The sequence below is a fragment of the Truepera radiovictrix DSM 17093 genome (genome assembly GCF_000092425.1).
GTDB classification, from domain to species: Bacteria; Deinococcota; Deinococci; order Deinococcales; family Trueperaceae; genus Truepera; species Truepera radiovictrix.
The window spans coordinates 317,476-374,421 of record NC_014221.1; the positions used below are offsets into that span (position 1 = coordinate 317,476).

General features: G+C 68.9%; 49 protein-coding genes, 1 pseudogene and 1 CRISPR repeat array (1 of these 51 only partly in view). Of the genes and pseudogenes, 23 read left to right on the forward strand and 27 right to left on the reverse strand.

Annotation, left to right across the window (positions count from 1 at the left end; all coding sequences use genetic code 11):
- On the forward strand, positions 1-369 hold the 3' end of the coding sequence (locus TRAD_RS01395) for an aminopeptidase (protein ID WP_013176792.1). It extends 861 nt beyond the left edge of the window; the window shows 369 of its 1,230 coding nt (coding positions 862-1,230); its start codon lies off the left edge, out of view; its stop codon occupies positions 367-369.
- Positions 370-500: 131 nt separating this feature from the next.
- Positions 501-2,297 carry a DNA helicase RecQ gene (gene recQ / locus TRAD_RS01400; protein ID WP_013176793.1) on the forward strand — a complete coding sequence of 599 codons (1,797 nt, stop codon included), beginning with the start codon at positions 501-503 and terminating at the stop codon, positions 2,295-2,297.
- Here recQ and metG read toward each other — a convergent pair.
- A complete protein-coding gene (gene metG / locus TRAD_RS01405) occupies positions 2,294-4,261 on the reverse strand; it encodes a methionine--tRNA ligase (protein ID WP_013176794.1) in 1,968 nt (655 codons plus the stop codon). The two genes, recQ and metG, sit on opposite strands and share 4 nt — an antisense overlap.
- A 300-nt stretch (positions 4,262-4,561) precedes the next feature.
- Between metG and TRAD_RS01410 the strand changes: the two genes are divergently transcribed.
- The 3 genes from TRAD_RS01410 (at position 4,562) to TRAD_RS01420 (ending at position 7,460) form a co-directional block, all read left to right on the forward strand.
- On the forward strand, positions 4,562-4,996 hold the full coding sequence (locus TRAD_RS01410) for a universal stress protein (protein ID WP_013176795.1): 435 nt from the start codon (positions 4,562-4,564) through the stop codon (positions 4,994-4,996).
- A 10-nt stretch (positions 4,997-5,006) separates the two neighbouring features.
- The gene (locus TRAD_RS01415) at positions 5,007-6,518 is read left to right on the forward strand and encodes an alanine/glycine:cation symporter family protein (RefSeq protein ID WP_041947087.1); all 1,512 of its coding nucleotides are present in this window, start codon (positions 5,007-5,009) and stop codon (positions 6,516-6,518) included.
- A gap of 99 nt (positions 6,519-6,617) precedes the next feature.
- A complete protein-coding gene (locus tag TRAD_RS01420) occupies positions 6,618-7,460 on the forward strand; it encodes a superoxide dismutase (protein ID WP_013176797.1) in 843 nt (280 codons plus the stop codon).
- A gap of 6 nt (positions 7,461-7,466) precedes the next feature.
- On the opposite strand, the gene TRAD_RS01425 is transcribed toward TRAD_RS01420, so the two are convergent.
- A complete protein-coding gene (locus TRAD_RS01425; RefSeq protein ID WP_013176798.1) occupies positions 7,467-7,871 on the reverse strand; it encodes a DUF4260 domain-containing protein in 405 nt (134 codons plus the stop codon).
- 94 nt (positions 7,872-7,965) lie between these two features.
- Between TRAD_RS01425 and TRAD_RS01430 the strand changes: the two genes are divergently transcribed.
- From TRAD_RS01430 to TRAD_RS01455, 5 genes are all read left to right on the forward strand, one after another.
- Entirely contained in the window at positions 7,966-8,508 is a 543-nt protein-coding gene (locus TRAD_RS01430) for a TetR/AcrR family transcriptional regulator (protein ID WP_013176799.1), read from the forward strand.
- An 83-nt stretch (positions 8,509-8,591) separates the two neighbouring features.
- A complete protein-coding gene (locus tag TRAD_RS01435; protein ID WP_013176800.1) occupies positions 8,592-8,999 on the forward strand; it encodes a BlaI/MecI/CopY family transcriptional regulator in 408 nt (135 codons plus the stop codon).
- A gap of 73 nt (positions 9,000-9,072) precedes the next feature.
- On the forward strand, positions 9,073-12,198 hold the full coding sequence (locus TRAD_RS14950; protein ID WP_148221156.1) for a M56 family metallopeptidase: 3,126 nt from the start codon (positions 9,073-9,075) through the stop codon (positions 12,196-12,198).
- Positions 12,199-13,241: 1,043 nt separating this feature from the next.
- Positions 13,242-14,312 (forward strand): spore photoproduct lyase family protein, encoded by a 1,071-nt coding sequence (locus TRAD_RS01450; RefSeq protein WP_041947414.1) that lies wholly within the window; start codon positions 13,242-13,244, stop codon positions 14,310-14,312.
- Positions 14,313-14,353: 41 nt separating this feature from the next.
- On the forward strand, positions 14,354-15,406 hold the full coding sequence (locus tag TRAD_RS01455; RefSeq protein ID WP_013176804.1) for a spore photoproduct lyase family protein: 1,053 nt from the start codon (positions 14,354-14,356) through the stop codon (positions 15,404-15,406).
- Positions 15,407-15,410: 4 nt separating this feature from the next.
- Here the strand turns inward: TRAD_RS01455 and TRAD_RS14955 are convergent, their stop codons facing one another.
- Positions 15,411-16,550: a nucleoside hydrolase gene (locus tag TRAD_RS14955; protein WP_013176805.1), complete on the reverse strand. Its 1,140-nt coding sequence runs from the start codon at positions 16,548-16,550 to the stop codon at positions 15,411-15,413.
- Positions 16,551-17,155: 605 nt separating this feature from the next.
- On the opposite strand from TRAD_RS14955, the gene TRAD_RS01465 reads away from it, so the two are divergent.
- Positions 17,156-17,764 (forward strand): SCO family protein, encoded by a 609-nt coding sequence (locus tag TRAD_RS01465; protein ID WP_013176806.1) that lies wholly within the window; start codon positions 17,156-17,158, stop codon positions 17,762-17,764.
- Between the two features lie 252 nt (positions 17,765-18,016).
- Here the strand turns inward: TRAD_RS01465 and TRAD_RS01470 are convergent, their stop codons facing one another.
- Both TRAD_RS01470 and TRAD_RS01475 read right to left on the reverse strand, forming a co-directional pair.
- Complete coding sequence (locus tag TRAD_RS01470; RefSeq protein WP_013176807.1) at positions 18,017-18,952, reverse strand: TIGR01777 family oxidoreductase; 936 nt, start codon at positions 18,950-18,952, stop codon at positions 18,017-18,019.
- 62 nt (positions 18,953-19,014) lie between these two features.
- On the reverse strand, positions 19,015-19,272 hold the full coding sequence (locus TRAD_RS01475) for a hypothetical protein (RefSeq protein WP_013176808.1): 258 nt from the start codon (positions 19,270-19,272) through the stop codon (positions 19,015-19,017).
- Positions 19,273-19,345: 73 nt separating this feature from the next.
- Here TRAD_RS01475 and TRAD_RS01480 point away from each other — a divergent pair, with 73 nt between their 5' ends.
- The 3 genes from TRAD_RS01480 to TRAD_RS01490 all read left to right on the forward strand — a co-directional run bounded on the left by TRAD_RS01480 (position 19,346) and on the right by TRAD_RS01490 (position 21,230).
- Entirely contained in the window at positions 19,346-20,371 is a 1,026-nt protein-coding gene (locus TRAD_RS01480) for an aspartate-semialdehyde dehydrogenase (RefSeq protein WP_013176809.1), read from the forward strand.
- A 145-nt stretch (positions 20,372-20,516) separates the two neighbouring features.
- Positions 20,517-20,996 (forward strand): AbrB family transcriptional regulator, encoded by a 480-nt coding sequence (locus tag TRAD_RS01485; RefSeq protein WP_013176810.1) that lies wholly within the window; start codon positions 20,517-20,519, stop codon positions 20,994-20,996.
- Positions 20,997-21,029: 33 nt separating this feature from the next.
- Positions 21,030-21,230 (forward strand): PspC domain-containing protein, encoded by a 201-nt coding sequence (locus tag TRAD_RS01490; protein ID WP_013176811.1) that lies wholly within the window; start codon positions 21,030-21,032, stop codon positions 21,228-21,230.
- A 46-nt stretch (positions 21,231-21,276) separates the two neighbouring features.
- On the opposite strand, the gene TRAD_RS01495 is transcribed toward TRAD_RS01490, so the two are convergent.
- Entirely contained in the window at positions 21,277-22,332 is a 1,056-nt protein-coding gene (locus TRAD_RS01495) for an SDR family oxidoreductase (protein WP_221401629.1), read from the reverse strand.
- A 249-nt stretch (positions 22,333-22,581) separates the two neighbouring features.
- On the opposite strand from TRAD_RS01495, the gene surE reads away from it, so the two are divergent.
- Positions 22,582-23,322, forward strand: coding sequence for a 5'/3'-nucleotidase SurE (surE, locus tag TRAD_RS01500; RefSeq protein ID WP_013176813.1), 741 nt, complete (start codon positions 22,582-22,584; stop codon positions 23,320-23,322).
- 63 nt (positions 23,323-23,385) lie between these two features.
- Here the strand turns inward: surE and TRAD_RS01505 are convergent, their stop codons facing one another.
- The 6 genes from TRAD_RS01505 to TRAD_RS01530 all read right to left on the reverse strand — a co-directional run bounded on the left by TRAD_RS01505 (position 23,386) and on the right by TRAD_RS01530 (position 29,235).
- On the reverse strand, positions 23,386-24,141 hold the full coding sequence (locus TRAD_RS01505) for a Stf0 family sulfotransferase (protein ID WP_013176814.1): 756 nt from the start codon (positions 24,139-24,141) through the stop codon (positions 23,386-23,388).
- Positions 24,138-24,542, reverse strand: coding sequence for a DUF6508 domain-containing protein (locus tag TRAD_RS01510; RefSeq protein WP_013176815.1), 405 nt, complete (start codon positions 24,540-24,542; stop codon positions 24,138-24,140). The genes TRAD_RS01505 and TRAD_RS01510 overlap by 4 nt, the downstream gene beginning before the upstream one ends.
- The gene (locus TRAD_RS01515) at positions 24,539-25,333 is read right to left on the reverse strand and encodes a carbohydrate ABC transporter permease (RefSeq protein ID WP_373466576.1); all 795 of its coding nucleotides are present in this window, start codon (positions 25,331-25,333) and stop codon (positions 24,539-24,541) included. Before TRAD_RS01515 ends, TRAD_RS01510 begins: the two co-directional genes overlap by 4 nt.
- A gap of 68 nt (positions 25,334-25,401) precedes the next feature.
- Positions 25,402-26,520 carry a carbohydrate ABC transporter permease gene (locus TRAD_RS01520; protein WP_013176817.1) on the reverse strand — a complete coding sequence of 373 codons (1,119 nt, stop codon included), beginning with the start codon at positions 26,518-26,520 and terminating at the stop codon, positions 25,402-25,404.
- Between the two features lie 106 nt (positions 26,521-26,626).
- Complete coding sequence (locus TRAD_RS01525) at positions 26,627-27,862, reverse strand: ABC transporter substrate-binding protein (protein ID WP_013176818.1); 1,236 nt, start codon at positions 27,860-27,862, stop codon at positions 26,627-26,629.
- Between the two features lie 122 nt (positions 27,863-27,984).
- A complete protein-coding gene (locus TRAD_RS01530; RefSeq protein WP_049772905.1) occupies positions 27,985-29,235 on the reverse strand; it encodes a helix-turn-helix domain-containing protein in 1,251 nt (416 codons plus the stop codon).
- 338 nt (positions 29,236-29,573) lie between these two features.
- Positions 29,574-30,908: a CRISPR direct-repeat array (repeat unit 37 nt; unit sequence GTTGCAGCCGCCCTTCGGGGCGGCTGAGGATTGAAAC).
- A gap of 242 nt (positions 30,909-31,150) precedes the next feature.
- Between TRAD_RS01530 and recG the strand changes: the two genes are divergently transcribed.
- The 7 genes from recG (at position 31,151) to TRAD_RS01565 (ending at position 38,151) form a co-directional block, all read left to right on the forward strand.
- On the forward strand, positions 31,151-33,532 hold the full coding sequence (recG, locus tag TRAD_RS01535; RefSeq protein WP_041947088.1) for an ATP-dependent DNA helicase RecG: 2,382 nt from the start codon (positions 31,151-31,153) through the stop codon (positions 33,530-33,532).
- A 105-nt stretch (positions 33,533-33,637) separates the two neighbouring features.
- A complete protein-coding gene (locus TRAD_RS01540) occupies positions 33,638-34,102 on the forward strand; it encodes a hypothetical protein (RefSeq protein WP_013176821.1) in 465 nt (154 codons plus the stop codon).
- Between the two features lie 153 nt (positions 34,103-34,255).
- A complete protein-coding gene (gene serA / locus TRAD_RS01545) occupies positions 34,256-35,830 on the forward strand; it encodes a phosphoglycerate dehydrogenase (protein WP_013176822.1) in 1,575 nt (524 codons plus the stop codon).
- Positions 35,830-36,966, forward strand: a complete 1,137-nt coding sequence (locus tag TRAD_RS01550) for a pyridoxal-phosphate-dependent aminotransferase family protein (RefSeq protein ID WP_013176823.1) — start codon at positions 35,830-35,832, stop codon at positions 36,964-36,966. The genes serA and TRAD_RS01550 overlap by 1 nt, the downstream gene beginning before the upstream one ends.
- A 13-nt stretch (positions 36,967-36,979) precedes the next feature.
- A complete protein-coding gene (locus TRAD_RS01555; protein WP_041947089.1) occupies positions 36,980-37,399 on the forward strand; it encodes a HEPN domain-containing protein in 420 nt (139 codons plus the stop codon).
- A 25-nt stretch (positions 37,400-37,424) separates the two neighbouring features.
- Positions 37,425-37,685 carry a nucleotidyltransferase domain-containing protein gene (locus TRAD_RS01560; RefSeq protein ID WP_185095185.1) on the forward strand — a complete coding sequence of 87 codons (261 nt, stop codon included), beginning with the start codon at positions 37,425-37,427 and terminating at the stop codon, positions 37,683-37,685.
- A 16-nt stretch (positions 37,686-37,701) separates the two neighbouring features.
- On the forward strand, positions 37,702-38,151 hold the full coding sequence (locus TRAD_RS01565; RefSeq protein ID WP_013176826.1) for a DUF2721 domain-containing protein: 450 nt from the start codon (positions 37,702-37,704) through the stop codon (positions 38,149-38,151).
- On the opposite strand, the pseudogene TRAD_RS16575 reads toward TRAD_RS01565, so the two are convergent.
- Positions 38,148-39,452: pseudogene (locus TRAD_RS16575) on the reverse strand (cation:proton antiporter). The gene TRAD_RS01565 and the pseudogene TRAD_RS16575 overlap by 4 nt on opposite strands.
- Before the next feature lie 131 nt (positions 39,453-39,583).
- Here TRAD_RS16575 and TRAD_RS14960 point away from each other — a divergent pair.
- On the forward strand, positions 39,584-40,837 hold the full coding sequence (locus tag TRAD_RS14960; protein ID WP_013176827.1) for a glycosyltransferase family 4 protein: 1,254 nt from the start codon (positions 39,584-39,586) through the stop codon (positions 40,835-40,837).
- Here TRAD_RS14960 and TRAD_RS01580 read toward each other — a convergent pair.
- The 14 genes from TRAD_RS01580 to TRAD_RS01645 all read right to left on the reverse strand — a co-directional run bounded on the left by TRAD_RS01580 (position 40,834) and on the right by TRAD_RS01645 (position 56,770).
- Positions 40,834-41,604 (reverse strand): class I SAM-dependent methyltransferase, encoded by a 771-nt coding sequence (locus TRAD_RS01580; RefSeq protein ID WP_013176828.1) that lies wholly within the window; start codon positions 41,602-41,604, stop codon positions 40,834-40,836. The genes TRAD_RS14960 and TRAD_RS01580 overlap by 4 nt on opposite strands.
- A 5-nt stretch (positions 41,605-41,609) precedes the next feature.
- Entirely contained in the window at positions 41,610-43,250 is a 1,641-nt protein-coding gene (locus TRAD_RS01585; RefSeq protein ID WP_013176829.1) for an ABC transporter transmembrane domain-containing protein, read from the reverse strand.
- Positions 43,247-44,470: a glycosyltransferase family protein gene (locus TRAD_RS01590; RefSeq protein WP_013176830.1), complete on the reverse strand. Its 1,224-nt coding sequence runs from the start codon at positions 44,468-44,470 to the stop codon at positions 43,247-43,249. Before TRAD_RS01590 ends, TRAD_RS01585 begins: the two co-directional genes overlap by 4 nt.
- A 124-nt stretch (positions 44,471-44,594) precedes the next feature.
- The gene (gene lpxA, locus TRAD_RS01595; RefSeq protein ID WP_049772909.1) at positions 44,595-45,389 is read right to left on the reverse strand and encodes an acyl-ACP--UDP-N-acetylglucosamine O-acyltransferase; all 795 of its coding nucleotides are present in this window, start codon (positions 45,387-45,389) and stop codon (positions 44,595-44,597) included.
- Positions 45,390-45,407: 18 nt separating this feature from the next.
- Positions 45,408-45,866: a 3-hydroxyacyl-ACP dehydratase FabZ gene (fabZ, locus tag TRAD_RS01600; protein WP_013176832.1), complete on the reverse strand. Its 459-nt coding sequence runs from the start codon at positions 45,864-45,866 to the stop codon at positions 45,408-45,410.
- Positions 45,867-45,879: 13 nt separating this feature from the next.
- Entirely contained in the window at positions 45,880-46,866 is a 987-nt protein-coding gene (locus TRAD_RS01605; protein WP_013176833.1) for a Gfo/Idh/MocA family oxidoreductase, read from the reverse strand.
- 140 nt (positions 46,867-47,006) lie between these two features.
- A complete protein-coding gene (locus TRAD_RS01610; protein ID WP_013176834.1) occupies positions 47,007-47,789 on the reverse strand; it encodes a UDP-3-O-acyl-N-acetylglucosamine deacetylase in 783 nt (260 codons plus the stop codon).
- 77 nt (positions 47,790-47,866) lie between these two features.
- Entirely contained in the window at positions 47,867-50,731 is a 2,865-nt protein-coding gene (gene lpxD, locus TRAD_RS14965; protein ID WP_013176835.1) for a UDP-3-O-(3-hydroxymyristoyl)glucosamine N-acyltransferase, read from the reverse strand.
- Positions 50,732-50,735: 4 nt separating this feature from the next.
- Entirely contained in the window at positions 50,736-51,767 is a 1,032-nt protein-coding gene (gene mreB, locus TRAD_RS01620; protein WP_041947421.1) for a rod shape-determining protein, read from the reverse strand.
- A 131-nt stretch (positions 51,768-51,898) separates the two neighbouring features.
- Positions 51,899-52,486 (reverse strand): tRNA (adenosine(37)-N6)-threonylcarbamoyltransferase complex dimerization subunit type 1 TsaB, encoded by a 588-nt coding sequence (gene tsaB / locus TRAD_RS01625; RefSeq protein WP_013176837.1) that lies wholly within the window; start codon positions 52,484-52,486, stop codon positions 51,899-51,901.
- Between the two features lie 232 nt (positions 52,487-52,718).
- On the reverse strand, positions 52,719-52,955 hold the full coding sequence (locus TRAD_RS01630; RefSeq protein ID WP_013176838.1) for a hypothetical protein: 237 nt from the start codon (positions 52,953-52,955) through the stop codon (positions 52,719-52,721).
- Positions 52,956-53,035: 80 nt separating this feature from the next.
- On the reverse strand, positions 53,036-53,476 hold the full coding sequence (tsaE, locus tag TRAD_RS01635; protein ID WP_013176839.1) for a tRNA (adenosine(37)-N6)-threonylcarbamoyltransferase complex ATPase subunit type 1 TsaE: 441 nt from the start codon (positions 53,474-53,476) through the stop codon (positions 53,036-53,038).
- 64 nt (positions 53,477-53,540) lie between these two features.
- A complete protein-coding gene (locus tag TRAD_RS01640; RefSeq protein WP_013176840.1) occupies positions 53,541-55,493 on the reverse strand; it encodes a coiled-coil domain-containing protein in 1,953 nt (650 codons plus the stop codon).
- A 2-nt stretch (positions 55,494-55,495) separates the two neighbouring features.
- Entirely contained in the window at positions 55,496-56,770 is a 1,275-nt protein-coding gene (locus TRAD_RS01645) for a hypothetical protein (RefSeq protein WP_013176841.1), read from the reverse strand.
- Positions 56,771-56,946: the final 176 nt, after the last annotated feature.

Sequence of the window (56,946 nt, forward strand, 5' to 3'; positions counted from 1 at the left end):
GTCGTCTCCGCTAAAGCCGCGCGTGGCCAGGAGGCACTAGACCGCCTTCTAGACACCGACGAGGGCGCCAGGCGCTTGGGTGAAGTCGCGCTGGTGCCGCACAGCAGCCCCATCTCGCAGAGCGGCCTGCTCTTTTACAACACGCTCTTCGACGAAAACGCCGCCTCGCACCTCGCCTTGGGCCGCGCCTACCGCTTCTGCGTAGAAGGCGGTACGACCATGAGTGACGACGAGGCCCAGGGGGTCGGGCTCAACGACTCGTTGACGCACGTCGACTTCATGATCGGCTCTTCTGAGATGGACGTCGATGGGGTGCGCGAAGATGGCGCGGAGGAACCGGTGATGCGCGCTGGAGAGTGGGCGTTTTAGAACCCCTTCAGTGCGCCGACGCACCGCATGCTGCACGCAGTACGCGTGCCCGTTCTTGCTCACGGGTGTCCCGTCAGGTGAGGCCCAAGCCCGTGACGGTACGTCAAGTGGCGCTGTGAGACAATAGCGGGGTGCTAGAGCGCGCCCAACACGTCCTGCAGACCGTCTTCGGCTACCCCGCCTTTCGCGGTTTGCAGGCCCAGGTCATCGAGCGGGTCGCCCGCGGCGGCGACGCGCTGGTTCTCATGCCCACGGGCGGCGGCAAGTCGCTCTGCTACCAGATCCCCGCCCTCTTGCGCCCCGGCGTCGGGGTCGTCGTGTCGCCGCTCATCGCCCTCATGAAAGACCAGGTCGACGCGCTTTTGCAGCTCGGGGTGAGGGCGGCGTACCTCAACTCGAGCCTCTCTTCCCAAGAGGCTGCGGCGGTCGAGCGGGCGCTTTTGGCGGGTGAGCTCAAGCTCCTCTACGTCGCCCCCGAGCGCCTCCTCACGCCGCGCTTTCTGTCGCTTTTAGCGCGCGCGCAGCTGGCGCTCTTCGCGGTCGACGAAGCGCACTGCGTCTCGCAGTGGGGGCACGACTTCCGGCCCGAGTACCTCGGGCTCTCGGTGCTCGCCGAGCGCTTTCCGGGGGTGCCGCGCGTGGCGCTCACCGCGACCGCCGACGAGGCGACGCGCCGCGAGATGGTCGAGCGCCTCTCGCTGCAGCGGGCGCAGCCGTTCGTCTCCTCCTTCGACCGGCCCAACCTCCGCTACACGGTGGTACCCAAAGCGGGGGCGAAGGGGCAGTTTTTGAGCTTTTACCGCGCCCGTCATCAAGGGGGTGCGGGCATCGTCTACTGCTTGTCGCGCCGGAGCGTCGAGGAGACCGCCGCTTGGCTCGTCAAAGCGGGGGTAGAGGCCCTGCCCTACCACGCGGGGCTCAGCGCCGCGGTGCGCCAGGAGCACCAGGAGCGCTTTTTGCGCGAGGACGCTCTGGTGATGGTCGCGACCATCGCCTTCGGGATGGGGATCGACAAGCCCGACGTGCGCTTCGTCGCGCACCTCGAGCTGCCCAAGAGCCTCGAGGGGTACTACCAGGAGACGGGCCGCGCCGGCCGCGACGGCGACCCCGCCGACGCCTTTATGACCTACGGCCTAGAGGACGTGGTGACGCTCCGGCGCCTTTTGGCGCAGTCGAACGCGCCGGAGGCGGTCAAGCGGCTCGAGGCGCGCAAATTAGAAGCCCTGCTCGGCTACTGCGAGACGGCCCGCTGCCGCCGCCAGGTGCTCCTCGCCTACTTCGGCGAGACGCTCGCGGAGCCCTGCGGCAACTGCGACACCTGCCTCGCGCCGGTCGACACCTTCGACGGCACCGTGGCCGCGCAAAAGGCGCTCTCCACAGTTGTCCGCACCGGCCAGCGCTTCGGGGCGGGGCACGTCACCGACGTGCTCTTGGGCAAGTTGACGCCCCGCGTGCGCTCCCTGGGGCACCATGAGCTCAGCACCTTCGGCATCGGCGGCGAGCTCAGCGAGCGCGCCTGGCGGAGCGTGTTGCGGCAGCTCGTGGCGGCGGGCTACCTGGCGACCGACGCCGAAGGTTACGGCACCTTGAAGCTGACCCCGCGGAGCACCCCCCTGTTGAAGGGCCAGGAGACGCTGCGGCTGCGGCGTGACCCCACGGCGGCGAAAGCGAAGGCGGCGGTCAAGGGGGGGCAGGCGGCCCCCGCCGACCCCGCCCTCTTCGAGCGGTTGCGCGCCCTTCGCGCGCGGCTCGCGAGAGCGCAGGGGGTGCCGGCCTACATCGTCTTCGATGACAAGACGCTCCGCACGATGACGGAGCTGAGGCCCCGCACGCTCGCCGAGCTGCGCCGCGTGCCGGGGGTCGGCGAGGTGAAGCTGGCCCGCTACGGAGAGGCCTTTTTGGAGGTGCTGCGCGCACCCCCGTCCTAGCGCACCACGCTCCCGCTCGCGAGGTCGCGGTCCAAAACCGACACGCTGAGGTTCCCCTCGCTGTCTTCGGCGGCCAAGATCATCCCTTGGGACAGCACGCCGCGCAGCTTTACGGGTTTGAGGTTGGCGACCAACACGACCTTTTTGCCGACGAGCTCCGCGGGCGTGTACCACTCCCGGATGCCCGAGACGACGGTGCGCTCTTCGGGGCCGAGTTTAACGGTCAGCACGAGCAGTTTGTCGGCTTTGGGGTGCGCTTCGGCCTTGAGAATCTCGGCGACGCGCAGCTCGAGCTTGGCAAAGTCGTCTAGGGTCACTTCGGGAAGGTGTTCCAAGGCTGTCTCTTTCGGCTCTAGGCTGTCGTTTAAGGCGGCGAGGTCGACGCGCGGAAAGAGCGGCGCGCCCGGTGCGGTCGGCGTCCCCGCCGGCGTCAGGCCCCAGGTCGCAGCGTCTTGCAGGGTGTAGTCGCCTTTCAGGCCGAGCTGCTGTTGCAGCTCGGCCGCTTTCGTCGGGATGACGGGGGAGAGCAGGATGCTCGCGCAGCGCAGCGCTTCGACGCAGCCGTAGAGCACCGTGTCGAGGCGCCCTGCTGCCCCCTCTTTGGCGAGCACCCAGGGTTGGGTCTCGGCGATGTACTTGTTCGCTTTGCGCACCGCCTCCAACACGCTCTCGATGGCGCGGTCGAACTGCAGGGCGTCGAAAAGCTCCGTCATGCGCTCCGGCAGCCCCACGAACGCGTCCCTAAGTGCCTCGTCGATGGGCTCTAACGGCCCCGGCGCCGGCACCACGCCGCCGCGGTACTTGCCCAGCATCCCGAGCGTCCGGTTGAGGAGGTTGCCGAGGTCGTTGGCGAGGTCGGCGTTGATGCGCTCGGCCAAACCCACCTCGCTAAACGAGGCGTCTAACCCGAAGGTCATGTCACGCAGCAGGTAGTAGCGGAAGGCGTCGTTGCCGTACTTGTCCTTGAGGTCCAAGGGGCGCACCACGTTGCCCTTGGATTTGCTCATCTTGCCGCCGTCGACGAGCCAGTAGCCGTGGACGTTGAGGTGCCGGTACAGGGGTAACCCGGCGGACTTGAGCATGGTCGGCCAGAAGACGCCGTGGGGCTTCAAGATGTCCTTGGCGATAAAGTGCTCGACAAACGGCCAGTAGCGTTCGACGGCGTCGCGGCTTTTAAGCGCCGAGTAGTAGTTGATCAGCGCGTCAAACCACACGTAGGTCACGTGGTTCTCATCCCACGGCAACGGGATGCCCCAGGGCACGCGCGACCGCGGGCGGCTGATCGAGAGGTCGCCGATGGGCTCGCGCAGGATGCTCAAGACTTCGTTGCGGTAGCGTTCGGGGCGAATGAGCTCGGGGTTCTCCTCGAGGGTTTCGCGCAGCCACGGGCGGTAGCGCTCCATCCGGAAAAAGTAGTTCTCCTCGCTGCGGTACTCTAGCGGGATGTCGTGCTGCGGGCACTTGCCGCCCTCGAGCTCCTTGTCGGTGTAGTAGCGCTCGCAACCGACGCAGTAGAGCCCGCCGTACTCGCCGAAGATGATGTCGCCGGCCTCGTACACGCGCGTTAGCACCTCGTGGACGACCGCCTGGTGGCGCGCTTCGGTCGTGCGGATAAACTCGTCGTAGGCGATACCCAGAGAGTTCCAGGTGTCCTGGAACTTCTTCGCGACCCTGTCGGTGTACGCCTGCGGCGAGAGCCCCGCGGCGTCGGCGGCCTTCTGGATCTTTTCGCCGTGCTCGTCGGTGCCGGTCAAAAACAGGGTGTCGTCGCCTTTAAGGCGGTGAAAGCGCGTGACCACGTCGACCAGGGTGGTCGTGTAGGCGTGGCCGATGTGCGGTTCGGCGTTGACGTAGAAGATGGGGGTCGTGGCGTAGTAGACCCCTCGTGTCTGCGCCTCCGCCGTCCGCGCCCCTGCCCCTGTCGTCTGTGGTCGTTCGGTCGGTGCTGGCGTGTCCTTACCCATCCTTGATCTCCTCATAGGCCGTCGGGTCAAAAAGCCGCGTCAAAAACCGGGTCAAAAAAAAGAGGCGCTCTTACGCAAGCGCCTGGAAACGGATAGCGAGCGCTTAACCGAGGCCAGGTCGGCGTTGCAGCGGCATAGGGGTCACCGGACCCACCTCTCGTGCGGCTGCGACCATTCGGCGCGTCATGCGCTGAGTATAGCAGATGGCTCGCGGCGCGCCCTTCGCGGGATGTGCTACAGTCTCTCTCACCGCCGTTTCATGGTCAGGGTGGTAAGAAGCGCAACTTGGAAGAGGTGGCTATGGCGGAGCTTTTCATCGTGGGCGTCGACGGCAGCGACGGGGCGCGCCGCGCGGCGGCGTTTGCCGCCAAAAGGGCGCGCTGCGTAGGGGCCAAGGTGCTGCTTTTGGGCGTGATCGAGTGGTCGCGCTACGCCTTTTACACCCCCGAGGAGCTTGAAACCCGCGGGCGCGACAAGCAGCGGGCGACCGAGCGGGCGGAGCGCGAGGTGCTGCGCCCGCTCGCCGAGTCGTTGCAGGGAGAGGGGCTCGAGGTGAGCTGTCTGGTGCGCCACGGCCACGCCGCCGAGGTGATCCAAGCGCTCGCCGAGGAGCGCGGTGCGAGCGAGGTCTTCGTCGGCCGCGAGGGCCGCTCGCCCTTCGTGGGGGCGCTTTTCGGTAGCGTCACGCACCGCATCGTGAGCACCTCAAACGTGCCCGTGACGGTGGTGCCCTGATGCGGGCGCGCTGGCCCTAACGCTGGGGCTGACCGGCACGGGGGTCGCCCAGACGGCCGGGGGGATCGACGACGCCATCAACCGCGCCCTAACGCCCTTTGCGGACGCGGTCTCGAGCGTTATCTTCTTCTCGGTGCCCGTCGGCGAGGCGCAGCTCCCGCTTATCGTGGTGTGGTTGATCGTCGCGGCCCTCTTTTTCACCTTCTACTTCAACTTCATCAACTTCCGCGGTTTCCGCCACGGCTTCCGGCTGATCCGCGGCGACTACGACGACCCGGAGAGCGCGGGCGAGGTGACGCACTTTCAGGCGCTGGCGACCGCCCTGTCAGGAACCGTCGGTCTCGGCAACATCGCGGGCGTCGCGGTCGCGGTGTCGGTGGGTGGGCCCGGCGCGACCTTCTGGATGATCCTGGCGGGGCTTTTGGGGATGGCGTCGAAGTTCGTCGAGTGCACCTTGGGCGTCATGTACCGCACTGAGTACCCCGACGGGCGCGTCTCGGGCGGCCCCATGCACTACCTGCGTAAAGGGCTCGCCGAGCGCAACTTGGGTGGCCTCGGGCGGGCGCTCGCGGCGTTTTTCGCGGTGATGTGTATCGGCGGTTCGCTGGGTGGCGGCAACATGTTCCAGTCGAACCAAGCGTACCAGCAGGTGGTCAACGTCACGGGCGGCGACGCCTCGTTTTTCGCGGGGCGCGCCTGGGTGTTCGGGCTCTTGGCGGCGCTCGCGGTCGGCGCGGTGATCATCGGCGGCATCAAAAGCATCGCCCGCGTGACCGAAAAGATCGTCCCCTTCATGGCCGTGACGTACATCAGCGCCGCTTTGGTGATCCTGGTGGCCAACGCCGCGCAGATCCCGGCGGCGTTCGGCGCGATTATAGACGGCGCCTTTAGTCCCGAGGGGGTCACGGGCGGCTTTATCGGGGTCTTGATCCAGGGCTTTCAGCGCGCCGCTTTCTCCAACGAAGCGGGCATCGGTTCGGCGGCCATCGCGCACTCGGCGGTCAAGACCAAGCACCCGGTGACTGAAGGCATCGTGGCGCTCAACGAGCCCTTCGTCGACACCGTCGTGGTCTGCACCATGACGGCTTTGGTCATCGTCATCACCGGCACCTACACCCAGGCGGGGCTAAGCGGGGTAGAGCTGACCTCGGCGGCCTTTGCCCAGAACATCGCCTGGTTCCCCTACGTGCTGGCCCTGGCGGTCGTGCTCTTTGCGTTTTCCACCATGATCTCGTGGTCGTACTACGGCGTCAAAGCGGCGACCTATTTGTTCGGCGAGTCAGCCCTTACCGAGACGCTCTTTAAGGTCGTCTTTTGCACCTTTACCCTGATCGGCGCGGTGATGCAGCTCGACGCCGTGATCGCTTTTTCGGACTCGATGATCTTTGCGATGTCGCTCGCCAACGTCGTGGGGCTCTATATCCTCGCGCCCGAGGTCAAGCGGGCGCTCGGGGCCTATTGGCGCGACATCGAGAGCGGCGCGATCCGAAGCCGGCGCGAGCTCGCCCGGACGGGGGACTGACGGGCCGGGGTGTCTGTGGGGCAGCCGCTAGTGTCATGGGCGTAGGGGGGCTACAACGGGGTGGCGCCGGATAACGGTGCCCACTTAGGAGGGGGACGTATGGCAGACCACCAGAGCGACCTGCTGGCGCGCGCGCGTGTGGGGGGCGCACCTTCGCACCTCGCGCTGAGCCGCCGCCGCTTTCTGCAGTTTGGCGCCGGTGCGCTCGCGGCCCTCGGGTTGAGCGGCCTGCGCGTCGGCCGCGCGCAGACGCTGGCGCGGGCAGCTTCGGCGCCGGCGCGGCCGCTCCCCGCTTACGCCGAAGACCTCGGCCGCTATCCCTTCTCGCTCCCCGAGCTCGGCTACGCCTACGGCGCGCTCGAGCCCGTGATCGACGCCGAGACGATGACGCTGCACCACCAGGAGCACCACCAGAGCTACGTCGACGCGCTCAACGCGGCGCTTGCGGACTACCCCGAGCTGCAGGGCCGCACCTTGGGCGAGCTGCTCACCACCCTCCCCGAACTGCCCGAAGAGGTGCGGCAAGACGTGCAGAACCAGGGGGGCGGGCACCTCAACCACGCGCTGTGGTGGCGTTGGGTGGCGCCGGGGGGGAGCCGCGAACCCGTCGGGCGCTCGGCGGAGCGCATCGCCGAGACCTTTGGCGACTTGGAGGGCCTTAAAGAGCCCTTTAACGCCGCGGCCGACGCGCGCTTCGGCTCCGGTTGGGCGTGGCTCGTCGTGGACGAGAGCGGCCGGCTCTCGGTGCTCTCGACGCCGAACCAGGACCACCCCATCAGCCAGGGGCTGGTGCCGCTCCTGGGCCTCGACGTCTGGGAACACGCCTACTACCTCTCGTACCGCAACCGCCGCCCGGAGTACATCAACGCCTTCTGGGAGGTGGTCAACTGGGACGCCGTCGAGGAGCAGCACGGCGTCGCGGCAGCGCTCTTCGGGTTTTAGGGGGGCTCAGCGCCCGTCGCCGACCCTTCCTAGGTGCGTCTCCCCGAACGCCTCCGGGAACTTGAGGCCGTAGCCGAGGAGGCGGTCTAGCGCGATGTGCGCCGCCCAGATGAGGGCGACGTGGAGCGCTACGGGGGCGGAGAAAGCCACGCCGATGAGCGCGAGCGCTGCGGGAAGGGGGTAGGTGTGGAGCAGGTTGTAGCCCATCGCGCCGACCCTCGGTCCCGCGAGGTAGGCGAGGATGCCGAGGTCGGGGGCCAAAAAGAGAGCGGCGAACAGCCACCAGCCGCCGCCAAAGCGTGCGTAGAGAGCAAGCAACACGGCGAGTTCGGTGGCCGCTTCGGCGCGCAGCAAAAGGGGTGGCAGGAGTAGCTGCCGGGGCTTAGAGGCTTTCAGAGCTGTAGGGGTCACGCAACATCTCCTCGAGGTCTTTAAGGCGAACGTCGTTCACCTTCGCTATCCTTGCACCTTAGAGGTTACGCGTCAAGACGTACACTGTTCGGGTATGCCGTATCCGGCCAAGACGACTTCCGAAAGGGTCCTTGCCGCGGCCCTCGAGCTCCTCGAGCGCGGGGGTGAGGGCGCCCTCTCGATGCGCGCGTTAGCGGCGTCGCTCGGCCTCAGCGCCTCGAGCCTCTACCGCCACTTCCCTAACCGCGAGGCGCTCCTTAACGCGCTGGGGGACGAGAGCACCCGGCTGCTCCACGCCGCTCTGGCGCGGGCGAGCGCCGGGCGCGACCCGAGAGGGGCGCTCGTGGGGGTGGCGCACGGCTACCTCGAGTTCGCGCGCGCGCACCCCGCGCTCTACGACCTGGTGATGGCGCCGCGCGCGACCCCCGGACCGGGCAAGGACGTGTGGACGTTTCTGCTAGGGGTGCTGGGGGGGGTCACGGGACGCTCCGACGACACCGCCGCCGCAGTCGCGCTGTGGTCGTTTCTGCACGGCTTCGTGACGCTAGAGCGCGCCGGGCTGTTCGGCCCCAGCGGTCCGCAAGGGGGTCTGGAGCGGGGGTTGGCGGCGTTGCTGGCGGGGTTAGAACGCACCTGAACGCGTTCTTAAAGTACGACGGTTGTCGTTGACAATACGACGTTTTTCGTATAACATGGTGCTACCCCAAACGAGGAGGCGCCATGTCATCCCCCAGCACGCCACCCCGACCGACCGACGCGGAGTTAGCGATTCTACGGGTGCTCTGGCAGCGCGGCCCGAGCACCGTCCGCGAGGTTCACGACGCGCTCACCGGCACTGGCGACGGCAAAGCGGTGCGCTACACGACGACGCTCAAGCAGCTTCAGGTGATGACCGACAAGGGACTTGTGCGGCGCGACGAGCGCAGCCGCACGCACGTCTACGAGGCGGCCTCTAGCGAGGAAGAGACGCAAGGGGCGCTGCTCGAGCACCTCCTTAGGAGCGCCTTCGGCGGCTCCGCGCAGCAGCTCTTCCTGCGGGCTTTGTCGCGCAAGGTGGCGTCGGCGGAGGAGTTAGACGAGCTGCGCCGCCTGCTGGACGAACGGGGGAGGGGTGACGGTGAGCGCTAGAGCGCTGCTCGAGCACCCGCTCGCCGAGGCGGTCGGTTGGGCGCTGCTGCACTCGCTCTGGCAGGGAGCGCTCGTGGGCGCGCTCGTCGCGCTCGGGCTCTTCGCGCTGCGCCGCCCGCAGCACCGCTACGCCTTGGGCTGCGGCGCACTGCTTCTGATGGTGGTGCTACCCCTTCTGACGGGGGTGCTGCACTACCGCGACCTCACCGCGCCGCTCGCCGCATCCGGGGAGCTGGGGCCCTCCTCTTTCATCCCCAGCGGCGGCCTGGTCGGTGACGCTGCCCCCTCGGTAGCGCCCCCTGCAAGCTCTTCAAGCTCTTCGGCAATCCCCACGGGTACCCCCTCAGCCGCTTCGTCCTCAGTGGCACAGGTTTGGGGGCGAGTCTCCCACACGCTTACCAGCAGCGCTCCTTGGTTCACCGGCCTCTGGCTTGTCGGCGTCGCGCTTTCCTTGCTGCGGCTTCTTGGCAGCGCGCTCTACGCCGCCCGCTTTGGTGCGCGCCACCGGACCCCGGCCCCGGAAGCGTGGCAACAGACCTTTCGGACGTTGGCGGGGCGGCTCGGTCTGCGCCGCGTCCCGCGCCTCGTGCTTTCAAGCGACGTGGATACGCCCCTCGTGCTCGGCGTCCTGCGGCCCTTGGTGGTGCTGCCCGTGAGCGCCCTCACCGGCGTTCCGGCGGCGCAGCTCTCGGCCGTGCTGCTCCACGAACTCGCCCACATCCGGCGGTACGACCCGCTCGTCAACCTCTTGCAGTGCCTCCTTGAGACCCTGCTGTTCTATCACCCAGCCGTGTGGTGGATCTCGCGCGCCGTGCGCCGCGAGCGCGAGGCGTGCTGCGACGACCTCGCGGTGGCGGTCTGTGGGGACGCGCGGCTCTACGCGCGGGCCTTGGTGGGGCTCGAGGCGCTGCGCCAACGGGAGCCCGCGCTGGCGCTCGCCGCGACGGACAAACCGCTTTTGGAGCGGGTGAGGAGGTTACTCGGTATGGAATCCGACGTTCGTTCTGCACCTTCACTGCTGACGGTGCTGCTGGTTGTCACCTTGTCGTTAGGCGTGGGACTCTTCTTGACGCTGCAACCTGCGGTTGCACAAGAGGAGGCGCCTTCTACTTCTTTGCAAGTTGCTGAAGACGAAACGGTCGTGACGGGGCGCGTGCTCTGGCAAGGTGAGCCCGTCGCGGGGGTGCGCCTCGAGCTTCATAGCCGCCTCGAGCTGGACGACGACGGTGTCTGCTGCCGAGAGCCGCGCGTGTTGGCGAGCACGACCTCGGATGAAGATGGGACCTATACCTTTCGGGTAAGCGCGGCGCGTGCTTTCACCATCTGGGCGTATCCACCTACAAGCGACTATCTACCGGTGGGCTACGACCACGTATCTACCCCTGGTATTCCATTTCAAGCGAACGTTCAGCTCATGAAGGCCATTAAAGAACTAGAACCTGCTTTGACCTATGGGGTCAACCTCACGCCGACGCTAAGCTGGCAGCCTCTTCCAGAAGCTGCGCGGTACGGAGTAAGCATCACAAAGCTGAATGAAACCGATACAGTAATGGAAAATTATCAATATACGGCTGAGCCGCAGTTCACGGTAGAAACGCCGCTCGAGGAAAATGCCCTCTACTACTGGGTGGTGGAAGCGTACGATGAGACTGGCACGACGCTTGCTTATGGTGAATCGACCTTTTCTACTTCCTCAGCGCAGGCGCGCGTACCTGTAGAGCTGACGGATGTGGGTGTTCGTACCGTCCTGCCGGCTGGTTGGCAGTTGGTAGGGGCGGGCGCTTTCGAGCAGGTTACCGAAGGCGGCGAGCGGCGCAGGTTGACGTTCGAGAGGCTTCCCGGCGACGACCCCGAGGCGGTGCTAAGGGCTCGCAACGAGTCCTCGAGCGCCCCTACCGAGAGCGCCTATGGAGACCAAACGTGGCTGTGGCAAGCCGGAAGTGACCGCGACGGACGGCGCTTCGTTCAAGCGACGACCGTAGGCGGTAACGTTTATCTCATAACAGCAGAAGCAACAGACGAGTCTCCGGTAGAGCTTTACGCCTTTGTTCTGCCGCTCGTGCTGGAAAACTTCGAGGTTATAGGGGCTGATGAAGGGGACAATGGCGCGGGTGCAGCACCTCCTGGAACAAGCCAACACCTGCCGGCCCTTGCACTGCGGCGCAGCGACAATCGAGATGCTGAGGTCTTTACTCCAGCCCCTGAGACCGGAACCGTAGCGGGCACCGTGAGATGGCACCACACCCCGCTCGCCGGGGTGCGGGTCAGCTTGAGGACGCCTCGAGAGCGCCTCGAGGACGGAAGCTGCTGCGTAGGCGAGCAGGAGACGCTTCAGACCGTTAGCACGGACGAAAATGGTACGTACCGTTTTGAGGGGGTGACGCCGGGTGAGTACGAAGTGGAGGCGGAGGCGCCCTCGAGCCTCTACTGGGAGTTTATGAGCAGCAGTGTGAACGTGAGCGCCGCCTTCGAGGTGCGGGAAGACTTCCGCTTACAAAAAGTTATGGAGGTGGTCAGCCCTCATGGAGAGATGGGGGTGCCTCTCTCACCGACACTGCGTTGGAAGCCCTTCCCTGGTGCAGCGCGGTATCAGACGTATATCCATAGCGAGCGAACGGGTAATCAGGTAAGGAGCTTGCCGTCCGAAAGCACCGAGGTGACGCTGAACGCGCCGCTCGAGCCCAACGAACTCTATCAGTGGTCGGTCACTGCATATGCAGAGGACGGTACTGAAATCGCCTACTACTCCGCTGCACACTTCTCCACCGCGCCAGCCAAGGAGCAGGTCTCCGTCACCCTGCCCGACCTCGGCCTTCAGATGATGCTTTTCGAGGATTGGCAGCAAGTCACGTCCAACACGTTTGAGTGGGCACACGAGGGCGGCACGACCTACACCTTGGCGTTTCAGACGTTGCCTGGAGATGACGCCGAGGCGGCGCTGCTCGAGTTAGGCGCTACAGAGGAGCAGGTACACGCCTCTAGCTATGAGGGCAAGACGTGGTGGACGGGCGTGTTTAATGGCGTCGTTCGTCTCGCGACCGAACTGGAGGGGCAGGTTTACCTCATCGCGGCCGATAGCAGCCCGGACGGTACGGCTGAGTTCTCTTATGCTGCGGAGGTTGAAGCCCTCGGGTTCACGCTGCCTCTAGTGGCGCGGACGCTCGAGCGGGTTGGCGCGGTGGCTGAAGGTCGAGCGTAAAGGGCTACTGTTTCGTTCCCTATTACGTGTGCTCCCCTTTGCACCTGCGCGCACACTCCTGGTTGACGCGTGTTTCAGTAGCGTGTGCTGGCAACGCTCGTCAGAAACAGCACGAGCGCGAGAAAGGAGAAGAACGTAGCCACTCTAAGCCAAGGCTGCGGTATGTTGTGCTTGTTCCCGAAGCGAAAGCTACCCCAGGATAAGATTCCGGTGCCGACTGCCAAGCTGGTAAACGTCGCTGCAAGTATAAAGGCACCTTCGGTAGCTATGTACAGCGCCCCCACCAATGTTATGAGGGTATAGCCCCCCATGACGTACGGATAGATCTTCAGCAATTTCTTTTGCATCGGTCGAGCGCCTCCTCTGCCTCTGCTAGTCGCCTCTCGGCAGCAGCAAAGTCACTCTGCGCCGCGCCGAGCTCACGCTCTTCGCGTTATAGGGTGGCTTGCAACCCCCTCACGTCTTTCGACACCGTCAAAGCCTGCTGCAAGAATACAAACGACTTCACCCGACGTGACGGGGTTTTCAGGACGCCAGCAAGCCAACTTGCGGCCGTTCGCACGCGCTCGTCATCGCCCCTCACACGCCCAACGGCAAGCATAGGCCCCCTCGCGAAGCTTGCTGACTCGAGCTACTTAAGCTGCCGACACTATAGGGCGCGGACCGTTAAAAGCGCCATGAGAGAACCTTCATCTTCTTCATCATGCTCGCGTAGGAGCTGTTACGAAGCTTTGCATGCTCCGTGTGCCCGTCGAGGCTAAGCGGAGCGCAACCCCTACGAAGGGCTGCGGCAAAACGGTTGCACACCTCTCCCGAGAAGAAGCTGTCACAAAGGGGCATGGTCGGTGAGCTCGCCGACCACCGCTACCAAGCACCAGAAGCGGGCTTTCAGACGAGGAAAATGTGTCGTGAAGGGGCCTCGTGAGAGTGCTCGGGTGCTACCATGAAGCGTTTTGACAGGGCGTTTTGTCGCCCTCCGACCCCCATACAAGCCGTTTTTTCCGTGCGACGCAAAGGAGCCTCCGTTGCCGCTCGAGCTACCCATGGCCCGGCCTCACCCTGCCCCTGTCTCGCAACCCCGCCCCAAACCCCCGAGCCCCAAACTGTGGCGTCCCAAACGCGTGCTCTTTACGCCCGACGCTTTGGAGCAGCCCTTTGGTCAGCGGCTCTTGGAGCGGATGCAGTCCTTGGGCCTCGACATCACGCTGCTTAGGAGCAACCGCCTGACCGGCTTGCGCGGCAAAGACGCGCGTGAGACCTACCGGCTCGCTAAACAGACCCTGGCGGTCGTCAACGCGCCGCCCAGCTTGCTCGCGCTCCAGCCCATCCCGCCCTCAGCCGACCTGCAGTTTCACCTCGCCAAGGGCTGCCCCGCGCACTGCCAGTACTGCTACCTAGCGGGCTCGCTCGCTGGGCCGCCCGTGACGCGCGTCTACGCCAACCTGCCCGAGATCTTGGGCGCTTTGGCGCGCTATGAGCGGCCGGGGCACGTGACGACCTTCGAGGTGTCGTGTTACACCGACCCGCTGGCTCTAGAGCACCTGACGGGCAGCTTGTCCGAGTGCGTGCGCTACTTCGGCACCCGCGAGGGCGCGCGGTTGCGCTTTGTGAGCAAGTTTGACGCGGTAGCGCCGCTTCTGACGTTACCGCACGGCGGTCGGACGCAGGCGCGCGTGTCGGTGAACGCCGCGCCCATCAGCCTGCGGCTCGAGGGCGGCGTGGCGCCCGTCGCGGCGCGCCTCGGTGGGTTGCGGCAGCTCGCGGCGGCGGGCTACCCGGTAGGCGTGGTGGTGGCCCCCATCATGCCCGTGGAGGGCTGGCGCGAGCACTACGGCGCCCTCTTGGACGAGGTGGCGCGGGCGGTCGGCGACGTGCGCGAGCTGACCTTCGAGCTGATCACCCATCGCTTCACCCCCGGCTCCAAGGAGGTGCTCCTGGACTGGTACCCGAACACCGCTTTGGACATGGACGAACAGACGCGGGCGGTCAAACGCAACAAGTTCGGCGGGCTCAAGTACGTCTATGGCAAGGACACGATGAGCGAGCTGCGGGGTTTTTTCGAGACCGAGCTGGCGCGGCGCTTTCCGCAGGCGCGCGTGCTCTACTGGACGTGAGCGCTCCTCCAGCGAGTGCGCGCCCCGCACGGCAGCTCGAGATGCTGCGCGTGTCGCGCATCTTTTTAGAGCGCGAGGCGCTCGCCTACCCACGTGCTCACGATCACGACATCCTGGCGCGCTTCCCGGACGCCGAGCGCGTGGAGGTGGCGTCGCACTGGAACATCCCTGGCCTTCACGGCAACGAGGGTCTGGTCAGGGACTGGGTGCGCGTCAAGCGCACCGTGCTCGTGCTCGGCGTGCGCAAGACCTTCCCCGTGCGCCCGAACGGCCGCTCCGCCGACTTTATCGCGCCGGGGTTCGCGAGCGGCTGCGCGATGGCCTGCGCCTACTGCTACGTGCCGCGCCGCAAGGGGTTCGCCAACCCCATCTCGACCTTTGTGAACTTAGAGGCGATCCACCGCGCGGTAGGGCGTCACGCCGCCAAGCAGGGCCCCAAAAAGCCCGCGCAGACCGACCCCGCGGCGTGGGTCTACGACATCGGTGAGAACAGCGACGTCTCGGTCGACGCGCTCGTGTCGGACAACGTCCGCGACACGGTGGCCTTTTTTCGGACGCTGCCGGGGGCCAAGGCGTCGTTTGCCACCAAGTACGTCAACCGCGCGCTGCTCTCGTACGACCCGCAGGGGCGGACGCGCGTCCGCTTCTCGCTGATGCCGCAGCGCGTCGCCAAGACCGTCGACGTGCGCACCTCGCCGGTGGGGGAGCGCATCGGGGCGATCAACGACTTCGTGGCGGCGGGCTATGAAGTGCACCTCAACTTCAGCCCGGTCATCCTGTATGAGGGGTGGCGCCGCGACTACGCCGAGCTCTTCGAGCAGCTGGACGACGTGCTCTCAGACGAGGCGAAGGCGCAGCTTAAGGCCGAGGTCATCTTTTTAACCCACAACGCGCTCCTCCACGAGGTCAATCTGGGGTGGCACCCGAAGGCCGAAGCGCTCCTCTGGACGCCCGAGACGCAAGAGGCCAAGACCTCGCAGATGGGCGGTGAGAACGTCCGCTACCGCCACGGCTTTAAAGGCAAACAGGTCGCGGCGCTGCGCGACCTGCTCGCTCGAAAGATGCCCTACTGCGCGGTGCGGTACGCGTTTTAACAGCTTAAGGGCCGGGGTTGGCTGGCGGCTGGGTGAGAAGCGCCTCTAAAATCGCGCTCAGCTCGTCTTCGGGCATCACCCGGATGAGGCGGTGGTGACGGGGGTCGTCCTCGTCGATCCACTCGTTGAAACCGGTGGTGGTCAGGGTGAGCTGTTCGGTTTCGATCACGTCGAAGTACTGCCCTTCGGGGCCCCAGAGCCCGCGCACCGCGTAGAGCACCGAGCAGAGGTCCCAGGCGTTGCGGTTTCTCGAGGGCCCGTCAAAAAACTGCTCATACGCGAAGCGGACCGGGTTGGTCTCGGGGGTCGTGGCGGTCAGCGTCGCCCCGTTAAGCACCTCGTGGCAGGTGGGGCCGGTGTTAAAGTTGATCACCGTCGGCCAGTTTTCGATGACGTCGATGGCGTAGCGCGAGTCCATCTCGCGGCCCCCCGAGAGGTAGAGGTCGTTGTTGCTGCTCGGATAGTGGCCGCCCATCAGCGACAGCTCACGCACCTTCTGCTGGATGAGGGTGCGGCCGTCCAGGGGGCTATGTTCGTCCGGCCCGGAGTTGAGCAGGTCGGAGAGGTTTTGCAAAAAGCCCACCGAGACGATCGTCACGCTGTTGTCGGGCTGCGCGGCGAGCAGCTCGCGGTAGACCTCGGTCGCCGTGGGTACCGAGCCGTCCATGGGGGTGTTGTGGGGGAAACGAAGCGCCATGTCCTCGATAAAGCGCGGGTCGTGCTCGCGCCAGTAGGGGTAGGCTTCGGCGTAGTAGGGCCGGTCGGTGAGGCCGATGGGGATGTCCGGACGGCCGTAGTAGGTGTTGACCACGTCGATAGCGGGCGGGGCGAAGGGGTCGGCGACGTTGGAGACGACGCCCAAGATGGTGACCTCGTCCATATCAGCGAGCGCGTGCAACACGGCGAGCGCCCCGACATCGTCGACGTCGATACCGTAGTCGGTATCGTAAATCACGCGTACGCCCCCTGCGGGCGGTTCCTCCGGTTCGCCGGGTTCGTCGATGGGGTCCGGGGGGGTGGGGTCGCTCGGCTCCTCCACCGGTGGGGGGTCGGGTGTCAAGAGATCGTCGACCTCGCCGCACGCTGCGAGGAAAAAGAGCGGCAGGGTCAAGGCGAGCGCTTTGCGAAGGGGGGTGTGCTTCATCGTTACGCTTCCTCTACTGAGCTAGAGTCTGGGGTACACCTCCGCAGCGTAGCTCCCGAAACTGGGCCACATGCCGGAGGCAGAGACTGACGTGATTGTCAGTAAAGCATCCCCAAGCGGAAAGTCGCCGTCGCCCAAAAAACGTCTCGAGCCCGGGGCGCGCCTCTCGGACCGAGAGGCGGGGGCGAGGGGGTGTCGGCGCTGCGGTCGCGGTGAGGCGGCGTTCGGGTCGCCCTGCCCTTAAAGGTGGCTCAAGGAAGAGCTAAGCGCTCGCTTTCGGCTGCTAAGAGGGGCGGCGTCCCCCAAGCAGGGGTGGGACCACGAAAAACAGCCTCGAGCTCGTGCTCGAGGCTGCGGTACCCGCCCGGTACTGAGGGTAAGTGACCCCAAGGGGTCCCTCAGCTCGGGACTGTGGTCAGTTACCCTCGACGGGTACCTCCACTGGTCAGCTCATTTTGTAAAATTCGGACCACCTCCTTTCCGTGGTAAACGAATCGTACACCAAAACCGGCGGGCGCGTGTAAGGTTCGTTACGTTGCGCGGGCTAGCGCTTACGGGACGTTTGCCCTACGCGGCCCCCGGCGGGCGCTCCCTATACTAAAAGGGTGAAGCACCCCTCGCAAAAACGCTTTTGGTGGCTCGCCGCGCTGGGGGTCGTAGCGGCTTTGGTGGCGGCGTTTTCCTGGGGGCAGCTGCGCGCGGACGCGGCACCGACGCTCCACGGCACGGCGCTCGACAACCCGCCGCTGGTCGCACCTTTCGAGCTCACGAACGCGCGCGGCGAGCGCGTCACCTTAGAGGCGTGGCGCGGCGAGCTGCTGCTCGTCTTTTTCGGGTTTACGAGCTGCCCCGACGTGTGCCCGCTGACGCTCGGGCGCCTCGCCAAGATCTACGAGGACCTGGGCGAACCCGAGGACGTGCAGGTCGTGATGATCACCGTCGACCCCGAGCACGACACCCCCGAGGTGACGCAGCGCTACGCCGAGGCCTTTCACCCCGACTTCGTCGGTTTAAGCGGTTCGACCGCCGACATCGCGGAGGCGGCGAAGCGGTTTTACGTCGGTTACCGCGAGCTGGGCGAGCGCAGCTTTTTACACACCGATACCGTGGCGCTCCTCGACCGCGAGGGACGGCTCAGGCTCGTCTACGGTCAGGACAAGGTGGCGCGCATCGGCAGCGACCTTAAGACCATCCTGGCGCAGCGGCGTTGGTGAACACCGGGTCTGGGTTTTCGGCGCGCCCCCGACTCGGCTTCTGGGCCCCAGAGCGTTCTGCCTGACGCGCCCAGCGCACAGTATCTTTCACAGTATCTTTGGCGAGCGCTGGGCGCCGAGGGTGGTTGAGGTGCCCTCTAGAGCCGCTAGCGCCGTCGCCTGCGCGGACGGCCGCCTGCACGAGGTCTGTGGGCGTGCGGCCTTTTGTCTGTGGTCACGACGCCCAGTGCCACCCCAACTTGCGCTCGCAGCTTATCCCACAAGCTCGTCTAGTGCCCGCTCGAGGGTCGGGTAGCGGAACGCGAAGCCTTCCTCCAAGAGCCGCGCGGGGCGCACCTTGGCGCTCGCCAAGAGGAGCTCGTCGGCGAGCTTGCCGAGCGCTAGGCGTAAGAGCGGGGCGGGGGTCGGGAAGAGGGCGGGGCGCCTGAGGCGCGCCGCCGCCGCACGGCTCAGCTCGAGCTGCCGCACGCTCCCCGGCGCTGTGAGGTTGTAGGGGCCGTGGCCCCTCTCGAGCAGGAACAAGATGGCCTCGGCGAGGTCCTCCAGGTGGATCCAGGAGAGCCACTGCTGACCGCTCCCTAGAGGCCCTCCGAGCCCGAGCTTGATGGGCAGCAGGAGCTTACGCCACGCCGGCGCCTCGCGCGCAAAGACCACGCCGATGCGCCCGAGGACGAGGCGCGCCCCGGCCGCGTCTTCGGGCGCCGCCTCCCAACGCCGGCAGATCTCCGCCAGCACCCCCTCGCCGCTCGGCGCCTCTTCGCCCAGTTCGGCGTCGCCGCGGTCGCCGTAGTAGCCTGTGGCGGACGCCTGAAACCAGACCTGGGGCGGCGCGCTGCAGCGCCGCGCCGCCGCCAAGAGCGTCTGCGCGCTCTCGAGCCGGCTCGAAAGCACCCGCTGCTGGTGCTCGCGGCCCAGGCGCCCGTCGGCGATCGAGGCGCCCGCGAGGTTGATGATGGCGTAGGCGCCCTCGAGCGCCCCCCCCAGCGTCTCGAGCGCGCGCTCGTCGCCCTTGCGCGCCGCCGCGGGATCCCAGCCGACGGCTTGACCCGCGGGGAAGCGGTGCTTGGCGGGGTCGCGGGTGAGGAGCCGCAACGCGTAGCGCCCCGCTGCGGCGCGCACGAGCGCGCGCCCCACGAGGCCGGAGGCGCCGGAGATGACGAGGACGGGGGGGGAGTCGGGTGGGGTCATGCTTTAGGATAGCGTAGGGCGCGCAGGCCCTGCGCGCGGCCGAGGCGTGACTCGGCTACCGGCTAACGGTCGGCGTAGCGCCTGAACGCCTCCGGGATCGCCTCGCACGAGACCCAGAGGGTGCCCCCCTCGAGCCGCGCGCGGCCTTCGCGTTGCAACCCCTTCAAGGTCGCCTGCACCTTGCCCTGCACCTGGCGCAAAAACGCCCCCTCCCAGTCGGCTTCGCCGGGGCGGTGGTGGGCCAAAAACGCGCGGTGAAACGCGGGCAGCTCGTCTAGGGGGATGGCGGCCTCGAGGGCGTGCCAGTCGGTCCAGTCCACGCCCCATGCTACCCCCGCCAAAGGCGCGGGTGGTAGACTCCCTTCTGCGCAGCTGCGCACCCTAGGAGACCCTATGCGTGTTGCCATTGTCGGAGCTACCGGAGCGGTTGGTCAGGAGCTGCTAGCGCTCCTCGCGGAGCGTGACTTTCCCGTCACCGAGCTGACGCTCTACGCGTCATCGCGCTCGGCCGGGAAGACGCTGACGGTGGGCGACGAGACGTACACGCTACGGGCGCTCCCCGAGGACGGGAACCTGCGCGCCGACGTGGTGTTCTCCTCGGCGGGCGGGTCGGTCTCCAAAGCGCACGCGTGGCGGTGGGCCGAGCACGGCGCGCTCGTCATCGACAACACCAGCGCGTGGCGCATGGACCCGCGGGTGCCTCTGGTGGTCCCCGAAGTAAACGCCGAGGCGGCGCTCTCCCACCGCGGCGTCATCGCCAACCCCAACTGTTCGACCATCATCGCGCTCCTGGCGCTCGCCCCGCTGCACCGCGCGTTCGGGCTGACGCGCGCGACCGTTGCGACCTACCAAGCGGTCTCGGGGGCGGGGGCGGCCGGCATCGACGAGCTCAGGGCGCAGACCGAGGCCGTCTTGGCGGGGGAGGCGCCCACGCCGCAGAAGTTCGCGCACCCTATCGCCTTTAACCTCTTCAGCCACGACTCCGCGGTTGGTGAGGACGGCTACAACGTCGAGGAGCGCAAACTGCTGCTCGAGTCGCGCAAAATTTTGGACGCGCCCGAGCTGATGCTCAGCGCGACCTGCGTCCGCGTGCCCGTCTTCCGCGCGCACTCCGAGGCCATCCACGCCGAGTTTGCGCGCGCCGTGACCCTCGAGGGGGCCCTCGCGGTGCTGCGCGCCGCGCCGGGGGTGCGCGTGGTGGACGACCGCCCGAACAACCACTTCCCGATGCCCCTGGAGGCGTCGGGGCGCGACGAGGTCCTGGTAGGCCGCCTCCGCGAGGACGCGAGCCGACCGGGGGCTCTGGCGCTCTTCGTCTCCGGCGATCAGATCCGCAAGGGGGCGGCACTCAACGCCGTGCAGATCGCCGAACACCTCGCCCGGCAGGGGGCGCTGCGGGCGCGCGAGCTCTCGGCTTAGGCGTCACTGGAGAGCCTCGCGTGCTCCCGACTCGAGCTTCGAGTCGGGTGGTGTTGGCCGGCTGGGAACGACTCGCGTGGCGCCGGTAGCCCCGTGTTGGGCTTGGGTTATGGTCATCGAGGGTTGCGATGATAGGAGGTGAGCGATGAGCATGCTTTTAGCAGGTTTCGCGGGTGGGGCGTTGGCCCAGTGGTTGCGGCTTCCGGGTGGGGCGGCGATCGGCGCCATGCTCGCCACGGCGGCGGTGAGCGTCCTCTTGGGCGAGCGCGCGGCGGCGCTGCCACCCGGCCTGCCGTTTGTCGCCCTCGTGCTCGTCGGGGTCAGCGTCGGCAGCACGGTGCAGCGCGAGACGCTCGCCCATGCGGGGCACCTGCTCCTACCCGCCCTGCTCATCCTGCTCTCGTTCTCCGTCTTCGGCGTCGCGCTGGCGCTCCTCATGCAGCGCGTTTTCGGTTTCGACCTCACCACGGCGCTCTTCGCTACCGCTCCGGGCGGCATGTCCAACATGGCGATCCTGGCACAAGAGGCGGGGGGCAACGGGTTCGCCGTGGCGCTGATTCACATGGTCCGCGTGATGGGAATTTTTCTCCTGCTGCCGCTTTTGACCGTGCTCTTCGGCCGGTAGCGTTTTAAGCCTCTAAATCTGCTACAGTAGGCCATGAGCCAAGAAAAACGTCTGACGCGTTCGCAGCGCGACAAAAAGATCGGCGGGGTCTGCGCGGGGCTCGCCGAGTACCTAGGGATCGACGCCACCATCATCCGCCTCATCTTCGTGGTGCTCTTGTTCACGGGTGGGCCCGGGCTCATCCTCTACCTGGCGCTCTGGCTGATCCTGCCGCAGGGACCCAGCTACTCGTGAGCGTTCGGCTGAACGTCTGACGAAAGGGCGCGTTTTTCCGCGCCCTTTAGCGTGCGGGCGTCTGCGCTCTGGCTGCGTACCACGCCAGCGTCCGCCTAAGCCCCTCCTCGACGGACACGTCGGGTTCAAAGCCCAAAAGCCGTTGCGCTCTGCTGATGTCCGCCCTCGAGTGGGCGATGTCGCCCGGACGGGGCGGGTCGAAGCGCGGCTCGAGCCTCCGCAGGTCCTCGCGGCCCGTCACCTCGGCGAGCCGGTCTCGCAGCGTTTCGTATAACGCCCTGGTCGTCGTGGCGCCGCCGTTACCGACGTTAAAGACCTCGCCGAACGCCGCCGGATTCTCCGTCGTGGCGGCGAGCACGTTTGCCTGCACGACGTTACCGACGAAGCAGAAGTCGCGGGTGGCGGAGCCGTCGCCGAAGATCACCCCGCGCTGACCCGACAGCAGCCGCGCGGTCCACTTGGGGATCACCGCCGCGTAGGCGCCGTTGGGGTCCTGGCGCGGCCCGAAGATGTTGAAGTAGCGCAGCCCAATGGCCTCGAGGCCGTGCAGGCGGGTGAACACGCCCGCGTAGAGCTCGTCCATGGCCTTGCTCGCCGCGTACGGGGAGAGCGCGTCGCCGACCGCCTCTTCGCGCGCGGGGAGGGTTTCGGCGTTGCCGTAGACGGCGCTCGAGGAGGCGTACACAAAGCGCTTAAGCCCCCTTTCCTGCGCGGCAACGAGCAGGTTTAAAAACCCCGTGACGTTGCTCCGGTGGTTGAGAAGCGGGTCCTCGATGGAGCCCGGGACGGAGACGAACGCCGCTTGGTGCAGCACGGCGTCGACGCCCGCGAGCGCCTCCCGGCAGGTCGCGAGGTCGCTGATATCCCCCTCGATAAAGCGCAAGCGCGACCAGGCGGCCTCGCCGACCGCCCGCTGGACCTCGTCTAAATTGTGGCGGTGGCCGGTCGCGAAGTTGTCGAGACCCACGACCCGTTGCTCGAGCTTTAGGAGCGTTTCGAGCAGGTGTGAACCGATAAACCCCGCGGCGCCGGTTACGAGCCACGTTCGGGGCGCCCTGCGCAAGCGCTCTTGCAGGAGGTGATAGGTTGTCGTTGTCGTCATCACGCGTTCCATTCCCGGCGCCTGCGCTTCCCGCGTCCTGACGGGGGCGGTCTCAGCAGAGGTGCGCCTAGAGGCGCCGCAGCGCGTCTTGAGCGTTTTAGCCCATGGAAGCCATCGTAGCGCGCTGGCACTACGACAGCGGCGCACCTGCACCGCGCCTTCCGGGTACGCTGCACCTTACGCTACCGGCGTGTCGCGAGCGTGCCGCCCGCTGACGCGCGGCTGATATGGGGGTGATAGGCTTTAAGGATGCGAATCTTGGTCTCGAACGACGATGGCATCTACTCCCCCGGTATCCGCGCGCTCGCCGAGGTCGCCAAGGAGTTTGGCGAGGTGCGCGTCGTTGCCCCCGACGTCGAGCAGTCGGCGATGGGGCACGCCATCACCATCTCGCGCCCCCTGACCTACCACGCGACCGCCATCAACGGCCTCGAGGGTTACCGCGTCAACGGTACCCCCGCCGACTGCGTCGCGCTCGGGGCGCACCTCTGGCAGGAGGTCGACCTCGTGCTCTCGGGGATCAACCTAGGGCTCAACTTGGGGCACAACGTCTGGCACTCGGGCACCGTGGCGGCGGCCAAGCAGGCGGCGTTTCTCGACATCCAGGCGATCGCCTTTAGCGCCCCCTACGAGGGGACGCCCCCCGACTACGAGGTGCTCAAACCCTTTGTCAAAGACATTATCGCGCGCCTGATCGAGGATCCGCTCCCCTTGGTCAACGTCAACTTGCCGTACAACCCCAAGGGGGTGCGGTGGACGCGGCAGTCGGTGCGCCACTACGAGGGGAGCGTCGTCCCCGGCGAGGACCCGATGGGCCGCTCGCACTTCTGGTTCGCGGCCTACCCGCGCACGGGCGCTGAGAAGGGCACCGACCGCTGGGCGATCGAACACGACTACGTCTCGCTCACCCCGTTGCGCCTCGACCTCACCGACGAGGGGCTCCTCGCCGACGCCGTCACCAAAGCCAAAGAGGCGCAGGTTGGCAAGTAGGGGGTGACGTGTAGCGAGTGGCGCGTGGTCTGGGGCGCGGTTCCACAGGGCACGCGCCGCAAGCTATGCGCCCTCGGCTTCGGCGAGGTAGCGCGCGACCCACGCGTCGGAGGTCTCGTCGGCGAGGCGCTCCATGGTGAGTCTCGGGAGCGACCAACCCGGTGGCGGCGCGAGCTCCAAAAAGTCGAGGATGCCCCGCACTGTCCCCTCGGGGTCGCGCACGTAGTCCTCGTAGACGACGGTGTAAGGGGTCGCCTCGAGGGCGTCGAAGAGCTCTTGCCAGCGCGCCTCGCGCAGGCTAAGCTCCTGGACGAGCCCGGAGAGCGCCGCGAAGTCGAAGTGAGCGCGCGCGCCCTCGCGGACCGCGTCGCCGTGGTAACGCTCCCACACCCCCGACTGCTGCGCGCGCCAAAAGGACACGGCTTGGCGCACCTTGTTGCGCCGCGTGAGGTAGACGAAGCGGACGCCCGGAAACACCGTCCGGATCAGCTCCGCCTCCGAATGGGCGGCGCAGCCCCGAAGCGTCCGCAGCCCCGCGAAAAAGGGCGCCATGTCCGCGTCGAGCATCGCTTTGACGCCGAAGACGCCGTTTGGCGAGGCGGTCTGAAAGACGAGCGCGCGCAGGTAGTCGGGGACGGCCTCGGCCTCCTCGGCGCGGCCCGCTAGCCCGAAGCGCGCGAAGAGCTCCGGCCAGAAGCGGCGGTTGAAGTATTCGGTGGGCCGACCGGCGACGCCCGTGGCGCTAAGGGCGTCGCCGAGCGCCGAGGAGCCGCTGCGCGGGGTGGTGCAGAGCCAGTAGGTGGGGTTAGGCGGAGTCACGCACCTTCTCCGTAAAGAACAGCCAGACGGTGCAAGAGCGCCGCGATGTGGCCCTTTGACACCATTAAGGGTAGATGGCCGTCACAAAACCTGTCCTTGCGAACGTGCAGCGTGAGGAGCTTTAAGACGTCATCGAGGGGCGCCGTTTGTAACCGTTCGGGCTCGAGGTCGTAGCGCTCCGCTTCGCGCTGCCACTCTGGCCAGTTAAACCCCGGCATGATGAGACCAAAGGTGTAGAGCCGCTCGACAAACTCGGAAAGCTGCTCGTCCCAGAGGTGCGGACAAAAGAGGCTGACGCTAACGTCTATTCGGCTCGGTTGATAGTACCGATTCTCGAAAATCGGCAAAAACGTCAGCAGCTCGGCGACCTGTTTGGGGGTCGGTTCGGGTGTCCCCGTCATCCCTTTACCGAACCCGCTAGGAGCCCGCGGATAAAGTAGCGGCCCAAGATGACGTAAATCAGCAGCGTCGGCAAGGCAGCGAGGATGGCGCCGGCCATCGGCAGGTTCCAGGCGACCGCTTGGCCCCCCGCGAGGTTGGCGAGCGCGACGGTGATGGGTTGTGAGCGCTGGCTGGTGAGCGTCACGGCGAAGAGGAATTCGTTCCAGATCTGTGTAAACTGCCAGATGATGACCACCACGAAGCCCGAGACAGAGAGCGGAAAGACGACGCGCCAGTAGAGGCCGAAAAAGCCGGCGCCGTCGATTTTACCAGCTTCTAACATCTCGTCGGGGATCTCGGCGTAGAAGTTGCGGAAGATGAGCGTGGTAATCGGCAGCCCGTAGACGATGTGGGTGAGGATAAGCCCCCACAGGCTGCCGTAGAGCCCGATGTCGCTCAAGAAACGAAAGAGCGGGATGAGGACGCTCTGGTAGGGGATGAACATACCGAACAAGATGAGTGGAAAGACGATGTTCGCCCCCGGAAAGCGCCACTTCGAGAGGACGTAGCCGTTAAGCGAACCCAAAAGGGCCGAGCCCAGGGTGGCGACCACGGTGAGCACGAGGCTGTTGCGCAGGGTAGGAGCGAAGGCGTTCCAAGCGTCGGCGAAAGAGCGCCAGTTGGGCGTCTCGGGGAGCCGCCAGGTGTTGGCTAGGGTGATCTCGGCGGGGGTCTTGAGGCTGGTAATTACCACCAGGTAGACGGGTAAGAGGTAAAAGAGCGACGCGAGCACGAGGAGCGCGTAGACCAGCCAGCGCCCGCGCGCGCTGCGTTTCGGGCGGGTGTGGGCCTCGGGCGCGGTGTAGGTGCGGACCGTGGTCACCGCCTCACCTCCGTTTTCAGGCTCGAGTACAGATAGGGGATGATCACCGCGGCGACCAGGATAAGGAGCACGATGGCAATAGCCGCCCCCTCGGCGAACTGGTTGGCGCGAAACGCGCGCAGGTACATGAGGAGCGCCGGCACGTCGGTCGTGGCGTTGTCGGCGCCGGCCATGGCGAAGACCAAGTCGAAGATCTTGAGGCTGATGTGGCCCAGGATGATCATCGCCGAGAGCGTGATGGGGGCTAGCAGCGGCAAGATGACGTGCCGGTAGAGTTGCCATTCACTCGCCCCGTCGCTGCGGGCGGCTTCGCGCAGCTCGTCGGGGATGCCGCGCAGCCCCGCTAGGTAGAGCGCCATGGTGTAGCCCGACATCTGCCACACGGCCGCCAAGATAATACCGATGAAAGCGAGGTTAAACCCGTGCGTCTCGGGAAAGGGGAGGATGACGGTGCGCCGCGCGCCGGTAAAGGTCCACGCGACGAGCCCGAGCGTGATCACCCCGAAGGCGAGGGTGCGGGTACGGTCGCCGCGCCTCAGCGCTCGCACGAAGAGCAGCGCGAAGATAAGCGACACGAGCAGGCCGGTGAAAAAAGGCAGATCCTGCCAGTTAAACTGCCACACCTGCGTGCGCGACGCGAGCCAGCGGAAGTCGCCCGGCGGCAGCCCGACGAGCGTCGGCAGCACGTTGAGGCCCCCCTGCGGCTGCAAGAGCCAGCGCCAGATGGTCCCCGTGACGATAAACGCGAGCGCCATCGGGAAGAGGAACACGGTGCGAAAGAGCCCCTCGCCGCGGACGTTTTGCTCTAACAGCACCGCGAGCCCGAGACCCAGCCCCAAGCACCCCGCGAGGAAAAAGAGGGTGAAGAAAAAGGTGTTGACCAGGTCCTGGCGGAACCTCGCTTCGGAGGGGGCGGTAAAGAGCTGCCGGTAGTTCTCGAAGCCGATAAATTCGAGCTGGGGCTCGAGCGCGAGCGCCTGCAAGGGGTCTTTACCCCAGTTGGTCAAGGACACCCAAAAGGTTTGGCCGATAAAACCGTAGACGAAGATGCCGAGCAGAACGAGTGAGGGCAGCAGCATAAGGACTGCTGTCAGCCGGTCGCGTGAAAAGCGCATGGTGGTCGGGGGGACCCCGCACCCCCTTTCGTAGACTCGTGGGTTTGAAAGAAGATGAGGATACCGAGCCCGGTATCCCCACCGTGAACCGACTGGGGTTGTGGCGCTACCCGCCGATACCCGTGCGGGTCGCCAGCTCCTGCGCCGCCGCGCCCGCTTGCTGCGCGTCGCCGGAGCTGAGGTAGGTCTCTAACACGTTGGCGAACTCGCTCATAAAGGTCTGGTTGGCGGCAGCGCCGTGGACGAGCGAGCCGACTTGGCGGTCGGTGCTGTAGTCCTCGTAGGCCGACTGGAGATAGGCGTTGTAGAGGCTGATGTCCGAGTCCAGACGCGGCGAGATGGAGCCCTTAAGCGGGTTGAAGACGTCTTGGCCCTCGCGCGAACCCACCAGGCGCAGCCAGTTGAGCGTCGCTTCGCGGTTGGGGGCGCCGACCGGCAACCCGAAAGCGTCGGCCAGGAGCATAAAGACGCCGTCGGTGCCCGGCGACGCGGCCCAACCGAAGTCGGTTTCGGGTTCTAGGCCGAGCGTGGTGGTCATGTACCCCGCGGCCCAGTCGCCCATGATGTTAAAGGCGGCCTCGCCGGCGACGAGGCGGTCGGTCGCTTGCTGCCACGACAGCCCCGCCGCGTCGTCGTTCGTGCAGGCCATGATCTCGCCGAAAGTCTCCCACACCCCGACCGCTTCGGGGGAATCGAACGCCAGCTCCCCCGACCAGAGGGCGTCGTAGTTGTCGGGCCCTAAAACGGCCAGGGCGACCGACTCCCAAAGGTGCTGCTGCGTCCAGTTCTCGCCGAGCACCAAGGGGGTCACGCCCTGCTCTTGGAGCGTCGGGCAGACCTCCAAAAAGGCCTCCCACGAGGTCGGCACCTCGATACCCCACCCCTCTAAGTTAGCGGGCACGTACCACATCACGTTCGAGCGGTGAACGTTGACGGGGACGCTCCAGATACCCTCGTCGGTGCTGCTCAGCTCGAGCAGCCCCTCGGGGAAGACCTCGTTCCACCCCTCCTCCTCGAAGAGCGGCGTGAGGTCCTCCATGCGGCCAGCCGCCACCCACGTGCCGATCAGCTCCTGGCCCGCGTGGACCTGGAAGGTGTCGGGGGGGTCGCCGCCCAACATGCGGGTGGTCAAAACCGCGCGCGCGTTGACCCCCGCGCCGCCCGTCACGGTCGCGTTGACGACCTCCGTGCCGGGGTAGCGCTCCTCGTAAAGGTCGATTAGCGCCTCTAGCGCCGGCCCCTCGTCACCGGCCCACCACGAGAAGATCTCGAGCTGCTGCGCCTGCGCCACCGATAGGGAGGACGCGCCAAGAAGAGCCCCGATGCAAAGCCGTTTCACCATCTCTCCTCCGGTTGACTTGCTACAGGTTTACGTCGCTTGTTTTGGTCAAGCAGGCTGATTCTACACCATGCGGGGCGGGGTAGCGCGCTGCACCCCGGAAGCGCCCCAAACGCTCCTCGGGGCTAAACGCCGCCCGACTCGCCAAGGAGCCGCTCGAGCCGCGCTTTGACGAGCGCAAGCCGCGGGTCGCGTGCGGGCAGCAGCTGCGTCAGCCGCAGCAGCACCTCGAAGTCGCCCGGCGCCTGCGCCCCTTTGAGGGTGTAGCGCCACATCAGCTCGGCGTCGTCGCTGCTCGCCACGGCCGCCTGCACCGCGCTGGCGAGGTAGTCGCGCCACTCGCTCAGGAAAGGGGATTCGGAGGTGCAAAAAAGTGGACCACCGTAGTGCGCGAGCGCCCCCGCGACGTCGCCCGCTTGCAGCCGCCTTTCGACCTCGAGGGCGTCGACCGCGCACGGCGTGGTGAGCCGGTAGGGCCTCGAGGCGACGCCCCCCCCGAGCTGCTTGCGCAGCCCCGAGACCTCGGCTTTGAGGGTGCTTAGGCTGACGGGTTGGTCGCCGTAGAGGTGCGCGTGCAGCGCGTCGAGGGTGAGCCCCTGCGGGCAGAGCGCGAGGATCGCGAGGATCTCGAGGCGGCGTGGGGTGAGCTCGAGGCGCCGGTTGCTGGCGTAAGCGGCCGCTTCCCCGCAGAGGGTGAGCTGCAAAGGGGCGGGTGCTAGGGGGGTAGGGGGGCCGAACACCGCCGCGTAGCCGTAGCCCTCGAGCCGCGCCTCGATATAGCGCGCGAGCGCCGTTGCCGTGACCAGCCCCAGACCGTTGGCCTTTTGCCAGGTGGTCGAAAAGTCGAGCACGCCGATAGGGAGACCCGTGCGGGGGTCGCGGATGGGCGCCGAGTAGCACACCCAGTCGTGCACCGCCTGCAAAAAGTGCTCGGCGGAGAAGACCCGCGAAGGCTTGGCGGTGCGCAGCGCCAGCGCGAGCGCGTTCGTCCCCACGCTGCGCTCGTCCCAGTGACCGCCGGGAACGAAGTGCAGCCCCTCGGCGCGGCGCTGCATGTGGCGGCTGCTGTGGGTCCAAAGGAGCTTTCCCGAAGCGTCGGCGACCCCCACGATGAGGTCCTGGTCCTCGGCTGCGCGCTTCATCTCGGCGAGCAGCGGTTTGGCGGCGGCGTAGAGCAGTGAGCTCTGCCACTCGCGCAGGGTTTCGTCGGGGTCGTCGACGGGGGCGGCGGCGCGCAAGGGGCTCACAGCGCGCCTCGAGCGCTGCCACGAGGTCACGATGTCTCGGGGCGCTTCCGGTTGAACCTGGTCGTGGATATAAGAAGCCCAAGCGCGCTCGAGGCGTCGCCTCAAGGTTGCGAGTTCTGCTTCGTCCACGCGACCTGTTACCCTCCCTCGCCCCCCGTCGCAGTGTTTACCAGCTGCGCTACTATGACGTGTTCCAGAATTATAGCCGCTTTCAGCTCTCGGTGGAGGTCGTCGGGGTGGTGTATTTGTATGCACGCTGGTCGTGAGCGCCATAAAAGCTGTTAAACTTGCGCGAACCCCAAGCGAGTGCCCAACCCCTGGGGGGTTCGCGCAAGCCGCTTTTTGCGTGAGCGGCGAGAACTTTGATAACTAAGAAGCCGTGCCAAAGGCTGCGCGAAGCGCGTTGCGGACAGGTTCGCGCAAAGCGGTGCTGGAGAAACGTCTCTGACGCGTGCTATGCTGCGACCGTTGCAGCCGCCCTTCGGGGCGGCTGAGGATTGAAACCTGAGGGCTCGGCTGAAGAGCATGTTGCGGGGGTAGTTGCAGCCGCCCTTCGGGGCGGCTGAGGATTGAAACCGGACGGACGTGCTTAGCCGCTACAGCGGCGAGCGTTGCAGCCGCCCTTCGGGGCGGCTGAGGATTGAAACCGAGTCCCTCCATCTCGGAAGTTGAAAGGAGACGAGTTGCAGCCGCCCTTCGGGGCGGCTGAGGATTGAAACTGGGAGCCGCACACGATGCTCCTCCTCTGGGCGGAGTTGCAGCCGCCCTTCGGGGCGGCTGAGGATTGAAACGGGCGTCGGTTCAGGGATACTGCACGTCGCCAGCAGGTTGCAGCCGCCCTTCGGGGCGGCTGAGGATTGAAACATGCGGTCCATGCTCGAGCAGGCGGACTTTTCGCGGGTTGCAGCCGCCCTTCGGGGCGGCTGAGGATTGAAACTAGACGACCGGGTGCCAGAGCGGGTTTTCGCTCTGGTTGCAGCCGCCCTTCGGGGCGGCTGAGGATTGAAACACGAACTCCGCCGGGGACATCGCCAAAATAAGGCAGGTTGCAGCCGCCCTTCGGGGCGGCTGAGGATTGAAACCGCCTCCGAAGACCGGACGAGCCCACGTATAGCCTCGTTGCAGCCGCCCTTCGGGGCGGCTGAGGATTGAAACTCGGCGTCAGCGTCGATGCTCTCGGCGAGCGCCATGGTTGCAGCCGCCCTTCGGGGCGGCTGAGGATTGAAACTTCGTCAAGCGGATAGGCCACGCACCGCTCAAATAGGTTGCAGCCGCCCTTCGGGGCGGCTGAGGATTGAAACTGGATGCTATGCAGCGACAGGAGAGAGCAGCATGAGTTGCAGCCGCCCTTCGGGGCGGCTGAGGATTGAAACGCGGACGGTGCCGACACGGTTATCGGGAATGCTGAGTTGCAGCCGCCCTTCGGGGCGGCTGAGGATTGAAACAAGGGTCAGGGAGTACAGCCAGGAGCGTCTAGGAGTTGCAGCCGCCCTTCGGGGCGGCTGAGGATTGAAACCTCTGTCCTAATATACCCCTCGCGCGCCCACTCGGGTTGCAGCCGCCCTTCGGGGCGGCTGAGGATTGAAACTCCACGCTCGCGCCGGGGGAGACGTCCCCGGCGGTTGCAGCCGCCCTTCGGGGCGGCTGAGGATTGAAACTTGTTAATGCCCCTGCTTCACTCTCGGTAGCACAAGTTGCAGCCGCCCTTCGGGGCGGCTGAGGATTGAAACACAACCTAGCCCGAGAGCCGCGCGGTCAAGCCCGCGTTGCAGCCGCCCTTCGGGGCGGCTGAGGATTGAAATGCGGGTGTGACGGGCGATGTCCTTCTCCCGTTTGGCGATGCGGTGCCGGTCGGGCTGCGGGCGTTGCTGCTCCGCCGCTATCCTCTTGAGGTGTTCGTCAACGACCCGAATTTCGCCCTCGATACGTGCGCAAACCCTCTTGTTTTGACCCACACTGTACCTTGTCCGTTGCCCCTCATCGGTCGTGGGCCCTGAAGCGCCGGAGGTCTGTGAAGGCTGCTGCGGCACGCTAAACTAGAGGCGTGAGAGGAGCCGTCAGCGCGGACGAGCTTAGGGCGCGGTTGCGTCGGCCGCTCCTGCGGGAGCTGCAGGGTGGTTGTCGGGATCAGGCGGTCGTGGGCGGTCTGGAGAAGCTGCTCGAGACCGTCGGTCAGCCCTTTGCCGACGTGCGAGAGCTCATGGCGGGGTACGGCGCGCTCTCGCCCGAGGTGCGGGCCGAGCGGATCGCGCGGGCGCTCGAGCTGCTAGAGGCGCCCGCCCCGGAAGCGCCGAGCCCGGGCCGCGCAGTGAGGGTGGCAGAAGTGCTCGACGAGGACGCCGAAACGTCCTCTGCGCCCTTTTCGAGCGCTGAGCTCGACGCGACGCTCGAGTCGCGGCGTTTGGATCTCGGCGCGCAGGCGCCCAAAAAGCTCGCGCCCTTGGGCCTTAAGACCTACCGCGACCTGCTCTTTTACTACCCCAAGCGCTACGAAGACCGCCGCGCGCTGCCGCACTTCGGCGCGCTTCGCGAGCAGGAGTCGGCGACGGTCGTGGGCACCATCACGGGCCGTAAGGCGACAAAGAGCCGCAGCGGCATGGTGGTCACCCGCGCTTTTCTGGAGGACGCTCACGGCGGCCGCCTGACGGCCGTATGGTTCAACCAGCCGTGGCTCGAAAAGAGCCTCTTTCCCGGGCAGCGCGTCATCGTGACGGGTAAGGTCAAGCGGCGGGGGCGGTTGGTGGAGCTGAGCGTCGCCCACTTCGAGATCGACGACGACTCGGAGAGCCTCTCGGCGGGGCGCATCGTCGGGGTGTACGCCGCGACCCAGGGGCTCAGCCAGGCGTACGTGCGGCGCGCGGTGCATCGGCTGTTGGGGGCGCTGGGGGTCATCCCCGATCACCTGCCGCGGAGCGTCGTGGAGCGCTTCGGCCTCCTCCCCCTGGACGCAGCGCTGCGCGAGGTGCACTTCCCGACCTCTGAGGAGGGGCTCGCGGCGGCCCTGCGGCGGCTCAAGTTCGACGAGTTTTTGTTTCTCGAGCTGCGCGTGCTCCTAAACCGCGACACCACCCTTTTGGGCAAGCGCTTTACGGTGAAACGGAGCGACCTCGAGCGGTTCGCGGCGAGCTTGCCCTTTGCGCTGACGGGGGCGCAGCGGCGGGTGCTGGACGAGATCTTGGGCGACATGGCGGCGCCGAAGCAGATGGCGCGGCTTCTGCAGGGGGATGTGGGCTCCGGCAAGACGGCGGTGGCGGCGGCGGCCATCTATGTGGCGGTGCAAAACGGCTACCAAGCGGCGCTCATGGCCCCCACCGAGATCCTCGCGCGGCAGCACTACCTCAACCTGATCCAGTACCTCTACCCCTTGGGGGTCGAGTGCGACCTCTTCATCGGGTCGGCGGGTTCGCGCGAGCGCCGCGAGGCCAGGGAGCGTCTGAGCGCTTCGCAGACGGACCTGGCGGTCGGTACGCACGCGCTCATCCAAGAGGGGGTGACCTTTCGCAACCTGGGGCTCGCGGTGATCGACGAGGAGCACCGCTTCGGGGTCGAGCAGCGGCGGCGGCTGTTGAGCGGCAACCCCGACGTGCTGGTGATGAGCGCGACGCCGATCCCGCGCTCTTTAGCGCTCACCTACTACGGCGACCTCGAGCTCAGCGTCATCGACGAGCTGCCGCCGGGGCGCAAGGGGGTGCAGACGCGCCTCGTGAGCGACGCCAGGCGCCGCGACGTCTACCGCTTCGCCTGGAGCGAGATCAAAAAGGGGCGGCAGGTCTACCTGGTGACGCCTCTCATCGAGGAGAGCGAGGCCGAGGTGATGAGCGAGATCGTCTCGGCGACGAAGATGTTCGAGGACCTGCAGGCTTTGATGCCCGAGGCGTGCCGCTTGGGGTTGTTGCACGGGAAGATGACCGGCCCCGAAAAGGACGAGGTGATGGAGCGCTTTCGCCGCCACGAGTTCGACCTCTTGGTCTCGACGACCGTTATCGAGGTCGGCGTGGACATCCCTAACGCCTCGGTGATGATCATCGAGAACGCCGAGCGCTTCGGGCTCTCGCAGCTGCACCAGCTGCGCGGGCGGGTCGGCCGCGGCGAACACGAGAGCTTTTGCATCCTCGTCGCCGGGGACCGCTCGAAGCGGACGCAGCATCGGCTGAGCGTCATCGAAAAGCACACCGACGGCTTTGTGATCGCCGAAAAAGACCTCGAGCTGCGCGGTCCCGGTGAGCTTAAAGGCACCCGCCAGTCGGGGATGCCGGACCTCGTGTTGGGCGACCTGAGCAAGGACACCGAGCTGATCGAGCGCTCGCGCGAGCTGGCCAAAAAGATGCTCGCGGCCGACCCCAAACTCGAGGCGCCGTGGGCGACGCGGCTGCGCGAGGAGCTCAAGCGCCGGAGCCGCGCGGTGGCGTTTCGGGAGATCATCTAGCTGGGGTACGCTTGGCGTGCGGGTCGGTGCAGGCCAACGCGTGGGTCGTGTGGTCTCACGCGGCGGGGCGGCGTCTTGCAGATACCCGCGGTTTGGAGGTTAGTCGTGCAGCTTTTTTGGCGTTTTAGCGTGTTCATCCTTATCGCGGGTTTTATCGGGGGGTGGTGGCTGCGCCTCAGGATCGGGGGCGACTATCTCGCCGCGCTCGTACGCGTCATCTTCATACCCTGGCTGTTGCACCTGCTCTACGCCCTCGCCCACGTCGTCAGGCGGGAGGGGATCACGGAGCTCTGGATGCTCACCGCGATCTTGAATTTCGCGTTTGGTACAAGCCTGTTGGTGTTCGCGGGCTTTTTCTACCGCGCTAGGCCGCGGCTTGCGGCCGTCGTCCCCCTGACCCTAGGGCTCGTTCACCTGGCGCTGCTAGGCTTCTACCAGTCGTTTAGCGTCCACGGGATCGTCTTTCCCACCCTCCCCAACCTGTACTTCGTGGCCGCGGTGCTCTTTACGGTGGCGGGGCTTTTGGGGTATACGTGGCGCGCGGGTCGGTGGCTGGCGCGGCGCCCCTAGGGCCGCGGGAGGGCGCCAACGGGTAGCGGGTGCCACCTGCTAGCAGGCGTCACCTGGTGCGCGGCGCTCTCGCGGAGTCGCCTGGGCGCGCACCGAGGCTGTCGGCAACGCGGAACCGCTGCAGCGGCGTCCCTACGGTACAATCCACCCGATATGGCGTTTAAGGTCCTGGTCACCGACACGATGCAACTAGGCGACAAAACCTACCCCCACCTCGAGGTGGACTACCGCGAGGGGATCGCGCGCGAGGAGCTGCTCGAGATCGTCGCCCACTACGACGCGATCATCACGCGCAGCCGCACGCAGGTCGACGAGACGCTCATCCGCGCAGCAGCGCGCCTTAAGGTGATCGGGCGCGGCGGGGTCGGGGTCGACAACATCGACATCGCCGCCGCGAGCCGCCGCGGCATTCTGGTCTTAAACGCCCCCGAGTCGAACAACGTCTCCGCGGCGGAGCTGACGATCGCGCTGATGCTCTGCGCCGCGCGCGGGGTAAGCCGCTCCGACCGCCTGATTCGCGCCGGCAAGTGGGACCGGAAGTTTCTGGGCCGCGAGGTCAAAGGGGCGACGTTGGGCATCATCGGGCTCGGCCGGATCGGCTCGCTGGTGTCGCGGCGGGCGCAGGGGCTCGGGATGCAGGTGCTCGCTTACGACCCGTACATCTCGCGGCAGCGCGCCGTGGACCTTAAGGTCGAGCTCTTCGACGACCTCGCGGAGATGCTGAGGCGCGCCAACTTCCTGACCGTGCACACCCCGCTGACCGAGGAGACGAGCGGGATGATCGGCGACGCCGAGCTCGCGCTGTTGCCCGAAGGGGCGGTGGTGGTCAACGCCGCGCGCGGCGGCATCATCCAGGAGGAGGCTCTGGTGCGGGCGCTGGACGCGGGCAAGCTCTTCGCGGCGGGGCTCGACGTGTTCGTGCTCGAGCCCCCCGCCGCGGACCACCCCCTACTCGGGCGCGACGACGTGGTCTTGACCGCGCACCTGGGCGCCAACACCGCCGAGGCCCAAGCGCGCGTCGGGGCGGAGATCTTAGAGCGCACCGCGCTCGCCCTCAATGGCGACCTCTCGCGCGGGGCGGTGAACGCGCCCGCGCTCGCCCCCGAGGTGATGAGCGCGCTGGGGCCTTACCTCAAGCTCGGCGAGGCGCTCGGCAAGCTCGTCGCGCAGCTCGCGCACGGCCGGATGCGCGAGCTGCAGGTCGAGTTTTCGGGGACGTTTCCCATGGACCCCGACCCGGTGGCGGTGGCGGTGACCAAGGGGCTACTAGAACCCATCCTGGATGAACCGCCCAACTACATCAACGCCCCCAGCATCGCCAAAGAGCGCGACATCCGCGTCTCGAAGGTCATGGCCTCGCGTAGCCGCGGCTACACCGCGCACGTGCTCGTGACGCTCGTCACCAATGAGGGCCGCTTTAGCGTGGGCGGCTCGGTCCTGGGGACGGAGCCGCGCATCGTCTCGGTCGACGAGTACCCCATCGAGCTGCGCCCGGAAGGCACCATGCTCATCTGCACCAACTACGACCGCCCCGGCGCGGTGGGTAAGGTCGGGACGGTTCTGGGCGACGCGGGGGTGAACATCTCGGGGATGCAGCTCTCGCGGGTCGGCGAGAACGGGCTCGCGCTCTTTGCCTTGGGGCTCGACCAGGAGCCGCCGGAGAGCGTGCTCGAGGTTCTGCGGTCGCTGCCGAACGTGTTGGTCAGCCTCAAACTGGTGCGGCTCTAATGTTTCGGCCGCGGCTTTACGCCCCCGGCCCCGTCGAGGTGCCGCCGCAGGTCCTGGAGGCCACCGCGCGCCCCGTGCTGCACCACCGCACGCAGGCGTTTCGAGAGCTTTTCGCGCGCACCCGCGCCCGCCTCGCCGAGGTCGCCTGCGTGCCCGGCGACGACGTGATCATCCTCGCGGGGAGCGGGACGGCGGGGTTCGAGGCGGGGTTGTTGGCCTGCGTGCCGCGAGGGGCGAAGGTCGTGGGGGTCAACGCGGGCAAGTTCGGCGAGCGCTGGGTCAAGCTGGCGCGGCACTACGGTTGCGAGGTCGTCGAGCTCAAACTCCCCTGGGGGGAGGCTGTTGACCCCGAGGCGGTGCGGGCGCTTTTGCGCGAGCACCCGGACGTGCAGGCCGTCATGAGCACCCACTCGGAGACCTCGACGGGGGTGCTCCACGACGTGCAGGCCCTTGCGCAGGTGGTGCGTGAAACGGCGCCCGAGGCCCTCGTGCTCATCGACGCCGTGACCAGCTTAGGGGTCGCCGAGCTGCGGCCGAAGGCGTGGGGCCTAGACGGGGTCTTCTCGGGCAGCCAGAAGGGGCTCATGACGCCCCCGGGCCTAGCCTTCGCGTGGCTCTCGGAGCGGGCCTGGGCGCGCTCGGAGGGGCTCAACCCGACCTTTTACCTCGACCTGCGCAAAGAGCGGGCGCAGCAGCGCGCCGGACAGACGGCGTACACGCCCGCGGTGAGTTTGGTGGCGGGGCTCGAGGTGGCCTTGGGGCTGCTTCTCGACGAGGGGTTGGAGGCGCTCTGGCGGCGCCGCGAACGCCTCAACGGGGCGGTGTTGGCGGGCGCCGCGGCGCTCGGCTGCCGCCCCTACGCCGCGCGCGTCAGCCCCGCCGTGGCCGCGCTCTACGCCCCCGAAAGGGTGAGCGCGCCGGCCATCGTCAAGGGCTTCGCCGCGCGCGGGATGCGGATCGCCGGCGGCCAGGACGACGCCAAGGAGCACCTCTTTCGCCCCTCGGTCATGGGCTACGCCGACCGCTACGACGCGCTTACGATCGTCGCGGCGCTTGAAGAGGTGCTGCTCGAGCTGGGTCAGCCGGTCGCGCTCGGGCAGGGGGTGAGCGCGGCGCTGCGCGTGCTTGCAGGCTGATAGACTTGGGTTTGTGGAGCGGAGTCTGGATTGGTGGTCTCAAGCGAGGCGTGACCTGTCGCACGCTAGAGCAGATGTAGACGCCGCTTACTACGAGTGGGCCTGTTTCTCGGCGCAGCAGGCGGCAGAAAAGGGGCTCAAGGCCGTTTTTCAGGCTTTAGGCGCCGTCGTCTGGGGGCACTCCGTCGCCGACTTGCTGCGTGAACTCGGGAAGCACCAAAGGGTCCCACCAGAACTCGATGACGCCGCCCTAGAACTTGACAAAGCTTACATCCCCACGCGCTATCCGGACGCGCACCCATCGGGTTACCCCGGGGGACGCTATGTTAAAACGGAGGCGCTGCGGCTTGTCGCCCATGCGGAGGCTATCCTTGAGTTCTGTTCAGGTTTTTTACCCAGCGTGGACGGCGGCGACGCTGACAGAGACGCTTAAGCAGCGGGTAGCCCAGTTACACGAGGTGCTGCCTCTCAAGCAGGCCGTCCTCTTCGGTTCTTGGAGCAAGGGGCGGGCGACCGTGGCCAGCGATATCGACGTGTTGCTCGTTTACCGCGGCGAGGCTCGTGAGGGTTGCTACGCGCTCGCGTGGCGGACGCTAGCTGTACCCGGCATAGAGCTGCACCTTTACAGCGAAGCGGAAGCCGCAGAGCATGAAAAGCTCCTAAGCGAGATGACAGCGGGGGGTATTACGCTCTTCGAGCCGCCCCAGGGCCCCCTCTAGAAGCGGCTACGTCACCGTGCGCCTCGACCTCACCACCCCCGCGCTGCTCTTTCCGGCCATCTCGCTCCTGCTGCTGGCCTACACCAGCCGCTTTTTAACCCTGGCGACCCTGATCCGCGAGCTGCACAAGCGCTACCTCGAGGGCGAAGGCGCGGCGGTGCTCGGTCAGATCAGCAACCTCCGGCGCCGCGTGCAGCTCATTCGCGCGATGCAGGCGCTCGGGGTGCTCAGCTTTTTCGGCTGCGTGTTCTCGATGTTTCTGCTCTTTATCGGCGCCGAGACCCTGGGGCAGGGGGTCTTCGGGCTCAGCTTGCTCCTCTTGATGGTGTCGCTCGCCCTCTCGGTGTGGGAGATTCAGATGTCGGTCGGCGCCCTCGACCTGCAGCTGCAAGACCTCGAGGATGAGGAGGGGCGCTTGCACCGGCGGCCGCGCAAGCGCACGCCGCGCTCCAGAGCCCGCCGTTAGCTCCCTTGCGCCGTGGGGGCGTAGTCGCCAGTGCGCTCCTCGGCCTCGCGTTTTTCGTCCAGGCGCTCGATGACCTTGGGGGCCGTGACGCCGTGGACGAAGACCGACAGGAGCACCACGAAGCCCACGTCCGACCAGAGCGTCTCGGCGCCCGGAAAGTCGGCCTGGTTGACGGCGTAGGCCAGGTAGTAAAACGACCCGACGCCGCGGATACCGAAAAACGCCAGCGCCAAGCGTTCGCGCAAGGGCAGCAGCGAGCCCCAGAAACCGAGCAGGCCGAAAAGGGGGCGGACGACGAAGACGACCGCCGCCCCCGCCAGCACCCCCGCCCAGGTGAGGTCGTGCAAGAGGCCGCCGGCGATCGCCCCGCCGAAGAGCACCAAGACGATGACCATCAGGAGCCGCTCGGTCTGCTCGGCGAAGTCGTGGAGGCTGCTATGGTACTCGTGCTCGCGTTCAAAGTGCCGCAGCGCGAGCGCCGCGACGAACACCGCCAAAAACCCGTAGCCCTGCAGCAGTTCGGCGGCGCCGTAGACGAGCAGCGTCACGGCGAGCGCGACGAAGCCCTCGCCCGTCTCGGCGAGCCGGGTGTGGACCTTTGTGCGGAAGATGAGCTGCATCAGCAGCGTACCCAAAAGCCAGCCCACGGCGGCGCCCACAGCGAGCTTATAGGCCAGGTAGTAGCCCACCCACGCGCCTCACCACCCCTGCGGCGCGAGACCCGAGGTCACGGCCAAGATGGCGAGGTAGGTAAAGGGAAAGGCGAGCCCGTCGTTGAGCCCCGCCTCGGCGGTCAGGCCGAAGCGCACCTCGTCCTCTTGGCCCTCGCCGGGCGCGCCGACCTGCACGTCAGACGCGAGCACCGGGTCGGTCGGGGCGAGCACCGCGCCGAGTAGGAGCGCCGAGGCCGGCGCGAGGCCGATGACCCACCAGCCGAGGAGCGCGGTCGCGGCGATGGTCAGGGGCATCGTCACGGCCAACAGCCGCCAGGCCACCCCCCACGCGCGCAGGCTAAAACCCCTGTCGAGCTTGAGCCCGGCGCCCATCAACGCGACGATCACGAGCAGCTCGGTGAGGTGCTCGGTGACCTGCCGGTTGTCCAGGGGCTGCACGTTGGGGAGCCCCAGCGGCAGGCTGAAGAGCAGGGCCCCGAGGGCCACGTAGAGGATGGGAAACGACAGCGGGCGGCCCTGCAAAAAGCGCGGCAGCCACGCCGCGCCCAGGAAAGCGAAACCGAGAAGCAGCACGGCGACTTCGTAGGTCACGGGTGAGAGGAGGTCTTTAAGGAGGGTCTCGAGCATCGTCATGGTGAGGGCGCTATCGTAGCGCCCCGGGGGGCGCGCATCTGTGCTTTGCGGGTGATTTGCGCGCGCCCCCTGCAGCCGCGCGCCGCCGTGAGCGCTCGGCGCGCCGTGCTATAGTCCTCCAAGCCATGCCCCCGACGCTGCCCCCCGACAGGCTCACCCTCGCGTTTTACACCCTCGACTACCCGCCGGGGCGGTTCGTCTCGAGCATCGGGCTCTACACGCAAAAGCTCGCCGCCGCGCTCGCGGCGCGCGGCCACCGCGTCTTCGTGCTGAGCCGCAGCGAGGAAGGGGAGCGCGTCGAGCGCGACGGGGAGGTCACGGTCTTGCGCCTCGGGCCGCCGCGCGTCGCGGTGCCGGCGCGCGTAACGCTCTTTAGCGCCTCGAGCCGCGCGCTCACCGGTCTGCGCGACGAGGTGCGGTTTCGCCGGCGGCTCGCCGATAAGCTCTCGGAGCTCGTCGCGCGCGAAGGGGTCGACCTCATCGAGGCGGCTGACTCGGCGGCAGAAGCGGGGTTTTACCGGCCGCAGCGCCACCCGCGGGTGCCGCTGGTGATCCGCCTGCACGGCCCCACGGCGGTCGCCGAGCTTTTCGACCGCAACGTGCCCGAGTTCGGGCGGCGCCTGATCCGGCGGGCCGAGCGCGCGCTCTTTGTCAAAGCGACCCACCTTACGACGCCGAGCGAGGTGTCGCGCCGGCTGTTCGCCGCCGAGCTCGGCCTCCATGACCGGCCGATCGCGGTGTTTCCGAACATCCCCACCGTCGACCCGACGCGCATCACCCCCGCCGACCCCGCCGCCGCCGACCCCGACACGGTGCTCTACGTCGGCCGTTCGACCAAGCAAAAGGGGTTGCAGGTGCTCGTCAAGGCGATCCCGGGGGTGCTCGAGGCGCACCCGTCGGCCCGCTTCGTCTTCGTCGGACCGGACGGGCCGAGCGCGTCGGGGCACCCCTCGTTTCAGGCCTACTTGCTGAGCCAGGTCCCCGAGCGCTACCGGGGGGCGCTGCACTTCGTCGGTTACAGGGACCACGCGGCGCTCCGCTGCTTTTACGAACGGGCCGCCCTCTGCGTCTTCCCCTCGCTCTTCGAGTCGTTCGGCTACACCTGCCTCGAGGCGATGACCTACGGCAAGGCGATCATCGCGAGCCCCACGGGGGGGATGGGGGAGATGCTCGCCGAGGGGCGCTGCGGGCTGCTCTACACGCCGCCCGACGCCGATGAGCTGCGCCGGCACATCCTGACGCTCCTCCAAGACGCCCCGCTGCGCGAGCGCTTGGGCCGAGCGGCGCGGGAGCGGGCGCTCAGCTGCTACCACCCCGAGGTGATCGTCGCCGAGACGGAGCGTTTTTACTACCGCGCGGTCGCCGAGTGCGCGCGCTAGGGCGCCGCGGCCGCGGCGATCCCGACGAGGTGCGGCGCCGTGGCGCTCACGCGCGTGCGGTCGAAGCCGCCGTAGAGCCGCACGTTAGCGAACCCCGCCTGCAAAAGGGCGCGCTCGAGCTCGAAGCGCGTAAAGTAGCGCTGCGTGAGGCGGTAGCGCTGGCGCGTCAGCCGCCCGGCGGCGTCGGTGCGGTCGAAAAAGTAGTGCGAGGTAATGAGCTGCGCGTCGGGGTCGTGCTCCTGCAGCAAGAAGAGCTCGCCCGCGCCGCCGCGCTCGAGGGCCCCGGCCGCGCCGACGTGCGCCCACTCGGCCTCACGCCGCAAGACGCCGAGCTGCCCGAAGCGCGGGGTGTAGAGGTCGAAGGCGAAGCGGCCCCCCGCCTCGAGGTGTGCGCGCACCGTCTCGAGGGTCGCGTCCTGGTCTTTGAGGGTGTAGGCGTGCATGAGGGTGTTAAAGGGCGCGATGACGAGCGGGAAGCGCCGCCCCAACCGGACGCTGCGCATGTCGCCCGGGACGTAGGTGACGCGCTCCTCAAGCCCCTCGCGCGCCAAGCGGGCGCGGCCGCGGAGGATCATCTGTTCGGCGGGCTCGAGCGCGACGACCTCGAAGCCGGCGCGCGCGAGCGCCGCCGCGACGCGCCCCGTACCCGCGCCGAGCTCGAGCACCGGCCCGCCGTAGTCGTGGGCGAGGCGGGTGTAGAAGGGGAGGTCGTCGCGGTAGTGCGCGTACTGCAGGTCGTAGAGTTCGGCCAAGGGGTCGTAGTTCATACCATTTACACGTTCAAGGGCTCCGCAGGTGCGAGCTTGCCGCCACGAAGCACCAGCACCTGGTGGGCCGCGCGCACGAGCGCCGGGCGGTGCGCCACCACGAGCACCAACCGCGAGCGCGCCTGTGCCTGCAGCACGCGCGCCAGCACCGCCTCGCTGGCTTCGTCGAGGTTGGCGCTCGGTTCGTCCAACACGAGCACGTCGGGGTCGCTAAGCAGCGCGCGCGCGACCGCGAGGCGCTGCCGCTGCCCCCCCGAGAGCCCCGCGCCCCCCTCGGCGAGCGGCGCGCCCAGGCCGCGCGGGCGCAGCGCGCCCGCTAGGGCGACCGCCTCTAGAACCTCCCAGAGGGCGCTCTCGGGCAGCTCGCGGCCCAGTAGGAGGTTGTCGCGCACGCTGCCGCGAAAGAGCGTCACGTGCTGCGGGACGTAGGCGAGGCGCCGGCGGAGCTCCGCTTCGGGAAACGCCCCGAGCGGCGCCCCGGCTAGGAGCACCCGCCCCGCGCTCGGCTCGAGCAGGCCCAGGGCGAGGCGCAGCAGTGTGGTCTTGCCGCTCCCGCTCTCGCCGGTTAAAGCGACGAGCGCGGGGCCGCGCAGCGTGAGGTTGAGTTCATGGAGGACGGTACGGCCCTCGGAGCGCCAGGAGACCCCGTCGAGCTGCAGCACCGGCGCGCGCGGCGGCGGGCTGCTCGCCGAGGGGGGCGGGAGCGGGGCGGGGGGGAGGGCGCGCAGCGCGTGGAGGCGCGCGGCCGCTGCGCGCGCCCCCTGCAGGAGGGCGTAGCCGCGCGGCAGGAGCTGGGCGGGGGTCGAGAGGAGCGCGAGGAGGGTGATAAAGGCCGTGACCTCGCCCAGACTCATCGCCCCCGCCCGCACGCTGCGGGTCAGCACGAAGAGCAGCAGCGCGAGCGCGGCGAACCCCAAGAGCTGCGCGAGCGGCGTCTGCAGCGCGGCCCAGAGGGCGCGTTCGGTCTGTGCCCGGGCGGCGCCGCGGTTCGCGGGGCCGAAGCGGCCCAGCAGAAAGCCGCCGAGGCCGAACGCGCGCCCCACCTCCCCCTGCGCGAGCCCCTCCTGGACGTGCGCGCTCACGGCCTCGAGGTGCGCTTGCGCGCGCGCCGTGCTCGCCTCGATGCGCCGCCCGACGACGGTGAGGGTGAGCGCCAAGGGGAGCGCCGCGCCGAGCAGAACAAGGGTCGCCTCGGGGTTGACGTAAAAGAGGTAGGCGAGCGACCCCAGGAGCGTCAGCGACTCCGCGACAAGCGTCCCCAGGCCGAACTGCACGTAGGTCTCGACCTCGCGCAGGTCGGCTAGAAGCCGCCCGGCGAGCCCGCCGCTGCTCTCGGCGCGCGTCAGCGGGCGTTTTAAGAGCGCCTCGTAGAGCCCCGCGCGCCAGCGTTCGCTGGTGCGCGCCGCGAGCGTGCCCAGCAGCGCGTCCTGCGCCCAGAGCGCGAGCGCGCCCGTCAGGAGCGCCGCGCCGCCCAGAGCGAGCACCCCGCCGAGCGCGTCAAAGTCGCCCTGAACGAACACCCGGTCGAAGAGCGGGGCGACGAGCAGCGGCGCCACGGCGACCCGCACGAGCGCGTTGAGGGTCGCCGCGAGAAAGCCGAGGAGGGCGAGCGGCGAGCGCGGCAGCAGCAGGGGGGGGAGCGTCATCGCTCGAGCACCCGCGAGACGAGCCGCGCGGCGGCGCCGGGGCGCGGCATCGTCGCCAAAAGCCGCGCGCGCCGGCGGTGTCGTTCGGCGTCGTCCCCGAGCAGCGCGAGCGCCGCCTGCGCGACGTGCTCGTGGGTGAGAACCCCTTTAAGCTCGAGCATCAGGTCTTCGCCGCTCAGGTGGTTGGGGAGCGAGACCGGCAGGTGCGGCGCGGCGAGGCGGACGGCGTGGCGCTTTAAGGCGGTGCCGACAAGGGGCACCAGCGAGAGCCAGTGGCCGGGCCCCTCGAGCGGGATGACCTCGGGTTTATTGAGCGGCAGCACGACGACCGCCGGCACCCCCGCGACGCCGAGCTCGAGGGTGTTGGTGCCGGGGAGCGTCAGGGCGAGGTCGGCGACGCGCATGTGGGCGTAGCGCGCCTCCTCGGGCACCAGCTCGACGCGCGCGCCGCCCGGGGTCAGGACGCTGTCGCCGTCGCGCCGCCCCGCGAGGCCGCCCAGGGTGTCTTTGTGCGCGCCCGCGATCCCCGCCGCCAGCGCCTCGGCGCTCAATAGGCGGCTCACCGGCCAGACGAAGCGCGCGCGCGGGAGGGCGTGGTGCAGCGCGTCGGCGACGGCGAGCATCAGGGGGATGAGGTGCACCGCGAAGGCGTCGCGGGAGCCGCAGAAGAGCAGCAAATGGGGCGATCCGGGCTCGGCGGCGGGTTCGGCGTCCTCGACGGCGTCGGCGACGAGGTTGCCGACGACCTCGAGGCGCGACGCGGGCGCCCCCAGGAGCCGCGCGCGCTGCGCCGTGCGCGGGCTGTCGACGAAGAGCGCGGTGAGGCTGGGGTGCCAGTAGGGGACGAAGGCGTAGCGAAAGGCGCGGAAGCGGAGCCGCTGCGCCAGCTTGAGGGTCAGCCCGGGGCCGCCGCCGAGCCCCAGCACGGCGCCCTCGCCCGCGCCGACCCCCGGCAGCGCCCCCCCCGCCATGAAGCGCACGAAGTCGCCCGGCGTCGTCACCGCGTCCGCCCCGAAGGTCGCGGCGATACGCGCCTCGCTGCCGCTCGCGAACTGACACGGTACGAGGCTGATCGCCGCGCGCACCGCGGGCGCTTGCCGCCGCAGCTCGCGCAGCACGGGCCGGACCCAGGTGTAGAGCTCACCGGGGCCGTTGCTGACGAGGACGAGTTGGGAGGGGGGGTGCAGTGTTGGGTGCGGTGGGGTGGGGTGTGGTGTCATAGGGTTGGTCACGGGAGCCGTGGCGAGAGCGGCCGCCCCTACAGGCTACAAGCCACGCGCCACCGGCTACAAGCGGGGCTACGAGCGGCGCACCACGAGCGGCGGGCCACGAGCCCTATGCGCCCTACACGAAGCCGCATAACCCCCGTTTGGAACGCGCCCTAAAGTCGAGCATGGTGCGCACCTCGGCGCTCTCGAGCGCGAGCGCCTCCAAAAGCGCCCAGTCGCGGCGGCGAAAGGCGCGCACGGCGCGCTCGAGCGCCCGGTAGCGCTCGCCGGTGACGCCGTGGCGCGTCAGCCCGACGCGGTTGAGCCGGTAGTGCCGCGCCGGGTTGCCGCGCGCCATGCTGTAGGGCAAGATGTCCTGGTTGGCGGCGCTGCCCGCGCCGTACATGGCGTAGGCGCCGACGCGGCAGCCCTGGTGCAAGAGGGCCGCCGAACCGAGCACCGCGAAGTCGCCGACCTCGCTGTGGCCGCCGAGCTGCACCTGGGTGGTGAGCACGCACCCCTGGCCGACTTGCACGTTGTGCGAGACGTGCGCGTAGGCCATCACCAGCGTCTTGCGGCCGACCCGCGTCGCTTGGCCCTCGCCGCTCGCGCGGTGCACGCTGGCGAACTCGCGCAGCACCACCTCGTCCTCCAAAACGGCGTAGCTCGGCTCCCCCCGAAACTTGGTGTCCATCGGTTCGCCGCCCACGGTCGCGTAGGGCCCCAAGCGGCAGCGCGCGCCGACGCGGCTGCCGCGCTGGAGCACCGTACCCGCCTCGAGCACGCTCTGCGCCCCGACCGTGACGTCCGCCTCGACGACCACGAAAGGGCCGACGCGGCACCCCGGTCCGAGGGTCGCGCCGTCGTGAACAACCGCGCTCGGGTGCACCTCGGGGGGGGCGGGTTCGGGGTTCACGGGTTTGGGGCTCACGGGTCGGCGGGGTTCACCCTAGGGCTGATCGGCGAACACGAACGACAGCTCGGCCTCGGCCGCGACCTCCTCGCCGACGAGCGCGCGCGCCGCGACGCGGCAGAGGCGGCGGCGAAAGAGGGTGATGGTGCCCGTGAGCCGCAGCACGTCGCCCGGGACGACCTTGCGTTTGAACTTGGCGTTGTCAACCCCTGCGAGGTAGCCGATGGGCGCGTCCCCGCGGGGCCGTCGGTGCCACCCCTCGCGCACCGCGAGCCCGACGCCGGCGGCCTGCGCGAGCGCCTCGAGGATCAGCACCCCCGGCATCACCGGCTCCTGCGGGAAGTGCCCCTGGAAAAAGGGCTCGCCGTGCGAGACGTTTTTGCGGCACTCGAAGGTGTCGCCCTCTTGCGAGACAAAGGCGTCGACGAACAAAAAGGGGTAGCGGTGGGGCAAGAGGGCGCGGATGTCGATGGGCGTTTCCTGGGCGTCGCTCATGCTGGTCACCTCTTTAAGCGAGCACCGGTACGGCGCCCCGTTCGTAGCGCTGCACCTTGAGCTGCTCGATGAGCTGCGTGGCGAGCTTGAGCGAGCGCAGGTCGTCATCCAGGGTGCCAATAGGCGGCGCGCTGCGGCGGATGCGGGCCAAAAAGTGCTCGAGCTCGCGCCTTAAGGGGTTGTCCTCGTGAACCACCACGCGGTCGAGGCGCACTTCGGAGCGCCCCTGCGCTTCGGCAATCGGCCGGTAGACCGAGACCTCGGTGTGCGGCTCTTTGCCGAAGTCGACGCGCAGGGTCTGCTGCGGTTCGGCCACCACGAGCGTGCGTTCGGCGTCGGGCGCCACGCGCGAGGCCAAAAAGCGCGCGATGCAGCCGTTTTGAAAGGTGATCTGCGCCGCCGCCACGTCCTCGTGCGGGTCGCCGTTTAGCACGTGCCCCGCGACGCTGACGCCCGTGATGGGGCCCGGTACAATGCCCAAGACGATATCGATGTCGTGGATCATGAGGTCTAAAATCACCCCGACGTCCTTGATGCGGGCGTTGGGTGTGAGGCGCCGCGCCTCGATGAGGTACGGGCAGGTGATGCGTTTGCCGAGGAGCTCGACCGCCTGGTAAAAGCGCGTGATGTGCCCGACCTGCAAGGTGAGCCCGAGGCGGCGGCTGAGCGCCACAAGGCGTTCGGCGTGCTGCACGTTGGTCGCGACGGGTTTTTCGACGAGCACGTGCAAGCCGGCTTTGAGCAGCGTTTCGGTCAGCGGGTAGTGGTAGCTCGTCGGGGCAGCGACGCTGACGGCGTCGAGTTGCCCCCCTAGGCGCGCGAGCATGGCGCCGACGTCGGGAAACGTCTGCACCGCAAAGCGCTGCGCCGCCTCGGCGCGCCGCTCCTCGCTCGGGTCGACGACCGCGACGAGGTCGGTGTGGGGGAGCACCGCGTACACGCCGGCGTGGTTGCGGCCCATCACGCCGAATCCGACGACGGCAACCTTAAGGCGCTTCATAGCGTCCGCGCGCCCGCCAGCGGGGCGCAGGGGGGGCGGGTTGAGGGGTCGAGAGTGTCAGCTAGAGTCAAGGCGGCTCCCCGGAGGTGACGTTGGTAGGGCGATCGTCGCGGCGCAGAGGGGCGTGGCTTACACCGGCCTCACGACGGCCTTAGGGACAGTAACATAGCCTCACGTAACAGCGCCTGCGCGAAGGCGACGTGAGCGCTGTGCGAACCCCGGATGACCTCGACGCACCCCAAAAGCGGGCGCCCCAGCAAGTAGAGGTCGCCGAGGGCGTCGAGCGCTTTATGCCGAACCGGCTCGTCGGGGAAGCGCAGCGGTGAGAGCGGCCCCTCGCTGCCGTAAACAATAGCATTTTGCAAGCTCGCTGCGGTCGCCAACCCTTGAGCGCGCAGCGCCTCAAGGTCGCTCAAAAAGCCGAAGGTGCGCGCTTCAAGGAGCTCGCCGAAGCGCTGTGGGCCGCCGCACCAGCGCTGCTTGCCGATCGCGGGGTGGGCGAAGTGGATCTCGGCGCAGAGGCGCGCCGGACCGGGGTGCACGCGCAGGGTGCTGTGGGCGTGCCTCAAGGAGAAGGCGTTCTCGACCACCAGCCCCTGGGGCGGTGGCGGTGGGGGGCCGAGGTCACCGAGGAGCTCGAGCCACGGCGCCGCCGACCCGTCTAAGATGGGCAGCTCGTCGGCGGAGACCTCGATAACGAGCCCCTCCCACCACCCGCTCGCGTAGAGCGCGGCCAGCAGGTGCTCGACCGTGGCGACGCGCCCCCCCGCGGTGCCCAGGGTCGTGCTGCGGCGGGTGTCGACGACGAAGTCGACGTGCGCCGGAATGGTCGCCCCACCGCGGCGAAAGCGCACGGGCCCCGCCTCGCGGTAGAGGCGTACCCACGAGGGGGCCCCCGTGTGGAGGCCGTGACCGCTAATCATGGCGGGTGTCCCCCGGTCGGCCGCGCCCCCGTGGCGCCCCCGCTAAGGTGCTACCGGTAGCCAGAGAGGCGCTCACCCTAGTCATCCCCCGTCCGCGCGCCGCTCACGGGACGTCCCTGCGCCCTGACGCTCGCCCAGATGGCCTCGAGCTTACCGATAAGGTAGAGCTCGCGCACCCATTTGCGCTGCGGTTTGGCGGGGTAGCCCGCCCAGGTCTCCCCGGCCGGGACGCTTTTGGTGACGCTCGAGCGCCCCCCGACGCGGGCGCCGGCGCCGAGGCGCACGTGGTCGGTCACGGCGACCGCGCCCCCCAAAAGGACGCCGCGCTCCAAAACGGTGCTGCCGCCGATTGCGCTCCCCCCCGCGATGACGCAGTCGGGGCCGATCTGCACGTTGTGGCCGATCTGGCAGAGGTTGTCGATCTTCGTGCGCGCGCCGACGCGGGTGTCGAGCAGGGTACCGCGGTCGATACAGGTGTTCGCGCCGACCTCGACGTCGTCTTCGATGACGACCCCGCCCAGGTGGTGGATCTTGACCGCCCCTTGCGGGCCGAAGGCGTAGCCGAAACCGTCGGCGCCGAGCACCGCGCCGCTATGGACGATCACCCGCGCGCCGAGCGCGGTGCCGGGGTAGAGGGTGACGTTGGCGTGCAGCACGCAGTCGGGTCCGAGCGTGACGCCCTCGCCGAGCACGCACCCCGGACCGACGCGGCTCCCCGCGCCGATCACCGCCCCCGCGCCGATCACCGCCCCCGCGCCGACGCTAACCGCTTCGCCCAGGGTGGCGTCGGGCGCGACGACCGCCCCGTCGCTCAGCTGCGGTCGGGGTGGGGGCGGGGCGAAGAGGGCGCTGAGGCGAGCGAGCGCGAGGCGCACGTCGCGCACCCAGATGATCGGGCAGGCGACGCGGGGGGCTGGGCAAAGCGCGTCGGGGAGGACGAGCGCGCCGAGCTGCGCCGCTACGGGTTGTGTGCTGAGCGCCTCTAGCGCGGCGGCGGAGGTGACCACGACGGCGCTGTCGGGGAGCGCGGCGGTAGGGTCGGCGAGGGCGGTGACGGGGCGGTCGTCGCCCTCGAGGCGCCCACCGAGCTGCGCGGCGAGCTGCGCGGCGGTGATGGGGTGCGGCCTCACGGCCGGGCCTCCGGCGGCGGGGTGAGGGGGGGATCGTCCAAGGGGGGCTCCTCGGGGGGTGGGGTGTCGTCGGCGGGGGGGAGCGGCCCCCCCCGTCTCGGGGTCGGTTTCGGTGTCGGCTGCGGGGTCGGCGGCGTCTGCCGGACCCTCGACGGTGACAGAGCGCGTCACGCTCCCCGACACGAGGTGGGGCAGCAGTTGGCGCGTGAGCAGCTGCAGCTCGCCGCCCACAAACGCTTCGACGACGAGCTCGCGGGCCTGAACGCTCCGTTCGAGCCCGGCGAGAAACTCCTCGAAAGAGAGCGGGGGGGCGCCGGCGTCGTCGGCCTCGAGGGGGGAGAGGCCGCCGCGCACGGTCAGCTCGACCTCCCCCGCGAGCGCCTCGGGGAGGGGCACGCTGAGGCGCTGCACCACGGGGTCTTGGCGAAAGGGTTGCAGCCGCACGTTGACGCCCACGCTCCCCCCCGCGGGGACGACCGCGTCTTCCAACACGACGTCGGCGATCTCGGCGACGCGCGCGTCGCGCTCCAAAGCGACGTGCAACGCGACGCGCCCCAGCCCGGGCGCCCGAAAGGGGTTCTCGGCGAGGAGCGCCAGGGGCTCGGCGGCGAGCGCCGCCGTCACCAGGGCGATGTCGGCGGGGTCGGTCGTCTGCGCCAGGAGCCGCAGCGTCCGGCCGCCGCGCAGCGCGATCTCCCAGGCGAGCTCGGCGGTGCCGCCGCGGGTCTCGGCCAAAAAGTCGTCGAGCAGCTGGAGGCTGGCGGTGGCCAGCAGGGGGGCGAAGAGCGCCTCTAACGCGGTGACCTCGAGGTGGGCTGAAGCCTGCGCTTCACCGCGCTGCAAGGTGAGCGTGACGGGGACGAACTGGGGCGCCTCGCCGAGCGTGCCGCTCAGCGCCGCGGGCCGGTCTTGCGTCACGGCGCCGAGCACCCGCCGGCCGCTGTCGGCGAGCTTAAAGGGCAGCGTGCGGTTGGGGACGACGGCGGTGACGTAGGCGGGGGCGAGCGCGAACGAGACCTCCCCCTGGTTGAGGAGCGGGTGCCCGAAAGCCCAGAAGCGCCCCCCCTCGACGAGCGTCAGGGTCCCGACGGCGGCCACGGTGAGGTCGCCGCGGACGAGCTGCACGCTCACCGCCCCGCCCGGCGCGGGTTCAAAGGCCGCGTCGGCGTCGGCGTGAGGCGGGGCGCCGGCCCGCCCCTGCACCTGGAGCCGGGTCGGCACCTGCAGGGTGGCCGGCAGCCCCTGCGCCGCCAACAGGGGCCCAAGCAGCCTCGCGGCGCGGCCCGAGAGCCCTTCGAGGAGGAGCGGCGTCCGGACCGGTGCGGCGGCGCGCGGGTCGAAGGGGGGGCCGAAGGCCGCGGGGCGCGCTTCGGGCGCTTCGGCCTGACGCATCGCCCCGATGGGCGTGACGAGGCCGAGCCCGCCGCTCCCGTCGGGAAAGGTAAAACCGATCGCGCCCAGGAGCGCGTCTTCACCCCCGTAAGGGAGGTAGACCGGGCTCCCGCTCATCCCCGCGGCGATCCCCCCGGCGCGCTCGACGAGCGGCCCCGAGGTCTCTACCAGCACGAGCGGAAAGGCCGTGCCGAGGTCGTACTGCAGGGCGATCACCTCGACCTCGAGGCGCTCTGGGCGGTTGTTCGCGCCGGTCGTCAGGGCGTAGCCGCGGGCGCCGGCCTCGAGCGCCCCGAGCGGAAACAGCGGGGTGTCGCCGGCGCGCTCCGCTGGGGGCGGAGGCGCTGCGGCTCCCTGGGCGAGCGCGGTGGGCAACAAGAGCGCACCGAGGAGGGCGAGGCGGCGTAGAGCGGGGCGCATGGGTTTAGGTGCGCGGCGCTGCCCGCAGGGGCTCGGGGCACGACAGCGCGCGCAGCGCACCCACCGCGGTGCAGTCCTCGGCGCTCGGTGCGCGCGTCACGGGGAGCCCCGTGTGGGTCTGCAGGTAGCTGTCGAGCCCGCGCAGGTAGCTCCCACCACCTGTCAGGACGAGCCCGCTACGCACGATGTCGGCGGTGAGCTCGGCGGGGGCGGTCTCTAAAAGGCGGCGCACGGCGCTCGCGAGGCGCGCGGCCCCCTCTTGCAGCGCTTCACCAACCTCGGCGCGGCTCACCGTGACCGTCTTGGGGAGGCCGCGGGCGACGTCGCGCCCCCGCACCTCGAGCGTCTCGTCGGCCGCAGCCTTCTCGGCTTCGCTGCTCACGCTCCCGATGCGGCGCTTGAGCTCCTCACCGCTGCGTTCGCCGATAAGGACCCCGTGGTGGCGCCGCACGGCGCGGACGACGGCCTCGTCAAAGGTGCCCCCCGCGACCCGCAGCGTTTCACCGACCACGACGCCGCCGAGGGCGATCACCGCGAGGTCGGTGCTGCCGCCACCGAGGTCGGCGACGAAGCACCCGGCCGCTTCGGTCACGGGGAGCCCCGCGCCGAGGGCGGCGGCGAGGGGGGGGTCGACCAGCTCGACGGCTCTGGCGCCGCCGTCTTGCACCGTGGCGAGGGCGGCGCGCGTCTGCGCCGGGGTCGCTGCGGCTGGGAGGCAGAGCGCTACGCTCGGGCCGAGCGCCCCTCGGAGGAGGCGGCGCGGCGCCGAGACGAGCCGCCGCAGCACCTCCCGCAGCACCTCCTCGAGCAGCGCCTCTTCGGTGATGAGCCCGTCTTGAAGCGGGCGTACGGGGATGACGTCGCCGGGGGCCTCGCCGAGCAGCTGCAGCGCCGCCCGCCCGACCGCGCGCGGCGTGCCCGTGGCCTTGTCGAGGGCGACGACGGTGGGTTCGCGCAGGATGACCCCGCGCCCCTTGACGCAGACCCGCACCGCCGTCGTGCCGACGTCGATCCCGACCCTTGCGCCCCTAAACACGGGCTCCCCAGGGGGGAGAGCCCCCCACAGCGCGACGTGCAACGTAGAACGCAGCCACAGTAGGGGGCAGTATACCACCGGCCCCCGAAGCCTCCGCGGTGGCCCCGGGCGACGGGGCTACCGGCTTGCCTCTACAGGTAGAGCGGGCGGAGGGCACTGGCGCCCCTCTGCGCGCAGCGCGCCAAGTAGCCGGCGTCGGGGGCGAGGTTTTCGAAGTAGGGCAGCGGGTGTGCGGCGCGGAGCGCGTCGCGGCTCGCTTTGACGATGTCGCCCGCTAGCACCGGCCCCTGCGGCGCGTAGCGGTAGACGCCGGCGTAGACGTTGCCGCGCCGCGCGTCGAGGGCGACGAGCGCTGCGGGCAGGTCGGGGCCGAGCACGCTCGCGGCCTGCGCGGCGAGGCTGGTCTCACCGCGCAGCGGCACCCCGAGCCCCCTGGCGAGCCCCTGCGCCGCCGCGACGCCGACCCGCAGCCCGGTGTACGACCCGGGGCCCACACCTACCGCGACGCCCGCAAGGTCGCGCGGCGTTCGCCCCGCCCGTTCGAAAACCTCGTCCAGCGCCCTGGGCAAACGCCGCGCGTGTTCGCGCCCGACCTCTTCGCAACAGGCGGCGACGAGGCCGCCGTGCGGCGACCAGAGGGCGAGCGCGAGAAACGCGCTCGCCGTGTCGAGGCCGAGGTAGAGCGGGGTGCCGGTGAGGTTGGTCGCTGGGTCGGTCACGGGAGCAGTCGTCGGGGGGGTGCCGAGAACGGCGTGGGAGCAGTTTACCCCGCCCACGCCAGACCCGCCAGCGGGGGTGTAAGAATCTCGTCAGGCGGCGTGCGTTACGGTGTGCGGGAAGCGCAACCGGCCACGCGCTTTTACCTTCCAAGCAGTTCTGGCCAAGCAGTTCTGGGCCCCCGAACCTCCCACCGGTCCCCGACGGTGGGAGTTCGGGGGTTACACGCGCCGCTTAGCTGGCTCCGGCCTCGAGCTCTTTGGCCTCGTCGCGCAGTTCGTCGGCCTTGTGCAAAAGCTCGTCGGCTTTCTCCTCGAGGCGTTCGCCGAGTTCGTCGGGGAGGGCTTCGGCGGCCCGCTGAAGCCGCTCCGCTTGCGCGTGGATGTGCTCGATGAGTTTGCGGATGCGTTCGACTTCGCGCCCGTACTCCTCGCGGCTCGCGCGCTCCGGGGTGGGGGGTGGCGTCTGCATCCGCCTAGTTTTTCGCCCCTCGCTGGCCGAGATTGCAGGTCAGCTTACGGTCAGCTGCACCTTGGCGACCGCCGGCAGCCCTAGAACAGGACCCGTCCCCGCTGCGTCACCGTGACGCGCCGCGCGTCGCCCGCTGCGGGCTCGAGCTGCACCACCCACGCCTCCGGTACGACCTCCACGAGCCCCGCCCCCCACTCGGCCGCGACGAGCCGCGCGCGCGCGAGGTAGTCGTCTAGACCGAGGTCGAAGAGCGTTTGGGCGGCGCTGGCGTCGCCCCCGAGCCGGTACGCGTCGAGGTGTACGAGCGGCCCCGCGGGCGTAGGGTATTCGTGGATCAGCGTGTAGGTCGGGCTGGTGATCTGCGCGGTGCTGCCGAGCGCGCGCCCGAGCTGCTGGACGAGGGTCGTTTTGCCGACCCCGAGCGGCCCGAGCAGGACGAGGAGCGTCCCGGCGGGGGCGCTCTGGGCGAGCTCGCCGGCAAAGGCGGCGGTGGCGTCGAGCGTCGGCAACAAAAGCGGCACCCATCTAGTGTGGCATAAAGACGCTCGCGGGTGCTTTGGGCACCTCGGCGACCGGCGGACGCGTTTAGGGGCCAAAGAGCGTCTGCAGGCGCCGCTGCAGCTCCGGCAAGGAGGCTTCAAGAAGCTGCCGCGCGGCGCTGCTCCACGTCGGGGCGGGGGTGGTCAGGGCGAGCGTCAACTGGGGGGTGGGGAAGCTCAGCAGCAGCGCGTGCGTCGGGGTTTCGATGGTGAGCCCCCGCGCCGCGCCCACCCCCAGTTCGGCGCCGAGCGCCGCAGCGCGGCGCCGACAGAGGCGCGCCGCGCGCTGCAGCGCCTGCAGGTCGGCTTGGAGGGTGCCCGCAGCGAGCGCGGGGGTAGGGTGTGCGGCGTCGGCGGGGGTGTCGGCGAAGAGCGCGGCGCCCGCGACGCTCGGCGCCGCGCAGCGCGCCTCGAGCCACGCCTTAAGGGGCGCTAGCGCACCCGCTTCAGGTGGGGGCGAGGCGGGGGTGCGGGGGGGGCCGAGGAGGTCGTCGAGCACGGTGCTCTGGACGAGCTGCGCCGCTACCTCACGCGTTGCGCGCGCCCCCCCTTGCAGCTCACCGAGGCGCGCTTCAACGTCGGCGATCTCGGCGGCGAGGTCGTGGCACACGTGGAGCGACCCGCGACCGGCGGCCTCGAGCTGCGCGCGCAGGCGCCGCAGGCGCCAGCGCAGCTCGAGCGCCTGCTCGTCGGAAGGCGCCCCCAACGCCTCGAGGGCTCTTTCAGCCGCCTGCAGCCGCCCCTCTAGCGTCTCACTCAGCGCGCGGCTCTCCTCCTGGGCGCGCTCGAGCGCGCTCCGGGCAGCGCTGAGGTCGGGGGGGGCGCCGTGCGCACCGAAGTGCTCGCGCGCCGCCTCGAGGGCGGTCCGCAGCGTCTGCGCCGCCTCGCCGGGCAGGTCGCGGTAGGGGGCGGCGTCGCTTTCGAGGCGGTGCAGCGCGCGCAGCGCCCGCCGGTCGCCCGCCGTGCGGGCGTAGTCGCGGACGCGTTGGATGTCGGTCGGGCTCGGCAAGGTGGTGTCGAGCACCTTGAGGGTGAGGGTGAGGTCGCGCAGCACCTCCTCGTCGGGCGCGGCTTCGGCCGTTTCGCGCGTCAAGACCTCCTCGACCTCGAGGCGAAGCGCCGTTTGCAGCGCGCTCTGGGCCGCGCTCAGCTGGGCGGGCAGCGCCTGCAGCGCCTCGCCGAGGGGTTCGCCGGCGCGGAGCTGGGCTTCGGCCGCGGCGAGGTGGCGCGCCGTCTCGGGCTCGAGCGCCAAAAGGGTCGCGAAGCGCTCCTGCAGCGCCGCGATCTCGCGCGCTTCGGCGGCGAGCTGCCGTGAGCGCCGGGCGCGCGCCGCTTCGAGGTCGGCCTCGAGCTCGCTGGCGAGCGCGTGCGCCCGCTCGAGTTCGGCGTCGGCGAGCTCGCGGCCCTCGTGGGCCCGCCGGACGAGTTTGAGCAGGGCCCTTAGCCTGCGCAGGCGCGCCTCGCCGCCCGCCTCGGTGAGCGCCGCGAGGCGCGCCTCGAGCGCCGTCAGCTCCCCCGCCTGGGCGGCGAGCCGCGCCTCGAGCTTGCGCAGGAGCTGCGCGTGCACCTCCTGCGCCTCGGCGAGGGGGGCGCTCGCGTCGCGGCCGAGGGCGTGTTCGGCGGCGATCAGCGCCAGAAGGGCGCGCAAGCGCCCGACCTCCCCCCACTCGAGCAGGAGGTGGGTGCCCTCGAGGCTGCGCGCCAAGACCTCGATGGCGCGCGCCTGCGCGCGGAGCTGGTCGGGTGGCTCGGGCGGCGTCTCGGGAGAGGGCAGCTGCGCCCGGAGGCGCCTGGCAGCCTCTTGCGCCGCTTCTGGGCCGAGGCTGAGGCGCAGGGACGGGAGGACGTGCGCTTCGATCACGGCGCCTAGGTCGTTTGGCGTAGCGCTCGCGGGGGTCAGACCACGCGCCTGGAGCCCGCTCGCCAGAAGCTGCGCCGCGCGGCGCGGGGGCAAGAGCGTCTTGAGTTCGCGCACGAGGCGGCAGTAGTCAGCGCTCAAGGTTAGAAGTCCTCATCCCAATCGAGCTCGGTGCTCGCCAAACGGGGGGGCGCGGGGGCGGGGCGCGGTGTCCCGTCAGCTGGCGCCTTAGTGCGGCGCCAGCTGACGGCGAGGCAGAGGACGGCGACCGCGACGAGGAGCACCCAGAGGCGCTGGAGGGCAGCGCTCTGCAAGGAGAGGCGCGCTAGGGGGGCCAACGCGGGCCAACCGCTTAAGGGCGCGAGCGCCGCCAGCCCCTCTAGGGAGGCGGGCAGCAGCAAAAGGGCGACGGCGAGGTGGTGCAGGGGCTGCTGGCCGGCGAGGGCGAGCGCCAGCGCCTGCACGAGCGCCACGAGGGCGAGGAGGCCGAGGAGCACCCAGAGCGCCTGCAGCGCGTGATCGCTGAAAGCGCTGGTGGGCGGGGCGGCGGGGGCTGGGGTTGGCGGTAGGGTTGCGGGGGGTGCGGGCCCCTCGTGGCGCGTGGCGGCCGCCTCTAGCTCCGGCGCCGCGGGTGCCTGGGTGGGCGCCCGTGCGGGGGGAGCTGACGCGGCGGCAAAAGCGGCGAGGCCCTCGCGGAGCGCCGCGAGCGGCTCCTCCGGTGACCCCCCCGCGACGACCTGGTCGATGGCTGCGAGCAGCGCATCGGTGGTGGCGGCGGGGAGGCGCGGCGAGCCCTGTACGAGGAGGAGTTCGCCGTAGCGCTCGGCGAGGGTGCGGTAGTCGCGGTCGCGGTCGCCCGTCGGGAGCCCCCCGAGCGCCTCCAAGCCGTGCGCGGCGAGGCGGTGCTCGAAAGCGCGCTGCGGGTCGCCGCGGTCGCCCTCGGGCGCCGCCGCTAGCCCGTGCGCGCGCTCGAGCGCCGCGAAAAGCGCCGCGGCCTCCTCGGCGCGCCCCTGCGCGGCCTCCTCGAGCGCGCGTTCGTAGAGCGCGCGCCCCAGCGCGCCGCCGAGCACGGCGCGCTGCACCGCGAAGTCGGTAGCGCTGCCGCTGGCCAGCGCCGCCTCGGCGCGCTTAGCGGTCGCCTCGAGCCCCGCGCGCAAGCTCGGTGAGAGGGTCTCGGCGAGCGCGGGGAAGGCCGCCTCGGCGCGCCGCAGGCTGCGCAGCGCGGCCTCGCCTCCTTCGCTCTCGAGGAGCGCGAGGCTCTGCGAGAGCGCCCCTTGCGCCCGTTCGTAGGCGCCGAGCAGCTCCCCCGGGGTGGCGCGCGCCAGCGCCGCGTTAAGGAGCAAGCACGCGGCGCACACGAGCGCGGCGAGTCGGCGCGTACGGGCGAGCGGAGGGGGCGCGGTAGGGGGGGAGATCATCGGACTCACGCGGGGTGCGTTGCGGTCTCGCGCTTTACGCTGTGCCCAAGGGCAAAAGCCGGAGCGCTGCGAGCACGTTTAGCATAGCGAGCCGCCCACGCGGGAGGTGTGAAATATCCCTGCGGCTCCCCGCGGGCTCCGCGCGGGAGGATGTGTTACATTTCGTCCATGGCTCA

Coding starts and splice junctions, on each gene's coding strand:
- TRAD_RS01480 (WP_013176809.1), top strand. CDS start 19,346: ATGCGTGTTGCCATTGTCGGAGCTACCGGAGCGGTTGGTCAGGAGCTG.
- TRAD_RS01430 (WP_013176799.1), top strand. CDS start 7,966: ATGCCGTATCCGGCCAAGACGACTTCCGAAAGGGTCCTTGCCGCGGCC.
- TRAD_RS01605 (WP_013176833.1), bottom strand. CDS start 46,866: ATGAAGCGCCTTAAGGTTGCCGTCGTCGGATTCGGCGTGATGGGCCGC.
- TRAD_RS01510 (WP_013176815.1), bottom strand. CDS start 24,542: ATGACGGGGACACCCGAACCGACCCCCAAACAGGTCGCCGAGCTGCTG.
- TRAD_RS01450 (WP_041947414.1), top strand. CDS start 13,242: ATGGCCCGGCCTCACCCTGCCCCTGTCTCGCAACCCCGCCCCAAACCC.
- TRAD_RS01525 (WP_013176818.1), bottom strand. CDS start 27,862: ATGGTGAAACGGCTTTGCATCGGGGCTCTTCTTGGCGCGTCCTCCCTA.
- TRAD_RS01520 (WP_013176817.1), bottom strand. CDS start 26,520: ATGCGCTTTTCACGCGACCGGCTGACAGCAGTCCTTATGCTGCTGCCC.
- TRAD_RS14955 (WP_013176805.1), bottom strand. CDS start 16,550: ATGAAGCACACCCCCCTTCGCAAAGCGCTCGCCTTGACCCTGCCGCTC.
- TRAD_RS01470 (WP_013176807.1), bottom strand. CDS start 18,952: ATGACCCCACCCGACTCCCCCCCCGTCCTCGTCATCTCCGGCGCCTCC.
- TRAD_RS01420 (WP_013176797.1), top strand. CDS start 6,618: ATGGCAGACCACCAGAGCGACCTGCTGGCGCGCGCGCGTGTGGGGGGC.
- TRAD_RS01610 (WP_013176834.1), bottom strand. CDS start 47,789: ATGATTAGCGGTCACGGCCTCCACACGGGGGCCCCCTCGTGGGTACGC.
- TRAD_RS01455 (WP_013176804.1), top strand. CDS start 14,354: ATGCTGCGCGTGTCGCGCATCTTTTTAGAGCGCGAGGCGCTCGCCTAC.
- metG (WP_013176794.1), bottom strand. CDS start 4,261: ATGGGTAAGGACACGCCAGCACCGACCGAACGACCACAGACGACAGGG.
- TRAD_RS01435 (WP_013176800.1), top strand. CDS start 8,592: ATGTCATCCCCCAGCACGCCACCCCGACCGACCGACGCGGAGTTAGCG.
- TRAD_RS01590 (WP_013176830.1), bottom strand. CDS start 44,470: ATGACACCACACCCCACCCCACCGCACCCAACACTGCACCCCCCCTCC.
- fabZ (WP_013176832.1), bottom strand. CDS start 45,866: ATGAGCGACGCCCAGGAAACGCCCATCGACATCCGCGCCCTCTTGCCC.
- TRAD_RS14960 (WP_013176827.1), top strand. CDS start 39,584: ATGCCCCCGACGCTGCCCCCCGACAGGCTCACCCTCGCGTTTTACACC.
- TRAD_RS01410 (WP_013176795.1), top strand. CDS start 4,562: ATGGCGGAGCTTTTCATCGTGGGCGTCGACGGCAGCGACGGGGCGCGC.
- TRAD_RS01490 (WP_013176811.1), top strand. CDS start 21,030: ATGAGCCAAGAAAAACGTCTGACGCGTTCGCAGCGCGACAAAAAGATC.
- TRAD_RS01485 (WP_013176810.1), top strand. CDS start 20,517: ATGAGCATGCTTTTAGCAGGTTTCGCGGGTGGGGCGTTGGCCCAGTGG.
- TRAD_RS01585 (WP_013176829.1), bottom strand. CDS start 43,250: ATGACGCTCCCCCCCCTGCTGCTGCCGCGCTCGCCGCTCGCCCTCCTC.
- TRAD_RS01630 (WP_013176838.1), bottom strand. CDS start 52,955: ATGCAGACGCCACCCCCCACCCCGGAGCGCGCGAGCCGCGAGGAGTAC.
- lpxD (WP_013176835.1), bottom strand. CDS start 50,731: ATGCGCCCCGCTCTACGCCGCCTCGCCCTCCTCGGTGCGCTCTTGTTG.
- TRAD_RS01550 (WP_013176823.1), top strand. CDS start 35,830: ATGTTTCGGCCGCGGCTTTACGCCCCCGGCCCCGTCGAGGTGCCGCCG.
- surE (WP_013176813.1), top strand. CDS start 22,582: ATGCGAATCTTGGTCTCGAACGACGATGGCATCTACTCCCCCGGTATC.
- TRAD_RS01580 (WP_013176828.1), bottom strand. CDS start 41,604: ATGAACTACGACCCCTTGGCCGAACTCTACGACCTGCAGTACGCGCAC.
- TRAD_RS01495 (WP_221401629.1), bottom strand. CDS start 22,332: ATGACGACAACGACAACCTATCACCTCCTGCAAGAGCGCTTGCGCAGG.
- serA (WP_013176822.1), top strand. CDS start 34,256: ATGGCGTTTAAGGTCCTGGTCACCGACACGATGCAACTAGGCGACAAA.
- TRAD_RS01645 (WP_013176841.1), bottom strand. CDS start 56,770: ATGATCTCCCCCCCTACCGCGCCCCCTCCGCTCGCCCGTACGCGCCGA.